45 protein-coding genes (1 of these 45 running past the window's edge) are annotated in these 44,480 nt (G+C 74.5%); 27 read left to right on the top strand and 18 right to left on the bottom strand.

Annotated features, from left to right (window positions below):
• The first annotated feature begins 143 nt into the window (after positions 1-143).
• Positions 144-1,715: a protein kinase gene (locus tag ACIRRS_RS32370; protein WP_402978473.1), complete on the top strand. Its 1,572-nt coding sequence runs from the start codon at positions 144-146 to the stop codon at positions 1,713-1,715.
• Positions 1,716-1,745: 30 nt separating this feature from the next.
• Here ACIRRS_RS32370 and ACIRRS_RS32365 read toward each other — a convergent pair whose 3' ends face one another.
• The 4 genes from ACIRRS_RS32365 to ACIRRS_RS32350 form a co-directional block, all read right to left on the bottom strand.
• Positions 1,746-2,180, bottom strand: a complete 435-nt coding sequence (locus tag ACIRRS_RS32365; protein ID WP_402978471.1) for a potassium channel family protein — start codon at positions 2,178-2,180, stop codon at positions 1,746-1,748.
• Positions 2,181-2,293: 113 nt separating this feature from the next.
• Positions 2,294-3,622 (bottom strand): hypothetical protein, encoded by a 1,329-nt coding sequence (locus ACIRRS_RS32360; RefSeq protein WP_402978468.1) that lies wholly within the window; start codon positions 3,620-3,622, stop codon positions 2,294-2,296.
• Positions 3,623-3,781: 159 nt separating this feature from the next.
• The gene (gene tatA / locus ACIRRS_RS32355) at positions 3,782-4,066 is read right to left on the bottom strand and encodes a Sec-independent protein translocase subunit TatA (protein ID WP_402978466.1); all 285 of its coding nucleotides are present in this window, start codon (positions 4,064-4,066) and stop codon (positions 3,782-3,784) included.
• Between the two features lie 134 nt (positions 4,067-4,200).
• Positions 4,201-4,839 (bottom strand): class I SAM-dependent methyltransferase, encoded by a 639-nt coding sequence (locus tag ACIRRS_RS32350; protein WP_402978463.1) that lies wholly within the window; start codon positions 4,837-4,839, stop codon positions 4,201-4,203.
• 80 nt (positions 4,840-4,919) lie between these two features.
• On the opposite strand from ACIRRS_RS32350, the gene ACIRRS_RS32345 reads away from it, so the two are divergent.
• Positions 4,920-5,207: a type II toxin-antitoxin system Phd/YefM family antitoxin gene (locus ACIRRS_RS32345; RefSeq protein WP_402978460.1), complete on the top strand. Its 288-nt coding sequence runs from the start codon at positions 4,920-4,922 to the stop codon at positions 5,205-5,207.
• A 5-nt stretch (positions 5,208-5,212) separates the two neighbouring features.
• Positions 5,213-5,491, top strand: a complete 279-nt coding sequence (locus ACIRRS_RS32340) for a type II toxin-antitoxin system RelE/ParE family toxin (protein ID WP_402978457.1) — start codon at positions 5,213-5,215, stop codon at positions 5,489-5,491.
• Positions 5,492-5,569: 78 nt separating this feature from the next.
• On the opposite strand, the gene ACIRRS_RS32335 is transcribed toward ACIRRS_RS32340, so the two are convergent.
• Positions 5,570-7,117 carry an MFS transporter gene (locus ACIRRS_RS32335; protein ID WP_402978454.1) on the bottom strand — a complete coding sequence of 516 codons (1,548 nt, stop codon included), beginning with the start codon at positions 7,115-7,117 and terminating at the stop codon, positions 5,570-5,572.
• Positions 7,118-7,214: 97 nt separating this feature from the next.
• Between ACIRRS_RS32335 and ACIRRS_RS32330 the strand changes: the two genes are divergently transcribed.
• The gene (locus tag ACIRRS_RS32330) at positions 7,215-7,805 is read left to right on the top strand and encodes a TetR/AcrR family transcriptional regulator (RefSeq protein WP_402978451.1); all 591 of its coding nucleotides are present in this window, start codon (positions 7,215-7,217) and stop codon (positions 7,803-7,805) included.
• A 19-nt stretch (positions 7,806-7,824) separates the two neighbouring features.
• Here ACIRRS_RS32330 and ACIRRS_RS32325 read toward each other — a convergent pair whose 3' ends face one another.
• Positions 7,825-8,142, bottom strand: a complete 318-nt coding sequence (locus tag ACIRRS_RS32325) for a cupin (protein ID WP_402978448.1) — start codon at positions 8,140-8,142, stop codon at positions 7,825-7,827.
• A gap of 128 nt (positions 8,143-8,270) precedes the next feature.
• On the opposite strand from ACIRRS_RS32325, the gene ACIRRS_RS32320 reads away from it, so the two are divergent.
• Positions 8,271-8,537 carry a hypothetical protein gene (locus ACIRRS_RS32320; protein ID WP_402978445.1) on the top strand — a complete coding sequence of 89 codons (267 nt, stop codon included), beginning with the start codon at positions 8,271-8,273 and terminating at the stop codon, positions 8,535-8,537.
• Positions 8,538-8,559: 22 nt separating this feature from the next.
• Here the strand turns inward: ACIRRS_RS32320 and ACIRRS_RS32315 are convergent, their stop codons facing one another.
• The gene (locus ACIRRS_RS32315; RefSeq protein WP_402978442.1) at positions 8,560-9,717 is read right to left on the bottom strand and encodes an acyl-CoA dehydrogenase family protein; all 1,158 of its coding nucleotides are present in this window, start codon (positions 9,715-9,717) and stop codon (positions 8,560-8,562) included.
• Positions 9,718-9,930: 213 nt separating this feature from the next.
• Between ACIRRS_RS32315 and ACIRRS_RS32310 the strand changes: the two genes are divergently transcribed.
• Positions 9,931-11,085, top strand: coding sequence for a TetR/AcrR family transcriptional regulator (locus ACIRRS_RS32310; protein ID WP_402978439.1), 1,155 nt, complete (start codon positions 9,931-9,933; stop codon positions 11,083-11,085).
• Between the two features lie 72 nt (positions 11,086-11,157).
• Here the strand turns inward: ACIRRS_RS32310 and ACIRRS_RS32305 are convergent, their stop codons facing one another.
• Entirely contained in the window at positions 11,158-11,481 is a 324-nt protein-coding gene (locus ACIRRS_RS32305) for a hypothetical protein (RefSeq protein ID WP_402978436.1), read from the bottom strand.
• Between the two features lie 261 nt (positions 11,482-11,742).
• Between ACIRRS_RS32305 and ACIRRS_RS32300 the strand changes: the two genes are divergently transcribed.
• The 6 genes from ACIRRS_RS32300 to ACIRRS_RS32275 all read left to right on the top strand — a co-directional run bounded on the left by ACIRRS_RS32300 (position 11,743) and on the right by ACIRRS_RS32275 (position 21,616).
• Positions 11,743-13,647 (top strand): ATP-binding protein, encoded by a 1,905-nt coding sequence (locus ACIRRS_RS32300; protein WP_402978433.1) that lies wholly within the window; start codon positions 11,743-11,745, stop codon positions 13,645-13,647.
• Positions 13,648-13,768: 121 nt separating this feature from the next.
• Entirely contained in the window at positions 13,769-16,132 is a 2,364-nt protein-coding gene (locus ACIRRS_RS32295) for a hypothetical protein (protein WP_402978430.1), read from the top strand.
• Positions 16,133-16,294: 162 nt separating this feature from the next.
• A complete protein-coding gene (locus ACIRRS_RS32290) occupies positions 16,295-16,948 on the top strand; it encodes a DedA family protein (RefSeq protein WP_402978427.1) in 654 nt (217 codons plus the stop codon).
• Positions 16,949-17,070: 122 nt separating this feature from the next.
• Entirely contained in the window at positions 17,071-18,930 is a 1,860-nt protein-coding gene (locus tag ACIRRS_RS32285; protein WP_402978424.1) for a threonine/serine exporter ThrE family protein, read from the top strand.
• A 99-nt stretch (positions 18,931-19,029) separates the two neighbouring features.
• Positions 19,030-20,127, top strand: coding sequence for a hypothetical protein (locus ACIRRS_RS32280; protein ID WP_402978421.1), 1,098 nt, complete (start codon positions 19,030-19,032; stop codon positions 20,125-20,127).
• 223 nt (positions 20,128-20,350) lie between these two features.
• Complete coding sequence (locus ACIRRS_RS32275; RefSeq protein ID WP_402978418.1) at positions 20,351-21,616, top strand: C40 family peptidase; 1,266 nt, start codon at positions 20,351-20,353, stop codon at positions 21,614-21,616.
• Here the strand turns inward: ACIRRS_RS32275 and ACIRRS_RS32270 are convergent.
• The 3 genes from ACIRRS_RS32270 to ACIRRS_RS32260 form a co-directional block, all read right to left on the bottom strand.
• Positions 21,601-22,014 (bottom strand): type II toxin-antitoxin system VapC family toxin, encoded by a 414-nt coding sequence (locus tag ACIRRS_RS32270; RefSeq protein WP_402978415.1) that lies wholly within the window; start codon positions 22,012-22,014, stop codon positions 21,601-21,603. The two genes, ACIRRS_RS32275 and ACIRRS_RS32270, sit on opposite strands and share 16 nt — an antisense overlap.
• A 68-nt stretch (positions 22,015-22,082) precedes the next feature.
• A complete protein-coding gene (locus ACIRRS_RS32265) occupies positions 22,083-22,403 on the bottom strand; it encodes a hypothetical protein (protein WP_402978412.1) in 321 nt (106 codons plus the stop codon).
• Between the two features lie 49 nt (positions 22,404-22,452).
• Entirely contained in the window at positions 22,453-22,806 is a 354-nt protein-coding gene (locus tag ACIRRS_RS32260; protein WP_402978410.1) for a hypothetical protein, read from the bottom strand.
• A gap of 131 nt (positions 22,807-22,937) precedes the next feature.
• Here ACIRRS_RS32260 and ACIRRS_RS32255 point away from each other — a divergent pair, with 131 nt between their 5' ends.
• Together ACIRRS_RS32255 and ACIRRS_RS32250 are read left to right on the top strand one after the other, a co-directional pair.
• Positions 22,938-23,453 carry a GNAT family N-acetyltransferase gene (locus tag ACIRRS_RS32255; protein ID WP_402978407.1) on the top strand — a complete coding sequence of 172 codons (516 nt, stop codon included), beginning with the start codon at positions 22,938-22,940 and terminating at the stop codon, positions 23,451-23,453.
• A gap of 57 nt (positions 23,454-23,510) precedes the next feature.
• Positions 23,511-24,794: a GNAT family N-acetyltransferase gene (locus ACIRRS_RS32250; protein ID WP_402978405.1), complete on the top strand. Its 1,284-nt coding sequence runs from the start codon at positions 23,511-23,513 to the stop codon at positions 24,792-24,794.
• Between the two features lie 77 nt (positions 24,795-24,871).
• On the opposite strand, the gene ACIRRS_RS32245 is transcribed toward ACIRRS_RS32250, so the two are convergent.
• Positions 24,872-25,660, bottom strand: a complete 789-nt coding sequence (locus ACIRRS_RS32245; protein WP_402978402.1) for a TetR family transcriptional regulator — start codon at positions 25,658-25,660, stop codon at positions 24,872-24,874.
• 207 nt (positions 25,661-25,867) lie between these two features.
• Between ACIRRS_RS32245 and ACIRRS_RS32240 the strand changes: the two genes are divergently transcribed.
• Positions 25,868-26,428 carry a GNAT family N-acetyltransferase gene (locus ACIRRS_RS32240; RefSeq protein ID WP_402978399.1) on the top strand — a complete coding sequence of 187 codons (561 nt, stop codon included), beginning with the start codon at positions 25,868-25,870 and terminating at the stop codon, positions 26,426-26,428.
• Here the strand turns inward: ACIRRS_RS32240 and ACIRRS_RS32235 are convergent.
• On the bottom strand, positions 26,413-26,895 hold the full coding sequence (locus ACIRRS_RS32235; protein ID WP_402978396.1) for a macro domain-containing protein: 483 nt from the start codon (positions 26,893-26,895) through the stop codon (positions 26,413-26,415). The two genes, ACIRRS_RS32240 and ACIRRS_RS32235, sit on opposite strands and share 16 nt — an antisense overlap.
• A gap of 10 nt (positions 26,896-26,905) precedes the next feature.
• Positions 26,906-28,177, bottom strand: coding sequence for an MFS transporter (locus tag ACIRRS_RS32230; RefSeq protein ID WP_402978393.1), 1,272 nt, complete (start codon positions 28,175-28,177; stop codon positions 26,906-26,908).
• 114 nt (positions 28,178-28,291) lie between these two features.
• On the opposite strand from ACIRRS_RS32230, the gene ACIRRS_RS32225 reads away from it, so the two are divergent.
• Positions 28,292-29,254, top strand: coding sequence for a LysR family transcriptional regulator (locus ACIRRS_RS32225; protein ID WP_402978390.1), 963 nt, complete (start codon positions 28,292-28,294; stop codon positions 29,252-29,254).
• Positions 29,255-29,324: 70 nt separating this feature from the next.
• On the opposite strand, the gene ACIRRS_RS32220 is transcribed toward ACIRRS_RS32225, so the two are convergent.
• Positions 29,325-29,933, bottom strand: a complete 609-nt coding sequence (locus tag ACIRRS_RS32220; protein ID WP_402978387.1) for a YceI family protein — start codon at positions 29,931-29,933, stop codon at positions 29,325-29,327.
• Between the two features lie 172 nt (positions 29,934-30,105).
• Between ACIRRS_RS32220 and ACIRRS_RS32215 the strand changes: the two genes are divergently transcribed.
• The 7 genes from ACIRRS_RS32215 (at position 30,106) to ACIRRS_RS32185 (ending at position 37,096) form a co-directional block, all read left to right on the top strand.
• A complete protein-coding gene (locus tag ACIRRS_RS32215; RefSeq protein WP_402978384.1) occupies positions 30,106-33,261 on the top strand; it encodes a DEAD/DEAH box helicase in 3,156 nt (1,051 codons plus the stop codon).
• A complete protein-coding gene (locus ACIRRS_RS32210) occupies positions 33,258-33,479 on the top strand; it encodes a hypothetical protein (RefSeq protein ID WP_402978381.1) in 222 nt (73 codons plus the stop codon). Before ACIRRS_RS32215 ends, ACIRRS_RS32210 begins: the two co-directional genes overlap by 4 nt.
• A gap of 85 nt (positions 33,480-33,564) precedes the next feature.
• Positions 33,565-34,395: an RNA polymerase sigma factor SigJ gene (sigJ, locus tag ACIRRS_RS32205; RefSeq protein WP_402978479.1), complete on the top strand. Its 831-nt coding sequence runs from the start codon at positions 33,565-33,567 to the stop codon at positions 34,393-34,395.
• Between the two features lie 34 nt (positions 34,396-34,429).
• A complete protein-coding gene (locus ACIRRS_RS32200) occupies positions 34,430-35,554 on the top strand; it encodes a MerR family transcriptional regulator (RefSeq protein ID WP_402978378.1) in 1,125 nt (374 codons plus the stop codon).
• 99 nt (positions 35,555-35,653) lie between these two features.
• Complete coding sequence (locus tag ACIRRS_RS32195) at positions 35,654-36,073, top strand: helix-turn-helix domain-containing protein (protein WP_402978375.1); 420 nt, start codon at positions 35,654-35,656, stop codon at positions 36,071-36,073.
• A 2-nt stretch (positions 36,074-36,075) separates the two neighbouring features.
• Positions 36,076-36,618, top strand: a complete 543-nt coding sequence (locus ACIRRS_RS32190; RefSeq protein ID WP_402978372.1) for a hypothetical protein — start codon at positions 36,076-36,078, stop codon at positions 36,616-36,618.
• A gap of 130 nt (positions 36,619-36,748) precedes the next feature.
• A complete protein-coding gene (locus ACIRRS_RS32185; protein ID WP_402978369.1) occupies positions 36,749-37,096 on the top strand; it encodes a DUF2516 family protein in 348 nt (115 codons plus the stop codon).
• 83 nt (positions 37,097-37,179) lie between these two features.
• Here ACIRRS_RS32185 and ACIRRS_RS32180 read toward each other — a convergent pair whose 3' ends face one another.
• Positions 37,180-38,481, bottom strand: a complete 1,302-nt coding sequence (locus tag ACIRRS_RS32180; RefSeq protein ID WP_402978366.1) for a PP2C family protein-serine/threonine phosphatase — start codon at positions 38,479-38,481, stop codon at positions 37,180-37,182.
• Positions 38,482-38,894: 413 nt separating this feature from the next.
• On the opposite strand from ACIRRS_RS32180, the gene ACIRRS_RS32175 reads away from it, so the two are divergent.
• Positions 38,895-39,461, top strand: a complete 567-nt coding sequence (locus ACIRRS_RS32175; RefSeq protein ID WP_402978363.1) for an O-acetyl-ADP-ribose deacetylase — start codon at positions 38,895-38,897, stop codon at positions 39,459-39,461.
• Positions 39,462-39,545: 84 nt separating this feature from the next.
• Here ACIRRS_RS32175 and ACIRRS_RS32170 read toward each other — a convergent pair whose 3' ends face one another.
• Complete coding sequence (locus ACIRRS_RS32170; RefSeq protein WP_402978360.1) at positions 39,546-40,379, bottom strand: class I SAM-dependent methyltransferase; 834 nt, start codon at positions 40,377-40,379, stop codon at positions 39,546-39,548.
• 374 nt (positions 40,380-40,753) lie between these two features.
• Here ACIRRS_RS32170 and mshA point away from each other — a divergent pair, with 374 nt between their 5' ends.
• Positions 40,754-42,127, top strand: a complete 1,374-nt coding sequence (mshA, locus tag ACIRRS_RS32165; RefSeq protein ID WP_402978357.1) for a D-inositol-3-phosphate glycosyltransferase — start codon at positions 40,754-40,756, stop codon at positions 42,125-42,127.
• A gap of 50 nt (positions 42,128-42,177) precedes the next feature.
• Positions 42,178-42,690 (top strand): YbjN domain-containing protein, encoded by a 513-nt coding sequence (locus tag ACIRRS_RS32160; protein WP_402978354.1) that lies wholly within the window; start codon positions 42,178-42,180, stop codon positions 42,688-42,690.
• 1 nt (position 42,691) lies between these two features.
• Here the strand turns inward: ACIRRS_RS32160 and ACIRRS_RS32155 are convergent, their stop codons facing one another.
• Positions 42,692-44,002, bottom strand: a complete 1,311-nt coding sequence (locus tag ACIRRS_RS32155) for an MDR family MFS transporter (RefSeq protein WP_402978351.1) — start codon at positions 44,000-44,002, stop codon at positions 42,692-42,694.
• A 124-nt stretch (positions 44,003-44,126) separates the two neighbouring features.
• On the opposite strand from ACIRRS_RS32155, the gene ACIRRS_RS32150 reads away from it, so the two are divergent.
• Positions 44,127-44,480 carry the 5' portion of a phosphoglyceromutase gene (locus ACIRRS_RS32150; RefSeq protein ID WP_402978348.1) on the top strand. 405 nt of this gene lie beyond the right edge of the window, so 354 of the gene's 759 nt are visible here — the first part of the coding sequence; the start codon lies at positions 44,127-44,129; its stop codon lies beyond the right edge, outside the window.

Genomic DNA, 44,480 nt, shown 5'->3' with positions numbered 1-44,480 from the left:
TATAAAATCATCCAGCCCCACGGAGCGGCCACCCCCGGAGCCGCCCCCGGCCCCCACCCTCCCGAGAGCCCACCCCCCAACGACCACCCCCACCCCGGCTATCGTGCACGGGTGCACCACCCTGCACACGAGGGGAGTCCCAGGTGATAGGTCGGGCGCTGAACGGGCGTTACGAACTCGTCGAGATACTCGGCGTCGGCGGCATGGCCACCGTCTGGCGCGGCGTCGACCGCGTGCTGGGCCGTCAGGTGGCCGTCAAGGTCCTCAACGGCGGCCTTGCCGACGACCCCCGCTTCGCCGAGCGGTTCAGCCGCGAGGCGCAGCACGCCGCCATGCTGGTGCACCCCCGGATCGTCATGGTCTTCGACTCCGGAGTCGACCAGGGCACCCCGTTCATCGTCATGGAGCTGGTCAACGGCCGCTCCCTCGCCGCCGTCCTGCACCAGCAGCCCGTGCTGCCGGTGGAGCGCGCGGTCGGCATCGCCGCCGCCGTCTGCGAGGCCCTCGCCGTCGCCCACGCGGCGGGCCTGGTGCACCGGGACATCAAGCCCGGCAACATCATGATCACCGACGACGGCGGCGTGAAGGTCGTGGACTTCGGCATCGCCCGCGCCGGCTCCTCCAGCAACCTCACCCAGACCGCGAGCGTGCTCGGCACCGCCGCCTACCTCTCGCCCGAGCAGGCCACCGCCTCGGCCCTGGACGGCCGCACCGACCTGTACGCCGTCGGCTGTGTGCTCACCGAGATGCTCACCGGCGAGACCCCGTTCACCGCCGAGACGCCCGTCGCCATCGCGTTCAAGCACGTCAGCGAGCACCCGCTGCCCCCGTCCGTCCGGCGCCCCGGCCTGCCGCCCGCGCTGGACGCCGCGGTGCTGCGCCTGCTCGCCAAGGACCCGGCCGCCCGCCCGGCGGACGCCGCCGCCGCCCGTGCCGAACTCCTCTCCACCGTCCCGGGGCTGATGGTCGGCGACCCGACCGCCGAGTTGCTCGCCACCTCTGCGGCCACCCAGCTGCTCCCGCCCGTCCCCGCCCCGCCGCAGGCGTACCAGCACCCGAACCAGCAGCACACCACCCTCCTGCCTCCCCAGCGCCGGGCCCCGGTCCCGGCCGCCACCTCGGTGATGGCCCCCGTCCCGATGCACGCCCCCGTCCCGATGCACGCCCCGGCACCCGCCCCCGCGCAGGCCCGCAGCCGCCGCAAGCCGCTGGTGATCGGCGCGCTGGGCGTGGCCGCGCTGGCCGGCGTGACGGCCCTCGCGCTGACGGCCTTCGACGAGCCCGCCGGCAACGCCGCCGCCACCCCGCCCGCGGCCACCGCCCCCCAGAAGCCGTCCCCGGCGGCCTCCACCACCACCCAGGCCCCCACCACGGCCGCCACCCCGACCGCGCCCGCGCTGCCGACCCAGGCCGTCCCGCGCAACCAGCCCGCGGCGACGCAGATCCAGTCCTTCCGCCAGGCCGTCGCCCAGACCCAGGTCGGCAAGGAGCGGGACCACCAGATCGAGCTGCTGCGGATCCTCGACGACACCGCCGCCCGCCTCAACGAGGGGGACCCGGACGCGGCCGCCCAGGAGCTGAGGGGCGCCCAGAAGGTGATCAAGGACCTGGGCAAGAAGCACGCGATCGACGCCCCGACCTACGCCAACTGGAACGCCCGCCTCTCCGCCCTCTACGCCACCCTCCACACGGCGGCCGACGTCCAGAACGACTGAGCGCGCCGTCGTCCACAGCCTGTGGACGGCTCAGTCCTTGCGCCGGACGTGCGTCGAGCGGACGTGCGTCGAGACGTCGTTCAGGATCGTCCGCGACAGCGTCCCGGCGGCCGCCGCGATGAACACCACGCTGTACCCGATCTGCAGCACCACCAGGAGCCGGGGCCCCTGCCCCAGCGGGGTGATGTCCCCGTAGCCGATGGTGGCGAGGGTGACGGCGGTGAAGTAGACCGCGTCGAGCCGGGTGTGCAGGCCCTGGAACTGCCCGGGCTGCGAGGCGAACACGTAGTAGGCGGCGGCGAAGACCGTCACGGCGAGGACGATCAGGAAGGCCAGCCAGGCCACCGGCCGGGGCTCCCTGCCCTGGAGAACCCCCGCGATCTTCACCAGCAGCAGCCCGCTCAGCCCGGCCAGCGCCGCGCCGAGCACCAGCCAGCTGAGCAGCGGCCGGTGGTGGCCCAGCACCCGCAGGGGCAGCAGGGAGTACGCGAGCGCGAGCGCCGCGCAGGCGCCGAGCAGCCACAGCGCCGTCCGCAGGTCGGTGCGCGGACGGGCCGGCCCCGCGCGCCGTGGTCCGTTCAGGGCGAGGCCCCGGCCGGGCGCTCGGGCACGTCCAGCAGTTCCAGCAGCGCCAGGACGGCCAGCAGCACCAGGGCCGTGCAGAGCGTCACCAGCACCGTCGGGTAGCTCCACAGCACGAAGGCCAGCGCCGCCCCCGCCACGGCCAGCCAGCTCAGCGCCGTCTTCCAGCGGTGGACGAACGACCCCACCGGGCCGAGCCGCAGCCCGGCCCGGCCGCCGAGCCCCCGCAGGGCGCCCAGCGTCTCGCGCCAGCCGCGCCGCACGGCCGTCGCCCAGCGCCCGCCCCCGGTGATCCAGGCGCCCAGCGCGACCACCAGGCCGAGCGCCACGATCACCCGGACGGCCGAGCGCAGGTACCGTACGAGCCCGTCGTACACCGCCTGCGAGGCCGCCTGGTCCACCCCGGCGGGCAGCCTGTCCAGGTACAGCGCCCGGAACACGCTCAGCCCGGCGCCCAGCAGCAGCGCCCCCGCCGCCATCCCCAGGGCCGCCGTCACCGCCGCCCGGCGCCGTCGGACGGCCGCCAGCACCCCGCCGACCGCGCAGGCCACCGCCAGCACCGGCACCCAGAACCCGGCGAGGTCCAGCAGCCGGATGCCGGTGCGCACCTTGGGGATGGCGTCGGACTGCACCAGCGTGTACGAGGTGTGCACCTCCGGGATCTTGGAGGCCAGTGAGAACCCTCGGTCGACCAGCTCGGTCTTCACCCGGGCGATCACCGGGGCCAGGTCGAGCACCACGGTGTCGTTCCTGATCTCGACGGCGCCGCCGCCCTGCCCGGTGAGCATCTTCTCGATCGCGGCGTGCGCGTCCAGGTTGATCTGCCGCCACAGCGCGGCGAAGGCGTCGCTGTCCACGAGCCGCTGCACCTCGGTGCGGACGAGGCCGGACAGCCCGTCGACGAGGCTCTGCCCGAGCCTGCCCAGCAGGGCGCGCAGCTGCGGCTGGTCGGCGGGGGCGACGGTGTCGACCAGCGAGTCCACCGGGATCTGCCGCATGATCTCGGTGGTCACCCGGTCGACGACGGCCGCCTTGACCGCCGGGTCCTTCGCCAGCGGCGCGACCGTGGCCAGGTAGCGGTCGGAGTCGTCGATCTCCGACTTCGCCCAGAGCGCGACGGCGCTCAGCGGGGTCAGCAGGCAGGCGAGCAGGATCAGCACGGTGGCGAGCGCGGTCCGCCCGACGTGCCGCCGGGGGTGGGGCGCCAGGGCGAGCCGTCCCGCGTGGGCCTCGACGGCGGTCAGCCGCGCCTTGAGGTCGGCCAGGTCCTCGGGCCGTGCTCCGGAGCCGTCCGGCTCGGCGCTGCCCGGCTGGTCGGTCGGCATGCCGCGACTCCGTTCCGCTCCTCCTGTCGGTGCATACCAGGAGACAACGGATCAGATCGGACGGCCATTCGGGGCGCGGCGGTGAGGCGCCGCTGCGGTGCCCGGGAACGCGTGAAGCCCCCGGCGGGTGCCGGGGGCTTCACGGAGGAACCGGGAGACTCAGACGGTCTTCTCGGTGTGCGGGGCCTCCGTCGCCTTGGTCACGTTGGTCGGCGTGACGGCCGGGCGGTCGGCGGCGGCCGGCTGCGGCGCCGCGGTGCTCTGCGCGGTGCCGGCGTCCGCCGGGGTCTCGTCCTCGCGCATGGCCTTGGTCTCGGCCTTCAGGATGCGCATGGACTTGCCGAGGCCACGGGCCATCTCCGGCAGCTTCTTCGAACCGAACAGCAGCACTACGACCGCCAGCACCACGAAGATGTGCCAGGGCTCAAGACCGTTCCGCAGCATCCCTGGCCACCGGTCCCTTCTTGTTTGGAGTCACGGGAGGGCTAGCGCCCGTGCTGGCCAGTATGCCTGGCCTCACCGGCGAACGGATACACCGCCCGGGAAACGCTGGCCGAAAACCAGGTGCCGTCCGTACGTCATCGGAGGGGTCGCCGGGCCAGCAGGTAGCCCCTCCGGGTCGGGGCCTCCTCGGCGAGGCCGTCCCGTTCCAGGCGCGCCTCCACGGCGAACCCGGCCCCGGTGAGCCGCCCGGCGACATCCTCGGTCCGGAGGAAGTGGAAGTCCACGTCCACCTCGTGGCCCCACCACTCCTCCATCCGCCGGACCTCGTCGCCCAGGTGGAAGGAGACGAGCAGCACCCCGCCCGGCCGCAGCACCCGGTACGCCTCGGTGAACGCGGGAGCGAGGGCCTCCGGCTCCAGGTGGATCACCGAGTAGAGGGCCACCGCCGCCGCGAACTCGCCGTCGGCGGCGGGCAGTTCCAGCAGGTCCCCGGTGCGGAACTCCACCCCGGGGTGCTCCCGCCGGGCCAGCTCCACCATCCGCGGCGACAGGTCCACCCCCACCACCTCGGCCCCGCGCCCCGCCAGCCACCCCGCCACGTGCCCGGGCCCGCACCCGAGATCCGCCACCACCCCGCCGGCGGCCTCCTCGACCACCGCCCCCAGCAGCGCCCGGTCCACCACCTTCCCCGCCAACTCGCCCCCGATCCGCCTCAGGTACTCCTCCGCCACCACGTCGTAACTCCACCGCACCCGCCCGCGATCCGTCCCCATGGGCCCACCCTGGCACGGCCCTGTCCTTCCGTACGGCGAATCGAAGATGGAACAGATGTACATCTGCTACATTTCGTGGCATGAGTGAGCCGGTAGTGGAATCGATGGCCGAAGTTCGCAGCCACCTCGCGGACGTGATCGACCGGGCGCGTCGGGAGGAGACCCCGACGATCATCACCAGGCGGGGCAAGGAGGAGGCGGTGGTGGTCGACATCGCCGAGTACCGGCACCTCAAGGAGGTCGAGGAAGCGGCCGAGGACGCCTGGCTGAACCGTCTGGCGGACGAGGCGGAGGCTGAGGACGATGGCTCGGGGAGCTCCGTCACTCTGGAGGAGATGGCCGCGATGATTCGCGCCCACCACGGCTGATCGCGGTGGGGTATGTCACGCAGTTCAAGCCGCCCGCGCAGCGGGAGTTTCTCAAGGTGCCCAGGGCGGAGGCGCTCCGCATCCTCCACCGGCTCACCGAGTTTCAGCGCGCTCTCGACAAGGGCGACACCTCAGCATTCGACGTCAAGGCCATGCAGGGGCACCATGCTCGCTGGCGGTTGCGCGTTGGGGACCACCGGGTGGTCTACACGATCGACCACGGAGTGCTCATCGTCTGGGTCGTGTCGGTCGGCCACCGGCGAGAGGTTTACCGGGGCTTCTAGTTCCGGACGGCACAGAGCCCCCGCCCGGGGTGGGCGGGGGCTCTCGATGACTCGCGTGGATCGGTGGGCCGGGCGGGGTCAGACGGTGGCGTGCTCCGGCTCCGGGGCGGTGGCGGCCGGGGTGGGGACCGGGAGGTGGCCCAGGAGGCGGTGGGCGAGGAGCGCGGCGCCGAGGGCGAAGACGAGGCCGACCACCGCCGCCACGTGCAGCCCGTCCGTGAAGGCGCCCCGGGCGGTCTCCAGCAGGTCCGCCCCCACCTGCCCCGGCAGGTGCGCCGCCGCGGAGACCGCGCCGCCGAGGGTGTCGGTCGCCGAGGAGCCCACGCCCGCCGGGAGGGCGCCGTCCAGCTGGTGGCGGTAGACCGCCGCGCCGGCCGCGCCGAGGAGGGCGATGCCCAGCGAGCTGCCGAGTTCCACCGCCGTCTCGGAGGTGGCGGAGGCGGCGCCCGCCTGCTCCGCCGGGGCCGCGGAGACGACCATCTCGGCGGTCATCGTCATCGTCCCGACCGTGCCGGCGGCCAGCACGCCCGCCGCCGTGAGGATGAGCGCCAGCGGCGAGTGGGCGCCGACGGCCGTCATCATCGCGAAGCCCGTCGCGCCGACCACGAACCCGCCGGCCATCAGCGCCCCCGGCCGCACCTTGCCGGCCAGCGCCGAGCTGACGCCGATCGCCGCGCCGACGCCGAGGCTGGGCACCAGCGCCCAGAGGGAGGCGGTGAACGGGCTCATGCCCTTGACCAGCTGGAGGTACTGCGAGGTGAAGAGGGAGAAGCCCATCATCGCGAACATCGCCAGCGTGTTGACGCTGATCGCCCCGCTGAAGGTGCGGATGCGGAACAGCCCGAGGTCGATCAGCGGCGAGGCGGCGGTGCGCTGACGGCGGTAGAAGGCGAGGGCGAGCAGCAGTCCGCCCGCCAGGGCGGTCGCGGGGGGCAGGCTCCAGCCGTCGACCGCGAGGGTCTTGATCCCGTAGACGGCCGGCAGGATCGCGGCCAGCGAGAGCGCGGCGCCGAGGAGGTCGAAGCGTCCGGCGCGGCCGGGGGCGCGGTACTCGGGGAGCAGCGCGGGGGCGGTCAGCAGGACGAGGGCCATGACCGGCACGGCGATCAGGAACACGGCGCCCCACCAGAAGTGGTCGAGCAGCAGCCCGCCGGCGACGGGCCCGAGGGTGGCGCCGGCGGTGAGGGCGCCGCCCCAGGCGCCGAGGGCGCCCTGCCGCTGCTTGGGGTCGTGGAACATGTTGCGGATCAGCGCCAGCGTCGAGGGCATCACGGTGGCCCCTGCGGCGCCGAGCAGCGCCCGGGCGGCGATGAGCTGGTCGGCGTCCTGCGACCAGGCGGCGAGCAGCGAGGCGCCGATGAAGCCCGCCGCGCCGATCATCAGCAGCCGGCGCCGCCCGATGCGGTCGCCGAGCGCGCCCATGGTGATGAGCAGTCCGGCCAGCAGGAACGAGTACATGTCCATGATCCACAGCTGCTGGGTGCCGCTGGGGGCGAGCGTGGTGGAGATGTACGGGACGGCGAAGAACAGCACGCCCATGTCCATGGAGAGGACGAGGGTCGGGAGCAGGAGGACGGCCAGGCCGATCCATTCGCGACGGCCTGCGCGGCCGGTGGTTGCGGTCATGAGGAAGACAGTACGGGCGTGTCAGACACTTGTCTAGTACGGATGTGCAAAACAAGCGTCCAAGACAAACGTCCAGGCGCCCCGTAGGATCGAGGGCATGGGAAACCGCGAAGACCTGATGGCCGGCGCCAAGCGCTGCCTGTACGAGAAGGGCTACGGGCGCACCACCGCCCGCGACATCGCGAGCGCCTCCGGCGTCAGCCTGGCCGCGATCGGCTACCACTTCGGCTCGAAGGACGCCCTGCTCAACGCCGCGATGATCGAGGCGATCGGAGAGCTGGGGGAGGGGATGGGCGCCGTGGTCGTGGCCGCCAATCGGACCTCCGACGACCCGGAGGAGCGCTTCGCCGCCGCCTGGGAGGGGCTCAAGGGCGTCTTCCTGGAGCACCGGGGCCTCTGGGCGGCCCAGTTCGAGGCGCTCGCGCAGGCCGGGCAGGCGCCCGAGCTGGCGGCGGCGTTCGCGGCGGCGCAGAAGGACGGCCGCCTCGGCCTGGCCGCGCTGTTCCAGGGGCTGCCCGAGGTCCCGGACACCGAGGAGGAGCTCGCGCGCGGAAGCTTCTACCAGATCCTGCTGGCCGGGTACCTCGCCCAGTGGCTGGCCGCGCCCGAACTGGCGCCCAGCGGCCAGGAGTTCCTGCGCGGCCTGCGGATGGTCAGCGAGAGCGTGCTCGGCAAGCCCGCGAACTGAGCCGGTGGCCCAGGCCCTCTTAAGTCGTCACGGCCGTCAGCAGCACCACCGAGTCCACGTGTGCCAGCAGCCCGTGCCGTTCCTGGGGCACGGGCTCCAGGTGCCCGGCGGGCAGCTCCAGCCGCCGCCCGGCGATGGTGAGCGAGACCCGGCCGCGCAGCACCTGGACGCTGCCGGCGCCCGGCGGGAGGTGCTCGTCCAGCGCCGTCCCGGCGGTCAGCGCGATCACGGTCTGCCGCAGCACGCCGTCGTGCAGCACCAGATGGGCGCTGCGCCCGTGCGGGCTCTCCGCCGCGCGGGCGGCGTGCTCCACGGCGAGCCGTTCGAGATCCGGCATCGCACCGCCTCCTGTCGCGCGCGCCCCGTCTGCCAGGGTCGCGGACGGCCGCGGGAACCGCACCCCGAAGCGCATCCCGAGGTGTATCCCGAGGTGCAGCCCCCGCCGACTGCCCGCATCGTGGAGGCATGGCGACCAACGAGAGAGTCCTCCCCGGCCTCCAGGCCAACCGCGCGCTGCTGACCGGCGGCGTGGTGCTCACCGGCATCGGCTCGCTGCTCGGCGCGGCCGGGGCGGCGATGATCTGCGGGGCCCTGGTGACGGCCGGCCGCGAGTGGATGCGCGGCCTGGAGACCAGGCCCACCGCCTACGCCCAACGGGCGCTGCACGAGGCGCGCGTGGCGTCCACCGCCGGCTGGGAGGCCTGGCGCACGGAGCACAGTTCGCCCAACTGAGCCCCGCGCGTTCCGAAGCGCCCTACAGCCCCATCGACTTGGCGATGATGCTGCGCATCACCTCGCTGGTCCCGCCGTAGATGCGGAACACCCGGTTGTCGGTGTAGAGCCGCGCGATCGGGTACTCCAGGATGTAGCCGTAACCCCCGTGCAGCTGGAGGCACTTGTCGATCACGGTCGAGGCCGACTCGGTGCAGAACAGCTTCACCGCCGCCGCGTCCGCCACCGTCAACTCGCCCTGCTGGTACAGCTCCAGGGAGCGGTCGACCATCGACTGCTGCGCCACGACCTGGGCCTCGCAGTCCGCCAGGGTGAACTTGGTGTTCTGGAACTCGGCCACCGCCTTGCCGAACACCTTGCGGTCCTTCACGTACCGGACGGCGAAGCGCACCGCCGCCGCGGCCGCCGCGTACGCGCCCACCGCGATCGCCAGCCGCTCCTGCACCAGGTTGTGGGTCAGGTACGCGAACGCCCTCCCCTCCTCCCCGAGCAGGTCCTCCACCGGCACCTTGACGTCGCTGAACGCCAGTTCGGCGGTGTCCGAGGTCCGCAGGCCGATCTTCTGCAGCTTGCGCCCGACGGTGTAGCCGGGGGACGTGGTGTCCACGCACAGGATGGACAGCCCGGCGCGCCGGTTCTCCGGGTCGTACGGCGCGGTGCGGCAGACCACCAGCACGAGGTCGGCCAGCACCCCGCCGGTGATGAAGGTCTTGGCGCCGTTGAGGACGTAGTGGGTGCCGTCCTCGGAGAGCCTCGCCGTGGTGGTGATGCCCGCCAGGTCGGAGCCCGCGCCCGGCTCGGTCATCGCGATGGCGGTCATGATGTCGCCGGAGACGAAGCCGGGCAGCCAGCGCCGCTTCTGCTCCTCGTTCGCGTACTCCAGCAGGTACGGCAGCACCAGGCCGGTGTGCACGCCGGAGGAGCCGAAGCTCACGCCCGCCCGGGCGGTCTCCTCGGCGATCACCGCCTGGTACTTGAACCCGCTCTCGCCCGCGCCGCCGTACTCCTCCGGCACCTCGATGCCGTAGACGCCGAGGTCGCCGAGCTGCCGGTAGAAGTCGCGCGGCGGGTGGCCGTCCGCCTCCCAGCTCTCGTAGACGGGGACGACCTCGTTCGCGATGAAGTCCCGGATGGTCTCCCGGAAGGCCTCGTGGTCCTCGTTGAACACGGTGCGGCGCACGGCGGCGCTCCCTTCGGCTGGGCCGGCCGCGCGGGGCCGGCGGGGGCGGAACGGGCCAGGTGATGGCCCCACAAGTTAATCCGGGGTAGCTTCGGCTGTCCAGGGTCGAACGGCCGCTCGAAGCCCTCCGGCCACGGGCTCCCGGAGGCCCCGGGTGAATCCTTGCTAGCCTTTTCCGTTCACGACGAGCGCCGTACGGAGGGGAGGCCGGCCATGGTGGTCCGACGCCCGCCCGGGCGGCGCGCCCAGATCCTCGCGGTGGCCGCCGACCGCTTCCACCGCAGCGGGTACCACCAGGTCTCCATGACCGAGGTCGCCGCCGGGGTCGGCATCACCGCCCCCGCCCTCTACCGGCACTTCCGCGGCAAGCCCGAACTCCTCGACCGCACCCTCCGGTCGGGCCTGGACGCCCTCGCGGACGGGCTGCGCGGGGCCCGCACCACCGCCGACCTCGGCGCCGCGCTGGCCGCCGTCGCGGTCGCCCACCGCCCGCTCGGGACGCTGGTGCAGCGCGACGCGCGGCTGCTGCCGCCGGCCCGGCGGGCGGCGCTGCGCCGCGAACTGCGGGCGGACGTGGCGCTGATGACGGCGGTGCTGCGCGCGGAGCGGCCGGAACTCGCCCTGCCCGACGCGGAGTTGCTCTGCTGGTCGGCGCTCTCCGCCTGCGCGGGGCTCTCCTACCAGTCGGCCGCGCCGCAGCCCCGGCGGGCCGAGGCGCTGCTGCGCGAGACGGTCGCCGCCGTCCTCGCCGTCCGGCTGGACGGGACGGCCGCGGACGGCGAGGACGGCCCGCCCGAACCGCCCGGGCCCCGCCCCCGTACCCGGCGGGAGGAACTGCTCGCGGCGGCCGTCCGGCTGTTCCACCAGCGCGGCTTCGACAACGTCAGCACCGACCAACTCGGCGCCGCCGTCGGCATATCCGGGCCCAGCGTGTACCGGCACTTCGACAGCAAGGCCCATCTGCTCGCCGCCTCCCTGGTGCGCAGCCGCGAGCGGCTCTGGCACGAGGTGGACGGCGCGATCACCGCCGCCGAGGGCCCCGGGCGGGCGCTGGCGGCGGGGCTGCACGGCTACGTGGGCTTCGCGCTGCGCAACGGCGACTACCTGGGCGCGATGCTCAGCGAGACGGAGCGGCTGGCCCCGCCGGACCGCCGCGCGGCCGTGGACTTCCGCCGCGACTTCCTGCGGACCTGGGTCGAACTGCTGCGCGGCGTCCGCCCGGAGCAGGACGCGGCGGCGGCCCGCATCCGGGTGCACGCGCTGTTCGCCCTGGTCAACGACGGTGTCCGCAACCGCCCGCACTGCGACCGCCCCGACCTCGGCGACTGCCTGCTGCGCCTGGGCCGCGCCGTCCTCGGCGTGGCCTGAGCAGCGCGGAACGGCGGGGCGCCCGCCCCCACCGGCGTGGGAGCGGGCGCCCGGCCCGATGCTCGGGTCGGCCTAGTACAGGACGTGCGGGTAGTACACCCGCGCGTCGAAGTTGCCGTTGCCCTGCAGGGCGCCGACGTTGCCGGAGTTGCCGGCCACGGCGAGGCCGTTGTTCTGGTTGCCGGCGCCCGAACCGGTCGCCGTCTGCTGGGTGTTGACCACGTTGCCGTTGACGTTGCCGAGCACGTTGCCCGAGCCGACGTTGCTCACGACGCTGCTGTTGGAGTGGTCGATGCCGACGGCGCCGTTGTCGGCGTGCGCGGTGGCGGCGCCGACGCCGACCAGGAGGAACGCCCCGAGGGCGGTGACGGCGGCGGCTGCGCGGATACGGGACACGCTGGTCTCCCTGAGCTGATGTGCGAATGGTGGCGCGTTGCGGAGTGGCCGCTCCGAAGCGCCGAGGCCTGACGTCGCACCCCCAGCATTCACCAGCGGTCCGGGCGAACTCCACCGTACGGGTGGCATTTCCCTCGATGGTGGGGATGCGGTCAATTCGGAATTGACCACGATTCGTCAGAAGCCCGGAACGGCGGGCCGGAAAGCCGCGGGCCGTAAAGAAATGGTCGCCCGATTGTCGCACTGGCACACTGGGGACTCATGTCTGATGGTGCCCCGTCCGAGCCCGTGCCCGCCGACGATCTGCGGACGACCGAGGTCGACCTCGGCGGCCTCGTGACCGTCCTCGCCAGCCACCTCTACTCCACCCCGCTGGTCGCCCTGCGCGAACTCGTCCAGAACGCGCACGACTCGCACACCCGCCGCTTCCTGGAGGACCCCGACGGCGGCCACCGCCCGCTGATCCGCGTGCGCGCGGACGGCGCCCGGCGGACGGTCTCCATCGAGGACACCGGCGCCGGCCTCACCGAGCCCGAGATCCATTCCTACCTCGCCACCGTCGGCACCGGGTACACCCGCATGCTGCGGGAGCTGACGGGCAACCAGGAGCTGATCGGCGCCTTCGGCCTCGGCTTCCTCTCCGCCTTCTCCGTCGCCGACGAGGTCGTCGTCACCACCACCTCGCACCGCGAGCCGCACCTCGGCCACCGCTACCGCAGCCGCGGTGGCGAGCAGTACCAGGTCGAGCCGGTGCCCGCCCGGCCGCGGCCCGGCACCGTCGTCGAACTGGCCCTCAAGGCCGAGCACGGCCACCTCGCCGACGAGCACGCGCTGCGCGAAGTCCTCGGCCGCTACTGCGTGCTGCTCCCCATCCCCGTCCTCGTAGGCGACGACGAGCAGCCGGTCAACGGCGTCCAGGTGCCGTGGCGCCAGGACACGCCCGGGGACCCGTACGAGGCCCGGATGCGCTTCGCCGCCGCCTTCGGCCGCCGCTTCGAACCGCTCGCCGCCTTCCCGCTCCACCCGGTCGAGGACGGCACCGACGCCGTCGGCCTGCTCTGGGTCCAGGACGGCGGAACGTACGGCACCAGCGACAACCGCGACCTCGCCGTCTACCTGCGCGGCATGCTCCTCGCCGAGGACGCCCGCGACCTCCTGCCCGGCTGGGCCGGATTCATCGGCGGCGTCGTCGAGTCCAACCGCCTCACCCCGACCGCCAGCCGCGAGGACCTCCAGCGCGACGACCACTACCGCGCGCTCCAACGCGCCCTCACGGACGCCATCGTGGACGGCCTCTACGAGACCGCCCGGCTGCGCCCCGCCGCCTGGCGCCGCATCCTCACCCGGCACGGCCAGGACCTGCTCGGCGCCGCGCTCTGCGACGACCGGCTGTTCACCCTGCTCGCCGACGACGTCCCCGTGCCCACCTCCCAGGGCGACCTCACGGCGGGCGCCCTGCGCGCCGCCGGCGGCGGCGCGGTGCACGTGGCGCTCGGCAGCGGAGGCGGCTTCGAGGAGATGCTCTACCGCGCCATGCGGGTGCCGATCGCCCGCGGCGACCGCTACGCCGTCCTGCCGTTCCTGCGCCGCTACGCGCAGCTGCGCGGCTGCCGCCTGGTCGAGCTGGGCAGCGAGGACGGCAACCGCGAGCTGTTCCGCGACCCCGAACGCCCGCTGGCCGCCGAGGAGTCGGCCTGGCTGTCGAGCGCCCTCACCGACCCGGGCGAGCAGCTCGTGCCCGCCCGGTTCGACCCGCCCGGCCTGCCGCTGGTGCTGGTGCCGGACCGCGAGGCCGAGCTCAAGGCCCGGATCGAGGACGACCAGGCCGACGCCCGCATCCCGTCCGCCGCCCTGCGGCTGGCCCGGGCGTTCACCGCCCGCACCGACGGCGAGGTCAGGGCCCGGCTCTACCTCAACCTGGACTGCCCGGCCGTGCGCGACCTGCTGGCCGCCTACCGCACGGGGCACACCGGCAGCGCCACGGCCGCCGGGCTGCTGCGCTCGCTCAAGGTGATCATGGCCGCCGCCTCCTCCGGCCCCGCCGAGGGGGACCTGGGCGCGGCCCTCGCCGGCGTCGGCACGGCGGTCTCCGCGCTGACCGCCGCCGTCCCGCCCGGCCTGCCGCAGGTCCCGGACAGCCCGGACGGCCTCCCGGAGGGGCCGTGACCAGGGCCGCGACCAGGGCCGTGACCAGGGCGGCGACCACGACCGGGGCGCAGGCCGTGACGGACGGATTGTCAGTGGTCCCTGGTAGACCATCCATCAGCACCGCGCAGGGGGAGACGACATGACCACCGACATCTGGGCATGGGTCCACGACGCCCACCGACAACTGACCGAGTCCGGCCACCACCGCCTGGCCGAGGCCGTCTACGAGCTGCCCGGCCACGCCAACGAGGGCCGCAACGACCAGCTGGACGCCGTCTTCCCCGAGGCGCTGGCCGCCTCCCGCGCGCTCGGCCTGCCCTGGGTCGAGGTCTACCTGCGGCACTGGCGGATGCAGAACCTGCTCAACCGGCGCCACCAGGGCGAGAAGGCCCTGCCCGAGGCGGTCGACCTGCTGGAGTTCGCGCACCGCGAGGAGACGGCCGGCTGCCCGCAGTCCGTCTGCGTGGTGCAGGACCTCGCCATCTGCTACGCCCGGGTCGACGGCCCGGGCTTCGTGACGCAGCGCCTGGAGGTGCTGGACGAGACGCTCGCGCGGATCGAGCCCGGCCGGGCCTGCTTCGACTGCCTCTCCCGCGAGTACTCCGACGCCCTGGAGGACGGCGGCCGCCCGGTCGAGGCGCTCAGCCACCTGGACACGGCCGCCGCCCGCATCCAGGCCGCCGGCGGGCGCCTGTCCCTGCACTTCCACCACCGCCGGGCCAGCGCCCTCCACCTGCTCGGCCGGCACCAGGAGGTGCTGGAGGTGCTCGACACCGCCGAGCGGACCGAGCGCGCCCGGGGCCGCGAGCTGGAGGAGAGCGACGTCCGCTGGGGCGCCCTGCTGCGCGCCCGCGCCTTCGCCTCCCTCGGCCGCACGGAGGAGGCCCTCGTCCTGCTGCCCTCCCTGGCGGATGCCGAGCGCCACGTCGACCTGCGGCAGATGTGGACGGGCACGATCGAGATCCTGGCCGCCTCCGGCGCCTGGGAGAACGACGGGGAGCTGGGCGCCGCCCTCGCCGGCTGGGTCGGGTACCTGGACGGCACGGGCTCGCACCGCCCCTGCGTCGATCTGCTGCTGGCGGCGGGCCGGCTCGCCCTCGCCCGCGGCGCCCGCACGGTCGCGCTGACGCTCGCCGACACGGGCGCCCGCAAGCTCGGCCAACTCCAGAGCACCGCCGGCGTGGCCGAGGAGGTCGCCGCGCTGCGCGCCGCCGCCGAGGCGCTGCCGCGGCCCGAGCTGCCCGTCCCGCCGGGCGAGCTGCTGGCGCACCTGGCCGGGGCCGAGGCGTCCTACGAGACCGTCGCCGACCTGCTCTCCGTCGCCCTGGACGGGTACCGGGGTGAGCGGGCCGGCGCCTCCGAGCTGGTGTGGGCGCTGTCCGGGGTGCTGACCTCGCTCGGCCACGCCCGGGCCGCCGCCGACCTGCTCTGGGAGCAGCTGGACGCCGACCCGGGGGACCAGCGGCTGGCCCTCGGGCTCGGCAGCACCCTGATCGAGGCGGGGGACGGCGAGGGCGTCCGCCGCCTCGCCGACCGCCTGGCCGCCGCGGGGAAGGTGCCCGACGCGCACTGGACGCGCGCCCGCTGGGCCGCCGCCGAGGGCCGCTGGGCCGAGGTGCTGGAGCAGTGCGAGGCCGCCCTGGCCGTCGCGCCGGAGCGGATCAACACCCGCCGCCTGGCCGCCACGGCCGCCACGCGGCTGGGCGACCACGCCACCGCCCAGCGGCTCTACCTGGAGCTGCTGGAGCACGCCCTGCCCGCCGAGGGCACGCCGGAGGAGGAGCGGCACCGCACCGTCCAGGAGCCCGACCTCTGGCACCTGATCACCGCGGCCACCGCCAACCGGGACTGGGCCGTCGTCCGCTCCACCGGCGCCCTCATAGGCATCGAGTTCGACGAGCCGGAGGGGCCCGTCGAGGAGGAGTGGCAGCTGATCGCCCTGCGCGCCACCCGGACGAACGGCGCCCCCACCGACCTGCCCGCGCTGCGCACCGGCCCGGCCACGGCGCGGGTCCTGCCCGTGCTCGGCGACGACCTGACGCTCAACCACGGCGACACGGTGGTCTTCTCCCCGGCGCTGCTGGAGCAGCCGCCGGCCGAGGACGCCCCCGAGGAGGAGCGGCGGCGCTGGCGCCCGGTCTTCGAGCTGCTGACGCTGCTCGACCCGGCGGGCTACACGACCTACTGGATCGACGGCGGCTGGCCGGGCGACGAGTCCTGGGCGGCCCTGCGCGAGGGGCTGCACGCCGCCGAGCACGCGGTCTGGGTGTACAGCGGCGACCAGTACCGGATCACCGACCCGGCGGCCGGCGACGGCGAGACCCTGCCCGGCGTCTACGCGGCCCTCGGCGTCCCGCCGACCGTCTCCGCCGCCGAGGCCGACGCGCTGCTGCACCGCCTCACCGGCGGCTGGCCGCACCCGCTCGCCTGGCCCGCCCTCGCCGAGGCGGCCGGTGCGGACCTCGCCCGGCACGAGGAGATCGTCGAGCGCTACGGCCTCTGAGCGGCCCGGTACGCAGTGGAGCCCCGGTGCCCGCACCGGGGCTCCACTGCGTCCGGAACCACATACCGGGAACCGCACCCCGGGAACCTTTCGGCCCCCGAACCGAGTCTTGGTACATGCTTTACCATTTCATTGCCAAGACCCGACCGCAGGAGTGCCCACGTGACCAGCCTCGCCCTCGGCCCGTCCTGGCTCGATCCGACCCACCTGATCTCCATGTTCGGGCTGATCGGCATCCTGGCCATCGTCTTCGCCGAGTCCGGCCTGCTGATCGGCTTCTTCCTGCCGGGCGACTCGCTGCTCTTCACCACCGGCCTGCTGGTGGCCGGCGGCACCTACCTGCACCAGCCGCTCTGGCTGGTCTGCGCCCTGATCGTGGCCGCCGCCGTGGCCGGGGACCAGGTCGGCTACCTGTTCGGCCGCAAGGTCGGCCCGAGCCTGTTCCGCCGCCCCGACTCCCGCCTGTTCAAGCAGGAGAACGTGGAGAAGGCCGCCGCCTTCTTCGACCGGCACGGCCCCAAGGCGATCGTGCTGGCCCGCTTCGTGCCGATCGTGCGCACCTTCACCCCGATCGTCGCCGGGGTGAGCAGGATGAACTACCGCCTCTTCGTGATCTTCAACCTGGTCGGCGGCCTGCTCTGGGGCGCGGGCGTCACCGTGCTCGGCTACTTCCTGGGCCAGATCGCCTTCGTCCGGGACAACATCGAGGCCATCCTGATCGCGATCGTGCTGGTCTCGGTGGTCCCCGTGGTGATCGAACTGCTGCGGGCCCGCCGCTCCGGCAGGGCCGCCGCCGAGGCCGACCGCGCCGCGTAGGCGATCGCCGCCGGGGGCACCGGACGATTCGGACATGTGCACCGAGCTGTTCGATCAGGCAAGGTGTCATCAGCGATCGATCGGTGGCCCGGGCGGCCACCAGGGGCGGCGGAGGAGTGGACGTGCCTAAGCGGGGCCGACCGGGTGCGGGCAAGCGGGCGAGGGGAGGCCGGGCGGTCCGTCAGTCCCGGCAGGCGCCGCCGAAGCCGGTGCACCCCGCCGAGGCGCCGCCCACCGAGGGCCTGCTCGGCCATCCCGCTCCGGCCGTCGACCCCGTCACCGTCGTCCCGCTCGTCCCGCCCGCGCCCGAGACCAAGGGCCTGCTCACCCCCGAGCCCCAACCGGAGCCCCAACCGGAGCCCCAAGCGGAGGCGCACCCGCAGACGCAGCCGCAGGCCCGGCCCGTCGAGCCCCACCCCGAGCTCAAGGCGCCCGCCGCCCGTCCGGCGCCCCGCCGCTCGGTCGCCGAGGACACCCTCACCCCCGAGGAGTGGCGCGCCGCCGGCTACACCCCGCCCACCGGCATCCCCATCCCCGAGCTGACCGCCGGAGCCCCCGGCGAGGCCCCCTGGCCGGACCGGATGCGCACCCTGCTGCGCATGCCGATGTCCGAGCGCCCGGCCTTCGAGCGCACGGCCCGCGAGCTCCACCCCGCCGCCGCCACCACCCGCAACGTCCCGCGCATCCTCGACCTGACGCTGCGCATCGGCGAGCTGCTGCTGGCCAGCGGCGAGGCCGCCGAGGACGTCGAGGCGGCGATGCTCGGCATCGCCCACGCCTACCGGCTGGACCGCTGCGAGCCGCAGGTGACGTTCACCCTGATCGGCATCTCGCACCAGCCCTCGCTGGTCGAGCCGCCGATCACCGCCGACCGCGTGGTGCGCCGCCGCACCTCCGACTACACCCGCCTCAACGCGGTGTACGAGCTGGTCGCCGACATCACCGCCGAGCAGGTGTCGGTCAACGACGCCTACCGCCGCCTGGCCGAGATCCGCCGCAACCGGCACCCGTACCCGGCCTGGCTGCTCGCGATCACCACCGGCCTGCTGGCCGGCGCGGCCACCTTCCTGGTCGGCGGCCGGCTGGACGACAAGGCGTGGCTGGTCTTCGCCAGCGCCTTCGTCGCGGCCGTCCTCGGCGACCGGCTGGCCTCGGCGCTGGCCCACCGCCGGCTGCCGGAGTTCTACCAGTTCGTCGCGGCCGCGATGCCGGCCGCCGCCTCCGGCATCATCCTGTCCTTCAACGACTGGGGCCTGCGCGGCTCCGTGGTGATCACCGGCGGCCTGTTCGCCCTGCTCCCCGGGCGCGCCCTGGTCGCCGCCGTCCAGGACGGCCTGACGGGCTTCTACATCACCGCCGCCGCCCGCCTGCTGGAGGTCGTCTACCTCGTCGCGGGCATCGTGATCGGCGTGATGCTGATCCTCTACCTCGGCGTCGGCTTCGAGGCGAGGCTGCGCCCGGACGAGAGCCTGGTCGGCGTCAGCTATCCGCCGGTGCAGATGGTGGCGGCCATGGCGCTGACCCTCGCCTTCGCGACGCTGCTGCAGACCGACCGCCGCACGCTCGCGCTCGTCACCCTGAACAGCGGCATCGGCTGGGCCTCGTACGGCGTGCTGGCGTACAACGCGGGCCTGTCCCCGATCGTGGCCACCGGGGTGGCGGCCGGGCTGGTCGGCCTCTTCGGCCAGCTGATGGCCCGCTACCGCAACGGCTCGGCGCTGCCCTACGTGACGGCGGCCATCGGCCCGCTGATGCCCGGTTCGGCCCTCTACCTCGGGATGCTGGCCTTCGCCCAGGGCCACTCCAGCGCCGGGCTGGTGTCGATCTCCCGGGCGGCGGCCATCGCGATGGCGCTGGCGATCGGGGTGAACCTCGGCGGGGAGATCGCCCGGCTGTTCATGAAGCTGCCGGTCGGGGTGGAGCGCCCGTCGCTCCAGACGCTGATGCCGCGCCGGGCGGCCAAGCGCACCCGGGGCTTCTGACCGTACGGACGCGGCGGCACAGGTGGTGTTGGAGCCGAGTTGGGCTCCGGGCCATGTCGCCGCAGGCAAGGCGCAGGACCAGGAACGAAGGTAAGACGCATGACCACACTGCTGGACGGCTACCGCGAGCACATCGTCGCGACGCACAAGCAGCCGCTGTTCCTGCTGCTGGTCGGCTTCATCGTCTCCTTCGTCTTCATCCGCTTCAGCGTCCGGATGATCCGCGCCCAGGTCCGCTGGTGGCCGGGCAACGTCACCCCCGGCGGGCTGCACATCCACCACATGGTGTTCGGTCTGGGCTTCCTGCTGGCCGGCGGCTTCGGCGTGTTCGCGACCTACGGCGGGCACCCGTGGATCGACTGGTTCGGGCTGGTCTTCGGCATCGGCTGCGGCCTGGTGCTGGACGAGTTCGCGCTGATCCTGCACCTGGACGACGTCTACTGGAGCGAGCAGGGCCGCAAGTCGGTGGACGCGGTGATCTTCGGCATTCTCTTCACCGCCCTGCTGCTGGTCGGCTACGTCCCGCTCGGCGTGGTGCCCGGCGAGGAGACCAGGTGGGGCCTGATCACGATCATCTCGGTGAACGCGCTGGCCTCGGTGATCACCCTGTTCAAGGGCAAGGTGTGGACGGGCCTGCTCGGCATCATGGTCCCCGGCCTGTCCTGGATCGGCGCCGTCCGGCTGGCCCGCCCGAGCAGCCCGTGGGCCCGCTGGCGCTACGCCAGGCGCCCCCGGCGCCGGGCCCGCGCGCTCCGGCGCGAGCGCCTGCTGCACCGGCGCGCGGACCGGGCCCGCACCTGGCTTTTCGACCTGATCGCGGGCGCCCCCGACAAGGTGTCCGCCAACCACCCGGCCGCCCACCGGGTCGCCGAGCGGATGGCCGCCCGGGCCACCGCCCACCTCGACGCCCACGCCGCCCGGGCCCTGGCCCGGCGTCAGGCCCGCCTCGCCGACCGCCGCTCCGCTGCCGCCGCCGCGGCCGCCTCCGGTGGGCCCGGCGCCCACCCGGCCCCGGGCGAGGGCCCCGGGTACGGCGCCTCCGGCGGCGCCCCGGCCCGGACCGGGCGGGCGCAGCAGTCCCGCCGTACGGTCCGGGCGGGCCGCAGCCGCACCTACGCCGTCCGTCCGACCGGTCTGGAGCGGCGGCCGGGGCGACACCCCCACCTGCGGACGAGGACCCGCAGGATGAGCCGGTAGCTCGTCCACGCTGTGCGCCCGGCCGCGGCCGGGGCCTGGTCGGATCATGCGATGGTCACCCTCCCGGCGGCGCGCGTTCGAGGTGTGAAACGCGCCCGGGTTGAGAACATGAGCGTCGTGTGACCGTTCTGTCACGTGATGCGATGATTCGCCGGACTCCCCGCAGCGCCCACAGCGCCGTCCCGCTTTTCCCGCCCACGTGACCCGTCAGAAGGGATGTCGCGTGGCACGCAGGCTCCTGCCGACCCTCCTGTTCTCCCTCGCGGCCCTGCTCGGGCTGCTGCCCGCCGCCCAGGCGGCCCCGGCCGACCCGGAACCGGCGGCCGGGCAGGCCCAGGGCGAGGGCCCGTACCCCACCACCGAGGAGATCGACCGCGCCCGCGCCGAGACCGAGGGCAAGGCCGCCTCCGTCACCGCGCTGGAGGCGGCGCTCACCGACTCCAAGGCCGGGCTCGACCGGGCCGCCCGCAGCGCCGAACAGGCCGTCGAGGCCTACAACGGCGCCCAGCTCGCCCTCGCCCGCGCCCGTACCGAGGAGGGCGCCGCCGCCGGGCGCGCCACCGCCGCCGAGACCGCCCGCGCCGCGGCCGTCGAGGACGCCGCGCAGCTCGCCGCCGAAACGTACCGCCAGGGCGCCGGAGCCGAGCTGTCCGCCCTCAACGCCCTGCTCGCCGCGCGCGGCCCGCGCGAGGCCGGCGACCGGGCCACCGTGGTCGGCATCGCCAGCCGCCGCACCCGCGAGATCCTGGACAACGCCACCTCCACCGCCGCCGAGGCCGCCCGCGCCTCCGCCGCCGCCCGCGGCGCCACCGAGGCCGCCGAGCGGGCCGCCACCGAGGTCGGCGCGGCCAGGGCCCGGGCGCAGCAGCGGCTCTCCGCGCAGCAGAGCGAGGTCGCCGCCGCCGGCCTGCGCCGCGAGCAGCTCCTCGGGGAGCTCGCCGCCGCCCGGCACACCACCGTGGACCTGGAGCGCCGCCGCCGCGAGGCCCTGGAGGCGATCGCCGCCCGCGAGGCCGAGGCCGCCGCCCGCGAGGCCGCCGAACGGGCCGCACGGGAGGCCGAGGCCGCGGAGGCAGCCAAGGCCGCCTCCGCCGCCCCGCCGGCGGGCACCCGCCCCTGGTCCGCCGAGGGGGCGGCCGCAGCCGTCGCCTTCGCCCGGTCCAAGATCGGCCTGCCCTACATCTGGGGCGGCGAGGGCCCGGCCGGCTACGACTGCTCCGGGCTGACGATGATGGCCTGGCGCGTCGGCGGCCGTCGGCTCAACCACTTCGCCGCCGACCAGTACGCCCAGAGCAGCCCGGTGACCTACCGCCAGCTCAGGCCCGGTGACCTGGTCTTCTGGACGGACACCGGCCGCGCCGCCGACATCCACCACGTCGGCCTCTACATCGGCGACGACCAGATGATCGAGGCCCCCCGCGCGGGCATGCCCGTCAAGCAGGCCAGCCTCTGGATCATGGGCACCCCGGACTTCTACGCCCGGCCCTGACCGGGAAGGAGCTCCTCGAACCCGACCACCGGCACGACGCCCCGGGCGGCGGCCGCCAGGGCCGGGTCGAGGGTGACCAGGGCGTCCGCCTGGAGCCGGGTGAGGGCGAGGTACTCGGCCGCGAGGGTGTCGGGGTGGTCCAGCTGCTCGGCGATCCGCCAGGCCGTGGACTGCAGGACGCGGTCGCCGAGCAGTCGCAGGCGCAGCGCCCGGACGGCGTCGAGGGCGCGCTCGGCCTCCCTCGCGGTCAGCTCGCCCCGCCGGACGGACGCGTAGAGCAGCGCCAGCAGCTGGGAGCGCAGCAGGGTCGGGGCGAGCAGCTGCCGCCCGTCCGGCTGCGGGCCGCCCTCGCGGGCTAGGCGGAGGGCGACCTCCGGGGTGATCACGTACTTCGGCACGGCGGTCCGGCCTCCCTGGCGCGCGGAAACGTTGCGCACCAGTCAACCCGGGCCGCCCGCCCGGGAGGTCACTCCTCGGGGCGTGTCACGGCGAGGGCGTGCTCCAGCCGCCGCAGCCGCGCCGCGGTGCGGGCGTACAGCCAGGAGACCGTCACCAGCACCGTCGCCAGGCCGACCCGGACGGTGTCCCAGGTGCGGTCCCCGCAGTCCGCCCGGCCGTAGCCGTACGAGGCGCAGGGCTCGAAGAAGGCCAGGTAGGCCGTCCACATCCAGCCGGCCGCGACGACCAGCCAGGGGACGACCGCGAGCGGGCCGGTCAGCCTGTCGTACCGCTCCAGACGGCGCTGCGCGCGGGTGTCCTTCTCCGCGAGCATCTCCGCGATCCCCATGGCCCCCTCCGGTTCGTCGACGGCCGACAGGCTACCGGCCCCGCCCGCCCTACCGGCCCTCCGCCTCCCGCAGCCGCTCGCGCAGGTCGCGCAGGGTGGAGGCGGACCAGCCCCAGGCGGCGGTGAGCGGGAGCACCAGCACCAGGAGGGTGACGCTCTCCCGGGTGCGGGCGGCCATCCTGGCGTCGCAGACCTGCGCCTTGGTGCTCCCGGAGCGCGCGCTCTCGTACGTGGCGGGGGAGCCGCAGTCGTAGCGGTCGTCGGCGGGCAGGAACATCAGCGCGGCGGCCCAGAGCCAGCCGCACACGGCCAGCACGGCGAACAGCTTCACCACGCTGTCGCGGTTCTGATGGGCCTTCAGTCGCCGGGTGTACTCGTCGTCGTACAGGTGATCGCCCGTCAAGGCTCCCCCTCCGGGAGATCGTGCGTATGGTGACCGTCCAGAGAATGCCAGTTCGAGCACCGGGCGCGCCACCGTTGTCGGAGGCACCGTCTACCGTGGGCCGCTTCGGTTGCCGGAGAGGGAGATGCACGATGAAGCTGCGGCCCGTCGAGTCGGGGGACGTCGAGGCGTACGTCCGGATGCGGTGCGACGCCGGGATGATGGCCGAGCTGGGCGGCCCGCTGCCCCGGGGGCAGGTCGAGGCCCGGCACCGCAAGGACGTCGAGGGCGGCGAGGGCCTCTGGGCGCGGATGATCCTCACGGACGAGGGGGAGACGGCCGGCGGCGTGATGCTCTGGTCCATGGAGGAGGACGGCGTCACGGTCTCCGAGATCGGCTGGGCGGTGTTCCCCGAGTTCCAGGGCCGGGGCCTGGCGAAGGCGGCCGTCCGCCAACTGCTCGACGAGGCCGCCGAGGACGGGAGCTGGGGCGAGGTCGAGGCCAACCCCGGGGTGACCAACGGCCCGTCCAACGGGATCTGCAGGGCGATGGGCTTCCAGCTGCGCGGCGAACGGGAGTTGACCTTCGCGGACAGGCTGCTGCGCACCAACCACTGGGTGGTGGTGCCGGGCGAGCACACCGGGGCCGGCGGGGCGCGCGGGGAATAGCACCGGGCACGGAATAAATCGGATGCCGTGCTCCGGGGCCGGGCCTACCGTGACCCCATGGGCAACAGCATCGATGACACGAGCGTCGGCACCGTGAACGGGCTCCAGGTACGGGCGGTCGCCGAGGGCGAGGTGGAGGCCTGGTGCCGTGCGCTGCTCCAGGGCTTCTTCCGCCCGCACCTGGAGCCGTCCGGGGCCGAGGTCCGCGGCGTCGAGTGGCGGCCCGGCCGGTGGCTGGCCGGCTTCGACGGCGAGCGGATCGTCGCCACCTTCCGCAGCTTCGACACGGAGCTGACCGTCCCCGGCGGCGCCACGATCACGGCCGACGCGATCACCAACGTGTCGGTCCTCTCCACCCACCGCCGCCGGGGCCTGCTCGGCACGATGATGCGCCGGGACCTGGCCGCCGCCGCCGAGCGCGGCGCCGCCGTCGCGATCCTGATCGCGGCCGAGTACACCATCTACGGCCGGTACGGCTTCGGTCCCGCGACCCGGGGCAACGGCTGGAACCTCGACCTCAATCGCGTCCAGGGCCTGCGCGACGGCCTGCCGACCGTCCCCGGCGGCCGGATCGACTTCGTGTCGATGGACGAACTGCGCGAGATCGGCCGGGAGCTGTACGACCGCTGGCAGCTGATCCAGCCCGGCGCGATCACCCGCGACGAGCTGTGGTGGAAGCTCGCCACCGGTGAGGTCAGCCTGCCCGGGCACGAGTTCAAGACGCCCTTCGCCGCCGTCCACCGCGACGGGGAGGGCGTGGTCACCGGCTTCGCGACCTACCGCATCGAGGGCAACTGGGACGGCAGCTACCCCGACTGCGTGCTCAACGTGGGCCACTTCCACGCCCTGGACCTCGGGGCGGCCGTCGCGCTGTGGCGCCTCCTGCTCTCCGTGGACTGGGTGCGCAAGGTCGTCGTGGACAACCTCGGCCCGGACGACCCGCTGCCGCTGCTGCTGAAGGACCCTCGCGGCGCCACGCCGCACAAGGACAACTGCGACTTCACCTGGCTGCGGGTCCTCGACGTCCCGAAGGCCTTCGACGCCCGGACGTACGGGGCGCCGGGCCGGATCGTGCTGGAGGTCGAGGACGACCTCGGCTACGCGGCCGGCCGCTGGTCGATCGAGGTCGGCGAAGGCGGCTCCGGCCGCTGCACCCGCACCACCGACGAGGCCGACATCGCCCTGGGCGTCAGCGAGTTGGGCTCGATCCACCTCGGCTCGGAGACGCTGTCGCGGCTCGCGGCGGCCGGCCTGGTGAAGGAGCTGCGCCCCGGCGCGGCGGCGGCCGCCGACCTGCTGCTGCGCGCCCCGCTGGCGGCCTGGACGCCGGACATCTTCTGATCCCGCGCGCCTCCCGGGGCCGGACCGCCCGTACGGCGGCCCGGCCTCCGGTGTGTCCAGCCGCCCCCGGGGGAGGGCTACTTGACGGCCGTCTTCCCGATGGTCGGCAGGATGAAGTCCTGGATGAGGCCCTTGGCGTCGCGCACGATCGGGCGGAAGACCCGGTAGCGCGACAGGTTGATCACCCGGGCCGTCATCGGCGTCGAGCGGCGGACGAACTCCCTGGTCCGCTCGGCCTCCGGGGTGCGGTCGAAGACCCAGTACAGCACCACGACCATCAGGTAGAGCCAGAGCACGTCGGGCAGCAGCTCGACCAGCTCGGCGTCCAGTTTCGGCGCCAGCTCGGAGCCGGTCAGCACGTCCCGGAACAGCTCGACGGCGGTGGCGCGCGCCGGGTGGGACTCGTCCGAGAAGGGGCTGAGCGAGCTGGTGGGGTCGGCGGCCGTGCGGAAGAACTGGGCGGCGAACTCGTGGTACGGCTCGGCCGTGTCGAGCCAGGAGAGCAGCGCGATCTGCAGCCGCTCGGAGAAGTCCCGGGTGTGTGCCATGCGGCGGCGGGCGTCGGCCGCGTGGTCGTGGGTCATTCGGTCGTAGAACCCCTGGATCAGGAATTCCTTCGCCGAGAAGTAGTAGTAGGCGTTGCCGACCGAGACGCCCGCCTCGGAGGCGATGGCGCGCATGGTGGTCTTCTCGTAGCCCCGCTCCTGGAACAGCCGCATGGCCGTCTCCAGGATCAGCGCCCGGGTCGCCTCGCTCTTGTCGGTCTTCGGCCGCGCCCGGCCGCCGGGCAGCTGGCCGCTGTCCGCGCCGCGCTGATCGTCGGCGTCGCCGCCGCCCGTACTGTTCGTCGCTGCCAGGTCGTCCACGGGGACGAGCCTAACCGCAGCCGGGCCTTCGGCCGTTGTCGGTGGTCGCGGTACCGGACGCCCCCTCCGCGCCCGGTGCCGCGACCACCGCCCCCCTGGGTGGAGAACGCGTCCCCCCTTGTTTAGAACGCGTTCAAAAGTTCATGGGCAGCACTCTAGGGGGAGTGGTTGAACATGTTCAACTTCAATCCGTAGGAGGATCGTCACATGAACGCTTCCGGCCTTGAAGAACCCGCCGACTCCCGGGCCACCGTCCGGCACGGCGACGCGGCCGACGCCCGGGCCGTCGCCGAACTGCACGCGCTCAGCTGGCGCACCGCCTACCGCGAGTTCGTCCCGGCCGAGGCGCTCGGCGACGGGCTCGCCGAGGAGCGCGGCCAGATCTGGGAGCTGCGGCTGACCGTCGACTACGGCGAGCCGGCCGCCACCCCCGAGCTGCTGGTCGCCGAACTCGACGGCGAGGTGGCCGGGTTCGCCTACCTCGTCCCCGAGCCGGACGGCCGGGTGCTGCTCGACAACCTCCACGTCCGCCCCGGCCTCACCGGAGGCGGCATCGGCCACGCCCTCCTGACCGCCGCCCGCGAGCACCTCGCGGAGCGGCATCCGGAGGCCGAGCTGTACCTGGAGGTGCTGTGCGCCAACACCCGGGCGATCGCCTTCTACGAGCGCGAGGGCGGGCGCCGCACCGGCCGGCAGGAGGGCGTCTTCCCCGGCGGCTTCGTGCTGCCCGAGTACGTCTACAGCTGGCCCGCTCATGCGACGTCGTAGACCGTCACCGGCACCCCCCGCTCCACCAGCCGGGCCGTGACCAGGGGTTCGACCCGCTCCCAGCGCCCGCCGGCCAGCCCGCAGCCGATCCTGGGCATGTGGACGGACGCGCCGAGCTCCAGCGCGTGCCCGGCCAGCGCCGCCAGCGCGGTGTCGATCGCCCCGTAGCGCACCGGCACCCCGCTGGAGCGGCCCGTCCGGACGCCGCGCTGGCCGACCATGTTGGCCACCCAGACGTACCGCTCGGCCCGCACCACCTGCACCGCGCCCAGCCCGAAGTCGTTCGACGCCCGCTCGCGGTGCCAGCGCCGGTACTCCGCCTCCGGCTCGGGCCACCGCTTGGAAAGAGCCAGTACGAAGCCCTTGCCCCAGCCCCCCAGGTCGTTGCAGACGTGCGCGATCACCTTGACGCCCTTGCCCCGTGGCGCGGTGGCGTCGCCCCGGACGTACGTGATCGCTCCCGTCATGCCCCGAACGCTAGACCGAGGCACTGACAATCGGCCCGGACTCCTCCGCCGTCGAGGGACCCCGCAGGTGGCGGCGGCCCGCCAGCGCGATCAGCAGTGCGAGTGCGGCGGCGCAGACGGGTACGGCGTAGCCCGCGCCCGGGGCGGCGTGGTCGGCCACGGCGCCGGCGAGCGCCGCCCCCGCCGAGATGCCGACCACGATCCCCGACACGGCGACGGCCATCGCCTCGTTCAACTGCCGCGGCGACACCAGTTCCTGAACGAGCGACATGCCCGTCACCATGGTCGGCGCCGTGGCCGTCCCGGCCGCGAACAGCGCCACCCCGAGCGTCACCAGCCCGACCCGGCCCAGCCCCGCGGCGAGGAACGGCAGCAGCAGCACCCCGGCCATCGCCGCGACCCCGGTCAGGAACCGCACCCCGGGGGCCCGACGCGGCGTCAGCAGCCCGAACACCAGCCCGGCCACGCAGGATCCGCCCGCGACCAGGCCCAGCAGCAGCCCGGCGGCGGGCTTGTGGCCGAGCGACTGGGCGTAGGCGACGGTGGTGATGTCCAGGGCGCCGAAGATCATCCCGGTGGCCAGGAAGGTCAGCATCAGCACCCGCAGCCCCGGTATCCGCAGCGGTGAGCGGCCGCGCCGCTCCTGCGGTGACGGCGCGTCGGACAGCGGCGGTTCGGTGCGGCGCTGCGCGGAGAACAGCAGAGCGCCGGTGGCCCCGAGCACGGCGGCGGTGACCAGCCCCGCCTCCGGGGCGACGGTGGTGCAGAGCACCATCCCGAGCACCGGCCCGGACATGAAGCAGAGCTCGTCCAGCGACTGCTCCAGGGAGTTGGCCAGGTGCCGGGCGGCCGGATCGCCCCGGTACAGGTGCGCCCAGCGGGCCCTGGCCATGCCGCCGAGGTTGGGTCCGGCGGCGCCGGCGGCCCAGCAGGGGTACAGCGCCCAGTCGGGCGCGCCGAACCGCACGCACAGCAACAGGGCGGTGACCGGGGCGAGTTGGTAGAGCGCCGTCGGCACCGTCACCCGCGCCTGCCCGTACCGGTCCACCAGTCGACCGACCAGCGGCAGGCCGACCGAGGCGGTGACCAGCCCGGCCGCCGCGACCGTCCCCGCCAGGGCGTACGAGCCGCGCCGCTCGGTGAGCAGCACCACCAGGGAGACGCCGGACATCGACAGGGCGAGCCGCCCGAGCAGGCCGGACAGCGTGAAGGCGGCGGCGCCGGGGGCGGAGAGGAGGCGGCGGTAGGAGGCGAGGAGGGCGAATCGGGCGCGCGCGGGCATGGGGCTCCTGGGTCGGGGGTGAACGGGATGCCCGACAGCCTGGCGGCGGCGGTGGTGCGTGGTCCAACACCTGTTCCGCCGCATTCACAACAGCGCGTTGTTAGTCTGCCGCCCATGCCCCGTGACCTGCACCCCCGCCTGCTGCGCGGCTTCGTCGCGACCGCCGAGACCCTGCACTTCGGCCGGGCGGCGCGCCTGCTGCACATCGCGCAGCAGGCGCTCAGCCGCGACATCCGGGCACTGGAGGCGCTGCTCGGCGACGCGCTGTTCAGCCGCACCACCCGCAGCGTCGAACTCACCCCGGCCGGGCTGCGGTTGCTGCCCCAGGCCCGCCGGCTGCTCGCCCTGCACGACGAGATCCTCGCCGGGGCGGCGGCCCGTCCGCTGCTGCTCGACCTCAACAGCGACGTCACCGGACCGGACCTCACGGCCGACCGCATCCTCGAACGGGCCCGCGCCGCCTGGCTGGAGGGCGAACTCCTCGCCCGCTTCCACGGCGGCCTCGCGGCGGCGGCCGGCGAGCTGCTGGCGCACCGGCTGGACGCCTCCTTCGGCCGCTTCGCCGGGCTGCCCGCCCAGGTGCGCGGCCAACTCGCGCAGATCCCGGTGCGGTTGGAGCCGATGGCGGTGATGGTCGGGGCCGCCCACCCGCTGGCCGACCGTACGGCCCTGCGACTGGCCGATCTGGCAGGGCACCCGGTCGACGTCTGCCTCGGCAACCCGGCCACCACCGAGTGGACGGACCTCGGCGTCCGCCTGCTGCGCGAGCACGGCCTGACGGCCGCCGGGCCGTACGTCCCGCCCGTGGGCGTGGACGAGATGGCGCACTACCTCGCCCGCCACGGGGACCCGGTGCTCACCACGACGGGCGGGCCGGTCATCCCGGGCGCGGTCAACCTGCCGCTGGTCGAGCCCGTGCCGCTCAGCCTGGTCAGCCTCGTCCACCGCCCCGGCGACCGCCATCCGGGCCTGCGCGCCCTGACCACGGCGGCGGCCGCCCTCGGCGCGGCCGAGCACTGGCTCCACCGGCCTGCGGGCGGCTGGCTGCCGGCGGTCGACGCGGAGTTGTTGCGGTAGCCGGAGACATGGCACCGCCCCTGCCGAGGGGGGATCGGCAGGGGCGGTGCGGTTCGTGGGCGGCCGGGGGTCAGGCGGCCTTCACGGCGGAGATGTCGAAGTTGAGCTTGACCTTCTCGCCGATCAGCACGCCGCCCGTCTCCAGCGCCGCGTTGTACGTCAGCCCGAACTCCGTGCGGTCGACGACGGCCTTGCCCTCGAAGCCGACCCGCTCCGCGCCGTACGCGTCCGTCGCGCTGCCCGTGTACTCCAGGTCGAGGATCACCGGGCGGGTGGTGTCCTTGATGGTGAGGTCGCCGGTCATCCGGTACGTGTCGCCGTTCACCCGCTCGGTGGAGGTGCTGCGGAAGCGGATCTCCGGGTAGGTCTCGGCGGCGAAGAAGTCGCCGGTGCGCAGGTGCTCGTCGCGCTGGGTCTGGTTGGTGTCGATGCTGGCGACCTTGATGACCAGCTCCGCCGAGGAGTTGCCCGGCGTGGTGCCGTCCAGGTGCAGCTTGCCGTCGTACTCGGTGAAGCGGCCCTTCACGTTGGTGACCATCGCGTGCCTGACCGAGAACCCGACCTCGCTGTGCGTGGTGTCGACGGCCCAGTCGCCGGTCAGGTGCCCGAGGTCGGGGCCGGCGGGGGTGGCGACGGCGGTCGCGGTGGTGGTGGTCTTGCTGCGGTTGAACAGGCCCATGGCTCCTCCTCGGGTCAGAAGCCATTTGTTTAGGCTTCAACTTGTTGGCTCCACCATAACCCCATCTGGTTCAAGTTTCAACCAATACCCCCGAACGGATGACGCGAGCCCTGTCCGACCTCCCGGTTACCCTGCGAAGGACCGGTTCCCGCACACCCCCCGAGAGGCCCCGATGTTCGTCCTGCACGCACTCTGGCGGCCGGACGGGCACCTCGCGCTCTGGGCGGAGGACGCCCGCGCCTACCCCGGCGCCCCGGCCGCCGCCGGCACCGCCCACCCGTACGCCTGCACCGCCGACACCCTGGCCGCCCTGCTCGCGGGCATCGGCCCCGGCCTCGGCTGGCTCGCCGGGCGGGCCCCCGAACGCTGGGCCGGCCTCCTGCTGCCCACCATCGGGGCCCTCCCCGCGCCCTCGCCCGACCTCCCCGTCACCCCGCCGCGCGGCGGCGCCGTCCTCACGCCCTGGCGGGTGCCCGCCCTCCTCTTCGACGCCGCCGAGGCCGCCCAGCTCCTCGGCGAGGTCTTCGACCCCCACTGGGCCGTCGCCGTCGCCGAACTCCCCGGCACCGGCACCACCGAGGTCGTGTACGGCCCCTCGCTGCGCTGGCTCACTGGTGTGCACGACCTCGCCTGGCGCGCGGTCGGCCGGGGCCGGGTCCTCCCGCAGGTCCTCCTCGCCGGGGCCCCCGAGGCCCGCTGGCTCCCCGACCTCTCCCCGGACGGGCTCCGCGAGGCCGCCGCCCTGGCCGCGGGCTGCCCGCCCGTCCTGCTGGGGGAGCGGCCCACCGGCTTCGCCACCGGCCAGGAGCTGCTGGACGCGGCCCTGGCCGCCCTGGTCGACGCCGAGGTCCGCACCGCCCTCGCCGACACCCCCTTCCCCCCGGGCGCGACCGCCACCGAGCGCTGGCTGCACGCCCTGACGGCCCCCTCGGGAGGGCTCGCCGCCCCCGGGGAGGAGCTCGCCGACCTCCGCCGCCGCCTCGACGCCTGGTACGCCTCGGCCACCCCCGCCGACCCCGCCCTGCGCCTCTGCTTCCGCCTCGTCGAACCGCTCGGCCCCGCCGCCGACGACCCCGAGGGAGCCCCCTCGGACGACGCCTGGCGGCTGGAGTTCCTGCTCCAGGCCGTCGACGAGCCGTCCCTGCTGGTCCGCGCCGCCGACCTGCACGAGGGCGGCGCCGCCCACGCCGCCCTCTCCCGCAAGAGCGCCGACAAGAGCACCGGCAAGAGCACCGACAGGAACGCGGGCGAGACCGCCGACCCGACCGGCACCCTGGTGGCCGAACTCGCCCGCGCCGCCCACCGCTGGCCCGCCCTGGACGCGCTGCGCCACCGAGCCCGCCCGTCCGCCCTGCCGCTCGACCGCGCCGGAGCCCTCGACTTCCTGCGCACCGCCGGCCCCGCCCTCGCCGAGGCGGGCTTCGGCGTGCTGCTGCCCGCCTGGTGGCGCCGCCGCCCCCGCCTCGGCCTCGCCCTGCGCGCGACCACCCCGCCCGCGCCCGGCACCCTCGCCGTGACCAGCCAGATCGACCGGGACGCCGTGGTCGCCTTCCGCTGGCAGCTGGCCCTGGGCCCCGGCGGTGCGCCGCTCACCGAACAGGAGCTGGCCGAACTCGCCTCCGCCAAGCAGGAGCTGGTCCGTGTACGCGGGACGTGGCTGGAGGCGGACCCGGCGCAGATCGCCGCCGCCCTCACCTTCCTCGCCGACCGCCGCGACGGCGTGCTCGCCACCGCCGACCTGCTGCGGCTCGCCCTCGACCCGGAGGCGAGCGTCGCCGGCCTGCCCGTCACCTCCGTACGGGCGGAGGGCCCGCTCGGGGACCTCCTCGCCGGCCGCACCGCCGCCGCGCCCGCCCCGGCCGGGCCCCCGGCCGACTTCAAGGCCGTCCTGCGCCCGTACCAGGAACGGGGGTTGGCCTGGCTGCGGGAGATGTCCGGCCTCGGCCTCGGCGCCCTCCTCGCCGACGACATGGGCCTCGGCAAGACCGTCCAGACCCTCGCCCTGCTGGCAGCCGAGAAGGCCGAGGGCGCCACCGGCCCCACCCTGCTCGTCTGCCCGATGTCCCTGGTCGGCAACTGGCAGCGCGAGGCCGAACGCTTCGCCCCCGCCCTGCGCCGCCACGTCCACCACGGCGCCGGCCGCCTGGACGCCGACGAACTCGCCGACACCGCACGGGAGTCGGACATCGTCATCACCACCTACGGCCTGGTGCAGCGCGACCACGCCGCCCTGCGCGCCATCCGCTGGCGCCGGATCGTCGCCGACGAGGCGCAGCACATCAAGAACTCCGGCACCGCCCAGTCCCGGGCGATCCGCTCCCTGCCCGTCACCCGGCACCGGATCGCGCTGACCGGCACCCCGGTGGAGAACCGGCTCTCCGAACTCCACGCCGTGCTGGACTTCGCCAACCCCGGCCTGCTCGGCCCGGCCGAGCGCTTCAAGGAGCGCTACGCGATCCCCGTCGAACTGCACCGCAACCCCGAGCGCACCGCCGAACTCCGGCGCCGCACCGCCCCGTTCGTCCTCCGGAGGCTCAAGACCGACCCGGCGGTGGCCGCCGAGCTGCCCGCCAAGCAGGAGATCACCGTCTGGTGCAACCTCACCGCCGAACAGGCCGGCCTCTACCAGGCGGTGGTGGCCGACCTGCTGCGCCGGGTCGAGGGGATCAAGGGCGTGGAGCGGCGCGGCACCGTCCTGGCCGCGATCGGCAAGCTCAAGCAGGCCTGCAACCACCCGGCCCAACTCCTGCACGACGGCTCGGCGTTGGGCGAGCGCTCGGGCAAGGTCGCCCGCCTGGCCGAGCTGCTGGAGGAGGCACTGGCCGAGGGCGACCGCACGCTGGTCTTCACCCAGTACGCGGAGTTCGGCGCGATGCTGCGCCCGTACCTGGAGCGCCGGCTCGGCGAGGAGGTGCTCTACCTGCACGGCGGCCTGCCGCGCGCCCGGCGCGAGGAACTCGTCGACCGCTTCCAGTCCCCGGACGGGCCACGGGTGTTCCTGCTCTCCCTGCGCGCCGGCGGCACCGGCCTCAACCTGACCGCCGCCAACCAGGTGATCCACCTCGACCGCTGGTGGAACCCGGCCGTCGAGCAGCAGGCCACCGACCGCGCCTTCCGGATCGGCCAGCGCCGGGACGTCCAGGTCCGCCGCCTGGTCTGCGTCGGCACCGTCGAGGAGCGGATCGACGAACTCCTCACCGCCAAGCGCTCGTTGGCCGAGACGGTGGTGGGGGAGGGGGAGCGGTGGCTGACCGACCTGCCGCTGGACGACCTGCGCGAACTCGTCGCCCTCACCCGCGAGGACGCCGTATCGGAGGAGGAAGCGTGACCACCGAACCCAGGCCCGAGATGGTCAACGTCGCCGCCTACTGGCGCGGCGACTTCACCCTCCGGAGCGACACCGACGCCGGCACCGGCACCGGGACCGGGACCGGCACCGGGACCGAGGAGGAGGGCGCCCTCCGCCGCCTCGGCCGCTCCGGCATCACCGCCCACGGCCGCGACCTCGCCACCCTCCTCGCCCCGGTCTACGACACCCTGAGGTAGCGTCGCCGCCGTGACCGACACCCTTGACCCCCACCTCGCCGCCTTCGAGCAGCACCGGCGGACGGTCTTCGGCATCGCCTACCGCATGCTCGGCAGCGTCGCCGACGCCGAGGACCTCGTCCAGGACACCTGGCTGCGCTGGAACGGCGTCACCGACCAGGTCGCCAGCCCCCGCGCCTACCTCACCCGTACGGTCACCAACCTCGCCCTCAACAAGCTGACCTCGGCCGCCGTCCGCCGCGAGGCCTACGTCGGCCCGTGGCTGCCCGAACCGCTGGTCGACGAGCCGGACGCCGCCGAGGGCGTCGAGCGCGCCGAGTCCGTCTCCCTGGCCCTGCTCGTGGTGCTGGAGAGCCTCTCCCCGCTGGAGCGGGCGGTGTTCGTCCTCAAGGAGGCCTTCGGCTTCAGCTACCCGGAGATCGCCGAGGCCCTGGAGCGCACCGAGGCCGCCTGCCGCCAGGTCGGCAGCCGGGCGAAGGCGCACGTCCGCGCCCGCCGCCCCCGCTACGACGCCCCGCCGGAGCTGCGCCGCCGCGCCACCGACGAGTTCCTCGCGGCCTGCGTCGGCGGCGACCTCAACCGGGTGCTCGAACTGCTCGCCCCCGACGTCACCACCTGGAGCGACGGCGGCGGGGTCGTCCGCGCGGCGCTGCGCCCGGTGGTCGGCGCCGACCACGTCGCCCGTTTCCTGCTGGGCCTGATGAGCCGCTACGGCCTGGGCGCCGGCGCCCGCCCGGTGCTGGTCAACGGCCAGCCCGGCCTGGTGTTCACCCTGGACGGCGTGCTGGACTCCGTCGCCGTCCTCGAGTTCGACCCCGTCGAGGGCCCGGACGGCCGGGCCCCGATCTCCGCGATCCGCGTCGTCCGCAACCCGCACAAGCTCGCCCACCTGGCCGACCGGCCCGGGCGGGCTTGACCCTCGACCGGGTCGAGCCCCCAGAGTCACCGCCATGGAGAGCGAGCACCACGCCGAGCACGACAGCGCGAGCCGCAGCGCCCTGCGGAGCATCGGCGAACTGGCGCGGGCCAGCGGCCTGGGCGTCGGCACCCTGCGCTACTACGACGGCGCCGAGGTGCTCACCCCGGCCTGGGTCGACCCGCAGACCGGCTACCGCTGGTACCGCCCCGACCAGCTCGCCGACGCCCGGCTGCTGGCCCGGCTGCGCCGCGTCGGCCTGCCGCTGGCGGACGTCCGCGCCGTGCTGGCCGCCGCCCCCGGCGACGGCGAGGCGCAGCGGGTGCTCGACACCCACCTGCGCCGCCTGGAGGACGGCCTCGCCGACGCCCGCCGCGAGCTCTCCCTGATCCGAGCGATGATCGACCAGAGGGAGCAGCCGATGACCACCACCCCCGCCGAACTCCGCCTCGCCGTCCCCGCCGCCGAGCTGGCCGCCGCCCTGGACGCCGTCCGCTTCGCGGTCGGCGGCGACCCCGAACTCCCCTCCCTCGCCGGGGTGCTGTTCGAGCCGGACGGCCCGCTGCTGCGCCTGGTCGCCACCGACCGCTACCGGATGGCCTTCGCCGAGGTGCCCGTCACCGGCGGCCCGCAGGAGCCGACCGCCGGCACCGTCGTCCCCACCCCGCTGGTGGACGCGCTGCGCGCCCTGCTGGGCGCCTCCAGCGGGGAGGCCGTGCTCACCCTGTCCGGCGAGCTGGTCCGCGCCGAGGTCGGCGGCCACCGGATCGAGGGCGCCGCCCCGGCCCTCGACTACCCGGATTACCGCGCCCTCACCCGGACGGAGCCGCGCCACCGCGTCGCCCTGCCCGCCGCCGACCTGCGCACCGCCGTCGAGACCGGCGCCACCCGCACCGTCCCCTCCGGCCCGGACGGCGCCGACTGCGAGGTCGTCCTCCTGGCCCTCACCCCGGACGGCGGCCTCGCCGTCACCGCCGACCCCGACCCGGACGGCCTCACCGTGGCCGTGAACCGCGCCTACCTCCTCGACGCCCTCGCCGCCGCCCGCCCGGGCCAGCTCCTCCTGGAGCTCGACGGCCCCATCTCCCCGCTCGCCATCCGCTCCGCCGACCCCGCGGACCCGTTCTCCCTGCTCATGCCCGTCCGCCTCTCCGCCTGAGGCCGGTTGTCCGCCTGAGGCCGCCTCTCCGCCGTGAGGCCGTTTGCTCCCGCTAGCACCCTGCTTGCAATTGCAAGCAGGGTGCTGCACGCTGTCCCCATGGCCTCACTGAACGTCGGCTCGCTGGGCGAGTACATCCGCGAGCAGCGCCGCAACGCGCAGTACTCGCTGCGGCAACTGGCGGAGGCCGCCGGCGTGTCCAACCCGTACCTCAGCCAGATCGAGCGAGGGTTGCGCAAGCCGAGCGCGGAGATCCTGCAGCAGATCGCGAAGGCTCTGCGGATCTCGGCGGAGACGCTCTACGTCCAGGCCGGGATTCTGGAGGAGCGGCGGAACGAGGGCCACGAGCTGCGGGCCTCGATCCTGGCCGATCCGCTGATCACCGAGCGGCAGAAGCAGGCGCTGCTCGCGGTCTACGACGCCTTCCTCAAGGAGAACGCCGCTTCGGCCCCCGATCCGGCTCCCAGCCCGACGGCCGACGGCGCAGCCACCCAGCACACCCACCGGGAGGACCGGTAGCCATGCCCATCACCGAGGACATCAAGAAGACCCTCACCGACCCGACCCCGCTCTACGCCCTCGCCGGCGCAGGGGACCTCGCCTACGAGAAGCTGCGCGAGGTGCCGGGCAGGGTCGAGGCGCTGGCGGCGGACCGCAAGGGCACGCAGGAGAAGGCCACGGCCCGGCTGCACGAGGCGCAGGAGCTGCTGGTCGCCGCGCCCGCCAAGGTCACCGGGGCGGTCTCCGCCCTGCCCACCGACCTCAAGGCCCTCCAGGAGAAGGCCCAGGGCTTCGCCCTCCAGCAGGTGGGCCGCGCGGTCGAGCTGGCCGTGAAGGCCAAGGAGACGTACGACGAGCTGGCCGAGCGCGGCAAGGTCGCGGTGGAGAAGGCCCGCCCGGCCGGCCCCGTCCCGGCGCCCGCCGCGGTCGAGCCCGAGGAGGAGCCGATCGAGGCCGAGCTGGTCGAGGAGCCGCCGGCCGAGGAGTCGCCGGTCGTGGAGCCGCCGGTCGTGGAGGCCCCCGCCGCGAAGAAGCCCTCCGCCCGCAAGAGCACCAACCGCTAGGAGGGCGTGAAAACGCTCCGAACGGGGCACATCCGGTGACCGCGGGACGTTCACACCAGACCGGGCGGCCCTTCGTGCCAGGATGGACGGCGGCCGGGCCACCGGTGCCGAGACGACGGAGGAGACCACGATGGGCGGAGTGTTCCAGGTCCTCGCCCTGGACTACCTGAACCCGTTCTGGTGGGTGGCCGTGGCCATCCTGGGTTTCAAGCTGTGCGCGCTGGTCGACGCGGCCAGCCGCCGGGAGGACGCCTACCGGGCGGCGGACAAGAAGACCAAGCAGTTCTGGCTGGTCATCCTCGGCCTCGCCTTCGGCCTCGACCTGCTGTTCGGCGTGAACCCGCTCTACAGCATCCTGACCCTGGCCGGGCTGGCCGCGTCGATCGTCTACTGGGTGGACGTCCGCCCGGCGATCCGGCAGCTGACGGGCCGGGGCGGCGGCGGCCGGAGCAACTCCGGCCCGTACGGCCCCTGGTAGGGCGCGCCGACACCGTGACGGCGGCGGCCCGGTCGAGGGGGTTCCCCGACCGGGCCGCCGCCGTCACGCGTCCGGGCGCCGGGTCAGCCCAGGATCAGCTGCACCGGGTTGCGCTCCAGCAGCAGCACCGCCACGTCGTCCGTCAGTGCGCCGCCGTTGAGCTCCTCGACCTCCGCGATGGCGCTGTCGACGAGCCGGCCCCTGGTCAGCCCCGCCGTCTGGTGGTCGGCGACCAGGTCCGCCAGGCCGTCCTGCCCGAGGCGCCGGGAGCCGGCCCCGACCCGGCCCTCGATCAGGCCGTCGGTGTAGAGCAACAGCCGCCAGCCGGGCTGGAGTTCGAGGTCGTGGGCGGGCCAGGCGGCCTGCCCGTCGTGGCAGGGCAGCAGCCCGAGCGCGGGCCCGGCGAGGTCGGCGGGCAGGGTGAGCGGGCGGTGGTCGCGGCCGAGCAGCAGCGGCGCCGGGTGCCCGGCGAGGTAGAGCCGGGCGCGTTCGCGGGAGCCGAGCGAGTCGAGGCCGGCGCCGCCGCCGTCGGGCTCGATCACCAGCATGCAGAGCGTCGCGAAGATCTCGTCGCTGCGCCGCTCGTGCTCCAGCACGTGCTGGAGGGTGGTGAGCAGGGTCTCGCCGGTGAGGCCGGCGAAGACGAGCGTGCGCCACGCTATCCGGAGCGCGACGCCGAGCGCGGCCTCGTCGGGGCCGTGGCCGCAGACGTCGCCGATCACCACGTGCACGGTGCCGTCGTCGGTGCGCACCGCGTCGTAGAAGTCGCCGCCGAGCAGGGCGCGGCGGCGGCCGGGGCGGTAGCGGCGGGTGAAGGAGAGCCCGGCGCCGTCGAGCAGCGGGGTGGGCAGCAGGTGGCGCTGGAGGCGGGCGTTCTCCTGGCCGCGCAGTTCGGCCTCGACGAGCCGGCGCTGCGACTCGTCGGCGCGCTTGCGCTCGACGGCGTAGCGCAGGGCGCGGGCCAGCAGCGGGCCGTCCGTCTCGTGCTTGATCAGGAAGTCCTGCGCGCCCGCGGCGACGGCGGCGGCGCCGAGTTCGGCCCCGGCGGCGTCGGTGAGCACCACGACGGGGGTGTGCGGGGCCCGGCGGAGCAGCTCGTGCAGGCCCTCCAGGCCGTCCGAGGCGTCGGAGGGGTGCGGCAGGTCGGCGGGGGAGGCGAGGTCGAGCAGCACGCAGTCGAACTCGGCGCCCCGGCCGCGCCCGCGCCGGGCGGCGGAGGCGGGCGCGGTGAGCAGGGCGACGGCGTGGTCGAGGCCGCGGGCCCAGTGGAGCTCGATGGAGGTGCCGCTGTCGGCGGCGGCCGCCTTGATCAGCTGGGCGTCGGAGGCGTCGTCCTCGATGACGAGCAGGCGCAGCCCGGCGTTCTCGGCCGGGACCTCGGTCACGGAGGCCACCGGGGCGCTGCCGAGGTGCGAGGCCCGGGAGCGGGGGTGAGGTATCGGGGAGGCCGTCGCCGGACCGGTCGAGGCCGAGTGGCCGCGGGCACGGCCGAGATGGGCGCCGTCATGGGCGCCCGGCAGGTCCGCGGCACCAGGTGCCCGCCCGTCTCCCGTTGCGGGCATCGGTGGTTCCTCCCTTTCCCCGCCTGCGTAACGGTCGGCGTCCGTCCGCAGTGCCCGGCTGGCACCCTGCGGCGGGGAACTTCTCGCGACCATAACGTGATCTCCGGGGATTCTTCTGGCCGACCGCGCCGTTGTGGTCATTGCCACGCCGGTGTGCGCGCTCTCGGCGGTGTGGTGATCGGACTCTGACGACGGCTCGGACCCTGCCGGGAGCGGTCCTGAACGGGAAGACGGTGATGGTGACGCGGATCACCCTGGTTGAGGGTGACATCACGCAGCAGCAGGTGGACGTGGTGGTGAACGCCGCCAACTCCTCTCTGCTGGGCGGCGGCGGGGTCGACGGCGCGATCCACCGCAAGGGCGGGCCGGAGATCCTGGAGGACTGCCGCCGGCTGCGCGCCTCCCACTGGGGTGGCGGACTGGCCACCGGTCGCGCGGTGGCCACCACGGCCGGGCGGCTGCCGGCCCGCTGGGTGGTGCACACCGTGGGCCCGGTCTTCCTGGAGGAGACGTACGAGGAGGGGGCGGAGCTGCTGGCCTCCTGTTATCGCGAGTCGCTGCGCGCGGCGGCGGAACTGGGCGCCCGGACGGTCGCCTTTCCGGCGGTGTCGGCGGGCGTGTACGGCTGGCCGCCGGCGGACGCGGCCCGGATCGCGCTCACCACCGTCTCCGAGGTGCTGGACGGGGGCGACGCGGGGGCGGGCGCGGAGCTGGCGGAGGTGCGGTTCGTGCTGTTCGGGGCGGAGACGTACCGGGTGTTCGAATCGGTCCGCGAGGAGCTGCTCGGGCGGGACGAGGACTGACGTTTCGACGGTGCCCATGGTGGCGCGTGGGGGCGTCAACGCGCCAGAGATATTCGATAACTCGTTCGAGTGAAATGCGCCGTGCTACGGGGCCAGCGCCGTCCAGGGCACCGTGACCTCGCCCTGGCGCCAGCGCCCCCGCGCGTCCACCAGGGGCCAGCTGCCCGACAGCGCCGTGCAGGCCGCCACCCAGCGCTGCCGGGCGCCGAAGGCGCCGTACGGGGCGGCGGCGGCCCAGGCGCGGTCGAACTCGGCGAGGAAGGTGTGCACCGGGCGGCCCGGCACGTTGTGGTGGATCAGGGCCTTCGGCAGCCGTTCGGCCAGGTCGGAGGGCTGGACCAGGCCTCCGAGGCGGGCCGCGAAGGTCACCGTCCGGGGCCCCTCCGGGCCCAGCGCGACCCAGACGTGCCGCCGCCCGATCTCGTCGCAGGTGCCCTCCACCAGCAGCCCGTCGGGCGCGAGCCGGGCGCACAGCCGCTCCCACACCCCGGCCACCGCCGACTCCTCGTACTGCCGCAGCACGTTGGCCGCCCGGATCAGCTGCGCCGGCGCCCCGCCGTCCAGCGGCACCTCGAAGCCGCCGCGCCGGAAGGTCAGCAGCGGAGGCGCGGCGTACGGCAGCGCCGCCGCGACCCGATCCGGCTCGATCTCGATCCCCACCACCCGGACGTCCGGCCGCACCGCCCGCAGCCGCGCGGCCAGCTCCACCGCCGTCCACGGCGCGGCCCCGTACCCGAGGTCCACCGCGACCGGCGGCCGCTCGGCGGCCCGCAGCGCACGGCCCAGGGTGTGCGCGATCCAGCGGTCCATCCGCCGCAGCCGGTTGGTGTTGGTGGTGCCCCGGGTGACCGTCCCCACCGGCCGCCCGCTCCGCCCCCGGGCGGGCGCGGCGGAAGCGGGATCGAAGGAGGCGGCCATACCGGGAAGCCTAGGGCCCGTCGTCAAACTCGCGTCTGCGGGGCGACGCCGGGGCACGCACCTCGCCGCGTTGTCGTCGGTCGCCAATGCTCCGCAGTGGCTCCCTCCTCCGCCTTGCGATGCACGCACCCCAACGCCGCCCCGCCGCCCTCCGGGCGACGACGGGAGTTTGACGACGGGCCCTAGTGCGCCCCCGCAGCGCCCCCGCAGCGCTCACCCGCGCCCGCCTCCGCCGGTTCCTCCCGTGCCCCGGGAATCGGGAAGCCGTTCACGTGGTTGGCACACTGGTGGTGCTGTGTGCCCGGACGGGCCGCGCGCACCGGCCCCGCCCGCGGGGCGCCGAGACGGGCCGCACTCGAGGAGGATTCAGCCAGGTGATCCAGCACCCCGTCCGTTCGGCACGCCGTGCGCAGTCGCCCGCCACGCCGACCCGCGCCCGGCTGCAGTCGCTGGTCCCGGGCCGCCGCCGCCCGCGCCGCATAGCCATGCTCAGCGTCCACACCTCCCCGCTGCACCAGCCCGGCACCGGGGACGCGGGCGGGATGAACGTCTACATCGTCGAGCTGGCCAAGCGCCTCGCCGAGCTGAACATCGAGGTCGAGGTGTTCACCCGCTCGATCTGCTCCGACGACGCCCCCACCGTCGAGCTCGCCCCCGGCGTCCTGGTGCGCCACGTCACGGCCGGACCGTACGAGGGCCTCCTCAAGGAGGACCTGCCCGCCCAGCTGTGCGCCTTCACCCACGGGGTGCTCCGCACGGAGGCCGGCCACCGCCCCGGCCACTACGACCTCGTGCACTCCCACTACTGGCTCTCCGGCCAGGTCGGCTGGCTGGCCGCGCAGCGCTGGGGCGTGCCGCTGGTGCACACCATGCACACCATGGCGAAGGTCAAGAACGCCGCCCTGGCCGAGGGCGACACACCCGAGCCCGTGGCCCGGGTGATCGGCGAGACCCAGGTGGTGGAGGCGGCCGACCGGCTGATCGCCAACACCACCGAGGAGGCCGCCGAGCTGGCCCTGCACTACGCCGCCCGCCCCGATCAGCTCGCCGTGGTCCACCCGGGCGTCAATCTGGACGTCTTCCGCCCCGGCGGCCCCGAGGCCGGCGCCGCCGCCCGCGCCCGGCTGGGGCTGCCGCCGCACGCCGCGGTGCTGCTGTTCGCCGGCCGCATCCAGCCGCTGAAGGCCCCGGACGTGCTGCTGCGCGCCGTCGCGGCGCTGCTGGAGCGCCGCCCGGAGCTGCGTGAGCGCCTGGTGGTGCCGGTGGTCGGCGGCCCCTCCGGTACGGGCCTGGCCCGGCCGGAGAGCCTGCACAAGCTCGCCGCCCAGCTGGGCATCGGGGACGTCGTGCGCTTCCACCCGCCGGTCGGCCAGGCGCGGCTCGCCCAGTGGTACCGCGCGGCGACGGCGCTGGTGATGCCCTCGTACAGCGAGTCCTTCGGCCTGGTCGCGCTGGAGGCCCAGGCCTGCGGCACCCCGGTGGTCGCGGCGGCGGTCGGCGGCCTGCCGGTCGCGGTGCGCGACGGCGAGTCCGGCACCCTGGTGAGCGGCCACGACCCGCGCGCCTGGTCGTACGCGCTGGAGCCGTACGTCGTCGACCCGGAGCTGGTGGCCCGGCGCGGCGAGGCGGCGGCCCGGCACGCGGCGGGCTTCGGCTGGGGCGCGGCGGCGGCGACCACCGCCGAGGTGTACGCGGGCACCCTGGCCCGCCCGGCGGGCCGCCTGGCGGGGGTCCGCCGCCGGGTGTGATGCGGTCGCCCCGCTGTGCCCTTGGGGAACCGCCGAGTAACGTCACCCCCATGGCAATCCGCACCAAGGACGAGGCCCTGACCCTCCTACGCGCCGCCCTGGACGAGGCCGGGGTGGCCTGGGAGCCGGCCGCCGCCGACCCGTACACCCTGGTGGCGACGCTCCCGGGCACCCGCAAGCTGAGCACCGCCTGCGCCCTGCGGGTCGGCGACCACAGCCTCTCGGTGAACGCCTTCGTGATCCGCCGCCCGGACGAGAACCACGAGGCCGTCTACCGCTGGCTGCTGGAGCGCAACACCCGGCTGTACGGCGTCGCCTACGCGGTCGACCCGCTCGGCGACGTCTACCTGGCCGGCCGCCTGCCCCTGGAGGCGCTCACCCCGGACGCCGTGGACCGGCTGCTCGGGACGGTGCTGGAGAACGCCGACGAGCCGTTCAACACCCTGCTGGAGCTGGGCTTCGCCACCGCGATCCGGCGCGAGTGGGAGTGGCGCACCAAGCGCGGGGAGTCCACCCGCAACCTGGCCGCCTTCGCCCACCTCGCCGCCCCGCAGGCGGAGTGACTCAGGCTCCCGTCGGAGCCTTCCGCGCCTCCGCCTCGGCCTCCGCCCCCACCGGGACGTCCGCCACCCCGGTCCGCGGCGCCGTCGCCGCCCGCGTACGGCGCCTCAGCGCCACGTGCCCGAGCGCCGCGACCGTGCCGACGACCCCGCAGGAGCTCCACAGGGCGCCGGGCCCGGCGTACTGCAGCACCAGGCCGCCCACCCCGGGGCCGAGGAACGAGGCCAGCGACCAGGACAGCGAGTAGACGCCCTGGTACCGGCCGCGCGCGTGGGTCGGCGCCAGCTCGGCGACCAGGCCCATCATGGTCGGCGCGTTGAGCACCTCGCCGACCGTCCAGACGGCCACCGACAGCGCGAACAGCCAGGCCGAGGACCCGGCCAGCGCCGCCAGCCCGAAGCCCCAGCCGGTCAGCAGGCAGCTGGCGATCAGCATCGCCGTCCGGGAGCGGCCCTCCATCCAGCGGGTGAGCGGGATCTGCAGCACCACGATCAGCAGCCCGTTCAGGCCGATGACCATCCCGAACTGGGTGGAGGAGATGCCCGCGTCGCCCATGCCGATCGGCAGGGTGGTGCTGCCCTGCTGGAAGATCAGCGCGAGCAGCAGGTTGAGCCCGACCACGGTCATGAACGGGCCGTCCCGGAACACCCGCCCGAGGCCGACCGCCGGCTCCTCGGCCGCCTTCGCCGACGCGGCGGGCCGCTCGGGCCGGGTCTCCGGGATGCGGATGAAGATCACCAGCGCGCAGATCAGCGTGGCCAGCGCGTCCAGGAGGAAGAGCGTCAGGTAGCCGTGGGAGGCGATCACGCCGGCGACGGCGGCGGAGACCCCGAAGCCGATGTTGATCGCCCAGTAGTTCAGCGAGTACGCCCGCACCCGGTCCTCGGCCGGGACGAGGTCGGCGATGATCGCCGAAGTCGCGGGCCGGGTGGCGTTGTTGAACATGCCGACCAGGAAGGCCACCACGGCGATCGCCACCGGACCGTCCACGAACCCGAGCACGACGGTGGCGGCCGCGGTGCCGAGCTGGGCGACGAGCAGGGTCGGCCGCCGTCCGATCCGGTCGGCCAGCACGCCCGCGCCGAGCGCCGCGATCGCGGCGCCGAGCCCGAACAGCGAGGCCACCAGGCCCGCGTACGAGAACGAGTACCCTCGGTTGACCGTCAGGTACATCGACAGGAACGTGACCACGAACCCGCCGAGCTTGTTCACGAGCGTCGAGACGAACAGCCACCAGAACTCGCGCGGCAGCCCGCCCACCGTCTCCCGGACCAGTCTTCGGACGCGGGGGTTGGAGACGAGGGCGACGAGCATGCGGGACTCCCGTGACAGGCGTGGGCAACCGACAAGATGTAAGTGTCAGTCATGCGGAGCACATATTACATCCGGAGGTGAGACGCCCACCAGTGCTTTTCCGGCCTCCACTAAGCTGGGCGCCATGGCTGACACGACGTACCGACTCATCCTGCTCCGTCACGGCGAGAGCCAGTGGAACCAGAAGAACCTGTTCACCGGTTGGGTCGACGTCGACCTCAACGAGAAGGGCGAGAAGGAGGCGGCCCGCGGCGGTGAGCTGCTCGCCGCCGAGAACCTTCTCCCCGACGTGCTGCACACCTCCCTGCTGCGCCGCGCGATCCGCACCTCGCAGATCGCCCTGGACAAGGCCGACCGCCACTGGATCCCGGTCTCCCGCAGCTGGCGCCTGAACGAGCGCCACTACGGCGCCCTCCAGGGCAAGGACAAGGCCCAGACCCTGGCCGAGTTCGGCGAGGAGCAGTTCCAGCTGTGGCGC

Origin of the sequence: Kitasatospora sp. NPDC101183, assembly GCF_044767945.1 — a bacterium.
In the GTDB taxonomy this organism is placed as follows: domain Bacteria; phylum Actinomycetota; class Actinomycetes; order Streptomycetales; family Streptomycetaceae; genus Kitasatospora.
Note: the sequence above shows the minus strand (reverse complement) of the source record. Positions and strands in the feature narration are given on the sequence as shown.

Excerpts from the sequence above, each read along its gene's own strand:
- ACIRRS_RS32310 (WP_402978439.1), top strand. The coding sequence starts at position 9,931 with ATGGTGGTCCGACGCCCGCCCGGGCGGCGCGCCCAGATCCTCGCGGTG.
- ACIRRS_RS32155 (WP_402978351.1), bottom strand. The coding sequence starts at position 44,002 with ATGCTCGTCGCCCTCGTCTCCAACCCCCGCGTCCGAAGACTGGTCCGG.
- ACIRRS_RS32325 (WP_402978448.1), bottom strand. The coding sequence starts at position 8,142 with ATGCCGGATCTCGAACGGCTCGCCGTGGAGCACGCCGCCCGCGCGGCG.
- tatA (WP_402978466.1), bottom strand. The coding sequence starts at position 4,066 with ATGCTGCGGAACGGTCTTGAGCCCTGGCACATCTTCGTGGTGCTGGCG.
- ACIRRS_RS32330 (WP_402978451.1), top strand. The coding sequence starts at position 7,215 with ATGGGAAACCGCGAAGACCTGATGGCCGGCGCCAAGCGCTGCCTGTAC.
- ACIRRS_RS32195 (WP_402978375.1), top strand. The coding sequence starts at position 35,654 with ATGGCCTCACTGAACGTCGGCTCGCTGGGCGAGTACATCCGCGAGCAG.
- ACIRRS_RS32215 (WP_402978384.1), top strand. The coding sequence starts at position 30,106 with ATGTTCGTCCTGCACGCACTCTGGCGGCCGGACGGGCACCTCGCGCTC.
- ACIRRS_RS32345 (WP_402978460.1), top strand. The coding sequence starts at position 4,920 with ATGAGTGAGCCGGTAGTGGAATCGATGGCCGAAGTTCGCAGCCACCTC.
- ACIRRS_RS32190 (WP_402978372.1), top strand. The coding sequence starts at position 36,076 with ATGCCCATCACCGAGGACATCAAGAAGACCCTCACCGACCCGACCCCG.
- ACIRRS_RS32240 (WP_402978399.1), top strand. The coding sequence starts at position 25,868 with ATGAACGCTTCCGGCCTTGAAGAACCCGCCGACTCCCGGGCCACCGTC.
- ACIRRS_RS32295 (WP_402978430.1), top strand. The coding sequence starts at position 13,769 with ATGACCACCGACATCTGGGCATGGGTCCACGACGCCCACCGACAACTG.
- ACIRRS_RS32265 (WP_402978412.1), bottom strand. The coding sequence starts at position 22,403 with ATGGGGATCGCGGAGATGCTCGCGGAGAAGGACACCCGCGCGCAGCGC.
- ACIRRS_RS32335 (WP_402978454.1), bottom strand. The coding sequence starts at position 7,117 with ATGACCGCAACCACCGGCCGCGCAGGCCGTCGCGAATGGATCGGCCTG.
- ACIRRS_RS32175 (WP_402978363.1), top strand. The coding sequence starts at position 38,895 with ATGGTGACGCGGATCACCCTGGTTGAGGGTGACATCACGCAGCAGCAG.
- ACIRRS_RS32230 (WP_402978393.1), bottom strand. The coding sequence starts at position 28,177 with ATGCCCGCGCGCGCCCGATTCGCCCTCCTCGCCTCCTACCGCCGCCTC.
- ACIRRS_RS32225 (WP_402978390.1), top strand. The coding sequence starts at position 28,292 with ATGCCCCGTGACCTGCACCCCCGCCTGCTGCGCGGCTTCGTCGCGACC.
- ACIRRS_RS32170 (WP_402978360.1), bottom strand. The coding sequence starts at position 40,379 with ATGGCCGCCTCCTTCGATCCCGCTTCCGCCGCGCCCGCCCGGGGGCGG.
- ACIRRS_RS32350 (WP_402978463.1), bottom strand. The coding sequence starts at position 4,839 with ATGGGGACGGATCGCGGGCGGGTGCGGTGGAGTTACGACGTGGTGGCG.
- ACIRRS_RS32255 (WP_402978407.1), top strand. The coding sequence starts at position 22,938 with ATGAAGCTGCGGCCCGTCGAGTCGGGGGACGTCGAGGCGTACGTCCGG.
- ACIRRS_RS32360 (WP_402978468.1), bottom strand. The coding sequence starts at position 3,622 with ATGCCGACCGACCAGCCGGGCAGCGCCGAGCCGGACGGCTCCGGAGCA.
- ACIRRS_RS32160 (WP_402978354.1), top strand. The coding sequence starts at position 42,178 with ATGGCAATCCGCACCAAGGACGAGGCCCTGACCCTCCTACGCGCCGCC.
- ACIRRS_RS32280 (WP_402978421.1), top strand. The coding sequence starts at position 19,030 with ATGACCACACTGCTGGACGGCTACCGCGAGCACATCGTCGCGACGCAC.
- sigJ (WP_402978479.1), top strand. The coding sequence starts at position 33,565 with ATGCTCGGCAGCGTCGCCGACGCCGAGGACCTCGTCCAGGACACCTGG.
- ACIRRS_RS32300 (WP_402978433.1), top strand. The coding sequence starts at position 11,743 with ATGTCTGATGGTGCCCCGTCCGAGCCCGTGCCCGCCGACGATCTGCGG.
- ACIRRS_RS32220 (WP_402978387.1), bottom strand. The coding sequence starts at position 29,933 with ATGGGCCTGTTCAACCGCAGCAAGACCACCACCACCGCGACCGCCGTC.
- ACIRRS_RS32200 (WP_402978378.1), top strand. The coding sequence starts at position 34,430 with ATGGAGAGCGAGCACCACGCCGAGCACGACAGCGCGAGCCGCAGCGCC.
- ACIRRS_RS32185 (WP_402978369.1), top strand. The coding sequence starts at position 36,749 with ATGGGCGGAGTGTTCCAGGTCCTCGCCCTGGACTACCTGAACCCGTTC.
- ACIRRS_RS32235 (WP_402978396.1), bottom strand. The coding sequence starts at position 26,895 with ATGACGGGAGCGATCACGTACGTCCGGGGCGACGCCACCGCGCCACGG.
- ACIRRS_RS32250 (WP_402978405.1), top strand. The coding sequence starts at position 23,511 with ATGGGCAACAGCATCGATGACACGAGCGTCGGCACCGTGAACGGGCTC.
- ACIRRS_RS32320 (WP_402978445.1), top strand. The coding sequence starts at position 8,271 with ATGGCGACCAACGAGAGAGTCCTCCCCGGCCTCCAGGCCAACCGCGCG.